The organism is Planomicrobium sp. MB-3u-38 (genome assembly GCF_002836425.1).
GTDB classification, from domain to species: domain Bacteria; phylum Bacillota; class Bacilli; order Bacillales_A; family Planococcaceae; genus Planococcus; species Planococcus okeanokoites.
In genome coordinates, this window is the sequence record NZ_PJBO01000081.1 from 115,344 (window position 1) to 173,014 (window position 57,671).

A 57,671-nucleotide genomic window follows, 5' to 3' on the forward strand; every position below is an offset into this window, starting at 1 on the left:
CTGACGAAAGTCGCCAGATTACGGTAGACCGTATCATAGCTCATGCTCGGATAATCCTTTTGCATGACATCCAGAAGGTCACGGGCAGTCAGGTAGCGGTCGTCATTCACGAACAACTCCAAAATCTGGTTGCGCTTTGAAGTTTCCTTGTAACCATTTTCCTTCAGAATATCCCACGCTTTGACAAGATTCATGCGATCGCCCCTCTCTTTACATTTACAGCAATTTTTTTATAAATCAGGACCAGCAATAATAATAAAATCGATGTAACGACAATTGTGCCACCTGGCGCCAGATCAAAATAGAACGCTGAGATCAGCCCGGCAATGACCGATGCCTCACCGAAGATGATGGACAGTGTAATTGTTTGCTTAAAGCTCTTTGACACACGCATAGCCGCAGCCACTGGAATTGTCATGAGTGATGACACCAAAAGGATTCCCACAATACGCATCGAACCCGCAATGACGAGCGCTGTGACAATCATGAACATGAAATGGATCCACTTTGCCGGCAACCCGGAAGCCTTGGCGTACTCATTGTCAAACGACAAAACGAACAGTTCCTTGAAAAATATCACGATAAACGTAAGAACCACTATTGCAATGGCGACGACAATCAGCAGGTCTTCCCTGCTGACAGCCGAAACCGATCCGAACAGGTAGCCGAAAAGGTCATTTGAAAATCCTTGTGCCAAGGAGATGAAAATTGCGCCGAAACCGATTCCTGCCGAAAGAATGATAGGAATGGCCAGTTCCTCATAATGCTTGTAGAGTGTCCGCAGACGTTCAATTAAAACGGAACCGCCGACGGAAGCGGCAATCCCGAGAAAGAGCGGATTCAATGCCGAGAAAACAACGACACTCTGACTTAAATAAAGGCTGCCGGCAATTCCAGCCAATGTAACGTGGCTTAAGGCATCCGCGATCAATGACAGCCGGCGCACGACGATGAAGACTCCCAGCAGCGGTGCAATGACCCCGATGATCAAACCGGCGCCAAAAGCATTCTGTAAAAATTCATAAGTAAAAATTGCATCAATCATGGTCAATGTGCGCCTCCCACATGATGGATCTTGCGGACAGAATGTCCATACCAGGAAGCCCGTTCCTCATCACTTAAAGTTTGGAATTGTTCTTTGAACCCGTGGAAATGGATAGTCTGATTCAGACAGGCAACATGGGAGATCCGGTCAGTCACCGTATCTACATCGTGCGTCACCATAACCAGCGTAATTTCTTTCTCCCGGTTCAGTGCAGCCAGCATATCGTAAAATGCCTGGACGTTCTGGTGGTCAATGCCGACAGTCGGCTCATCCAGAATGAGCATTTTAGGTTTTGCCACCAAAGCGCGGGCGATAAATACACGCTGTTGCTGGCCACCTGACAGTTCGCTGATGCTGCGGTGGAGAAATGCCTCCATCCCAACCGATTTCAATGCATCCAGTACATCTTCGTCAACCGTTTTCGGCAGACGCCGGAATAGACCGGCTTTTTTAGCAAGACCTCCTGCCACCACTTCTTCCACAGTAGCCGGAAATCCGGAATTGAATGAATTGGATTTTTGCGAAACATAACCGATCCATTCTCGATGTTTGAAGTTTTTAGAGTCTACCCCGAACAATTTGATGGATCCTTTTGTCGGTTTTATCAGCCCGAGCATGATTTTCAGCAAAGTGGATTTACCTGACCCGTTAGGACCAAGGATTGCTAGAAAATCCCCTTTCTCAACTTTCATCGAGATGTTCTCAAGCGCTTTCGTTTCTTCATATTCGAAGCTGATGTCTTTGATTTCAATCAATGGCGCTTCCATAATGCCGCCTCTTTTCTAATTAAGAATGATTACGATTTACATTTTAAAAGTATAAGACACAATTAGAACAATGTAAACCTAAACAGCTTAAAAGAAAAAACCCCTCTATTAAAGAGGAGCTTTCATTTCTTCTATTACGCCTGGTGAAAAGACACCCGCTTTGAACATTTCGATTTCAAATGCATATGGCGCTTTTTTATTCTTGGCATCAGCACCGACATACGGCGTTTCCAGGATTTTAGGAATATCCTTCAAATCACGGTGGTGAACGATGCCGTTCAGGGCTTCGAATCCGATTTCTCCAAAGCCGATATTTTCGTGGCGGTCTTTGGCTGCCCCTCTTACGTTTTTGCTGTCATTGATATGAAGCACTTGCAGTCGTTTAATTCCGACAGTGCGGTCGAACTGTTCAAGGACGCCGTTAAAATCTTCTTTGATATTATACCCGGCGTCATGCGTGTGGCACGTATCAAAGCAGACTGAAAGACGTTCATTATTAGTGACACCATTGATGATTGCTGCGATTTCTTCGAAATTGCGTCCGCATTCCGTCCCTTTGCCCGCCATCGTTTCCAGGGCAATGTTCACTGGATAATCCTGGCTCAGCACTTCGTTCAGGCCTTCGATAATTTTCGCAATTCCTGCTTCCGTTCCTGCACCAACATGTGCTCCGGGGTGAAGAACAATCTGTTTTGCACCAAGAGCCGCAGTCCGTTCAATTTCTTTTTGCAGAAATTCAACGCCGTGAGCGAAAGTTTCCGGCTTTTGGGTATTGGCGATATTGATGATATAAGGGGCATGCACGACAATATTGGATAGGCCGTTAGCTTCCATGTGTGCCTTGCCCGCTTCTATATTCAGTTCTTCAATCGGTTTGCGCCGCGAATTCTGTGGTGCTCCGGTATAGATCATGAAAGTTGACGCTCCGTAGGAAGCTGCTTCTTCACTTGCTGCAAGCAGCATTTTCTTGCCGCTCATCGATACATGAGATCCGAGTAACATAGATTCGACTCCTTATTTCTTGCGGTTTTTTCTGCGTTCCGCTTTTTTGATTTCGTCCATTTTCCACTTCATCTTTTTCTTGTACATCGGTTTGACCGATTTCGGTTTATGGACCATCGTTTTAGCTTTTGCATCCGCTTCGTTAGTTGTCCGGACACGTGTTTTTCTGCTGTGGCGCTCTTTCAGGTCCACAAACTCGCCTTTAACGATGTCTTTCTGCTGGAATGGAATGCCCATTTTTTCAACGCGTACAATTGCGTCATCTTCTTCAGGTTTGAATAATGTGATTGCCAAGCCTTTCATTCCTGCGCGGGCAGTACGGCCGACACGGTGAATGAAGAATTCGAGGTCTTCAGGCAATTCATAGTTGATGACATGGCTGACACCCTGGATGTCAATGCCCCGTGCCGCTAAGTCTGTGGCAACGATGTATTGATACTCAAGATCGCGGATCTGCCTCATCATTTTGACACGCTCGCGGGGAGCAAGGTCACCGTGTACACGTCCGACTTTGATGCCGTCTTTCGCCAATTGGTCTGCCACATAATCCGCGTTGGTGCGGGTGTTCACGAAAATGATCGCCAGGTATGGATTGATGACTTCCATCACTTCTTTCAGGCGTTCCATTTTCTTTTTGCTGCGGACAGGGACAAGGTAAAAATCAAGCCCTTCCGCTGTAGGGCGTTTGTCTCCAAGGTTTACATGAATCGGCGATTCCATATATTTTTTCAGGAAGGGTTTCAGTTTTTCAGGAATTGTGGCGGAAAAGACATACATCTCCAGGTCTTCCTGCATTTTTCCTGCCACTTGGTCGATTTCTTCGATAAAGCCCATATCAAACGCCAAATCCGCTTCATCCACTACAAGAATTTTTGCAGTATGAACGAATAACGCACGTTCATTGACCATATCCTTCAATCTTCCCGGCGTACCGATGACGATATGCGGCTGTGTCTTCAGTTTATTGATGGAACGCTGTTTATCAGTTCCGCCGATAAATGATTTCACTTCGATGCCTGAGCCTTCTGTAAGACGCAGGATTTCATTGTAGATCTGTGTTCCAAGTTCACGCGTCGGCGCAGCGATGACTGCCTGCACTTCCTGCACTTCCTGCCGCTCCACATCAATGCGTTCGACGATCGGAATGATGAAACTGTGCGTCTTGCCTGTCCCTGTATGGGATTGGCCGATTGCACTGTTGCCTTTCAATATATGCGGCATAATCTGCTGCTGAATTGCTGTCGGTTCTGTAAAACCTAGTTTTTCCACTGCCTCTAACAGGAATGGTTTCAATTGGTATTCGTTGAATTTTGTCATGGGATTTAATTCCCTCCTTACGCTCCGTATATTATAGCATAAATGAGCTATTTTAAGCGATGCAACTTTTGTAAAGCTGTGCCGTCTCCGTTATAATGAAAGTATTGATTGTTGAAAGGAGCGGTACCAGATGAAAGTAATGAAAATATCGCCTAGAGGATATTGCTACGGAGTGGTGGATGCCATGGTCATTGCGAAAAATGCCGCAATGGACGAAACTTTGCCGCGTCCCATCTATATATTAGGAATGATCGTCCATAATAAACATGTAACCGATGCATTCGAACAGGATGGCATCATCACGCTTGACGGCCCTAACCGTCTGGAGATCCTTGAAAAAGTGGAGTCCGGAACCGTCATTTTCACAGCACACGGTGTATCTCCGCAAGTTCGTGAACTGGCGCGCCGCAAAGGACTTGTATCGATCGATGCTACCTGCCCGGATGTTACAGTCACACATGACCTGATCCGCGAAAAAACAGCTGAAGGCTATCATATTGTATACATCGGCAAGAGCGGACATCCGGAACCGGAAGGCGCAATCGGCGTCGCTCCTGATTTAGTCCACCTGGTCGAAAACGTCGATGATGTCAACAACCTGGAATTGACAGCAGACAAAATCATCATCACCAACCAAACGACAATGAGCCAATGGGATGTTGTAGCTATGATGGAAAGACTATCTGAAAAATTCCCGCATTCTGAAGTGCATAAGGAAATTTGCCTTGCCACACAGGTTCGTCAGGAAGCCGTTGCCGAACAGGCTGGAGAAGCTCATCTGCTGATCGTAATCGGCGACCCGATGAGCAATAACTCGAATCGCTTGGCTCAAGTATCACAGGACATCGCAGGTACACCTGCTTACCGTATTTCCGATTTGTCCGAGCTGAAACTTGAATGGCTCGAAGGTGTTGAAACTGTTGGTGTGACAGCTGGAGCGTCAACTCCGACTCCGATCGTAAAAGAAGTCATGAACTTCCTGGATAAATTCGACCCAGCCGATCCTACGACCCATGAATTGACGCGGTCAGTACCATTGAATAAAATCCTGCCGAAGATCAAACACCCGAAACCGTCCGATCGCATTGAGCCTTATCCGGTTGGTGAATAATATAGAAAAGCGGAAACGGCCGCTCAGCTCCGACAAGCGTAAGCCCCGCTGGCGTAGCGGCATGTTTTCAGCCGCATAGCCAGCGGGGCTTACGACTCGAGGAGTTGGCCGTTGGAGTCTAGACAATAGAAAAGCGGAAACGGCCGCTCAGCTCCAATAAGGTCGTTATTTAAATAGCAAAAGCGCCATTTCTGCAATATGCAGAAATGGCGCTTTTTATCATATGATTCTAAACGGTTCCGTATCCACTTCGGACGCTATAAATTCACATTGCAACTTTGTGTGCTTAGCCATATATTCGGCTACTCCCCTGATCATCACCTTCTCAACATGATGGCCGGGATCGATGATATTCAACCCGATGGCTTGTGCATCCTGTGCCGTATGGAAATACATATCACCGGTAACATAGACGTCAGCTCCGGAACGCTTGGCCTGCGAAATGTATTTATTGCCATCGCCTCCAAGGACCGCCACTTTCTTCACTTTGTCCTCCCCATTGCCAACCATTCTTGCAAACGGGACATCGAGTTTCTCTTTCACAAGTTCAGCAAAATTGCGGAGAGTCATTTCTTCCGATAAGGTGCCCACTCTTCCCAGGCCCATTGGCAGCTCTTTATTTTCAAGGGTGAAGACATCATAAGCAACTTCTTCATAAGGATGTGCGGCGATCATTGCCCGGATAACACGGTCTTTATCCGCTTTACGTACCACCACTTCAATTTTCGACTCCTCAGTCACTTCCATTTTACCTGATTCCCCGATATATGGATCAGCATCTGCAGTCGGGCGGAAACGTCCTGTGCCAGACAGCGTATAACTGCAATGCTCGTAATCGCCAATTGCCCCTGCGCCAGCCTTGCCCAGCGCATCCCGCAATTGATCTTCATGGCTTTCTGGCACAAAAACAGCGATTTTAACCAACTCGGCTTCATAAGTCTGGACGAGGATATCAGTATTCTCTAGTCCCAGCGCCTGCGCCAGGAGATCATTGACTCCGCCATCAGCGACGTCCAGATTGGTGTGGGCAGCATAAACGGCAATGTCATGCTTGATAAGTTTCTCCATCAGCCTGCCTTGCGGGAAATCTGTCTGAAGATTTTTCAATGGTCGGAATATCGGGGGATGGTGCGCTATAATCAGTTCAGCTTTTTTGCTGATCGCTTCATCCACTACCGCTTCATCGACATCAAGTGTCACCAGGACACGCTCAACTTTTTTATTCAACGTACCGACGTGGAGGCCGATTGGATCCCCTTCCATCGCCAGATATTTCGGAGACCATTTTTCGAATTCTTCGATGATTTGCTGGCCATTAGGTATTTTCACCATGCAGCACCTCTTCCGTTAATTGAATTTTATGGATCAGTTCCTGTTTTTTCGCGAGTATTTCAACAGTCTGTTCAGTTGATTCCATCGCCAGCAGGATCCGTTTCCATTGGGAACTTTCCCTGTCCCACTTCTCCATAAACACAGCAGATTTTTCTTTCATCAGGAATGGGCCCATCAGAAGTTCCTGCTCACTATAGGACACATGTGATGAGACAGGTTCGAGTACAAGGATTTCGTAAATCTTATCATTTTCCTTTAGTATCTCTTCATCAATAATTGACCATCCGTTAAAAGCTGCCCATTCACGTATCGATTTGGCATGGACATTCGGCTGGAGAATCAGACGCTCGACCCCTGACAGTTTCTCTTTGCCGTCTTCCAATATGGAAGCGATCAAAGGCCCCCCCATGCCGGCTATTGTCACAGCAGTTACTCCATCAACTGACTCCACTGCCGCCAGTCCATTCGCCAGCCTGACTTCGATAAGGTCGCTCAGACCTTCCTGGCGCACTTGGTTCCTTGCTGATTCAAAAGGGCCTTTAACTACTTCACCGGCTATTCCTTTTTCGATGTCGCCTTTTAAAGCCAGATAGCACGGAAGGTAAGCATGGTCACTGCCGATATCAGCCAGCACTGCGTTTTTAGGAACATAGGCGGCCACCCGTTTCAATCTTTCCGATAATTGTTGCGCATTCATCCAAAATCCTCCATTTGACAGAAAAACCCTTAGCTCCTGAAGAACTAAGGGTTTTTTGCTATTATTCGAGTGACAGAATCCACTCAGCCATTGCTGGGATGTTATCAGCTTCTACCAGTCCGCCTGGCATGCCGCCTTTACCGTTTGCAATGATTTCTTCGATTTCTTCCTGAGACATTTCAGTTGCTACTAATGATGGCCCTACTCCGCCTTCATAATTGCCGCCGTGGCATGAAATACAGCTTTCCTGCGCTTTAGCTTCCGGGTCGAATTCCCCTGCGTCTGCAGTTTCTTCGCCTTCACCAGTGCCTTCGCCTGTAGCTGCACCTTCACCATTTTCTTCAGCTGCATTTTCTTCAGCAATTTCAGCTTCGTTGCCGACGCCTTCCAATGACAGGAAGAAAATTAAGCCGATTCCGAAAGCCATGATTAAGATATAAGGTACAATTGCATTTTTTTGCATCCGTTACCCCTCCCTCTTCAAGTTCTGCAAATGATAGTATTCGTATCATTCATTATTGTACTGTATTCTGTCCGAAACCGAAAGACATAACGGAGAAGTTTTAACTGTTTGTGACAAATTCGGTAATTTAACAGCCGATTTGTCTAGCAATTACCATACGCTGAACTTCCGAAGTACCTTCACCGATTTCAAGAAGTTTAGCGTCACGCATATAGCGCTCCACTTCATATTCTTTCATGTAGCCGTAACCGCCGTGGATCTGGATCGCTTCATCTGCAACTTCCATCGAAATTTCTGAAGCGTAAAGTTTAGCCATGGAAGCTTCTTTCGTAAATGGACGGCCTTGGTCTTTCAGCCATGCAGCTTTATAGACCATATTGCGTGCCAGTTCAATCTTCATCGCCATATCAGCCAATTTAAATTGAGTGATTTGGAATTCCGAAAGCGTCTTGCCGAATTGCTTGCGCTCTTTTGAATAGGCTAAAGCCTTATTGAACGCTGCCTGAGCGATGCCCACAGCCATAGCTGCAATTCCAATACGTCCGCCGTCAAGCGTAACAAGGAATTGCTTGAAACCGTCTCCGCGTTTGCCCAGAAGGTTTTCTTTTGGCACTCGGACATTCTCCAGTACCAGCTCGGTTGTGTTTGAAGAATTAAGACCCATTTTTTCGTAGTTATCGATGATAGTAAAGCCTTCAGCATCTGTCGGAACAATGATAGCACTGATTTCCTTCTTGCCGTCATTCATTCCAGTTATCGCTGTAATCGCCAAGTGCTTCGCATGGCTGGCATTCGTAATATATACTTTCGACCCGTTGATCACCCAGTCATCACCGTCTTCAATCGCACGGGTTTCAGTTCCGCCAGCATCAGATCCGGCATTTGGTTCTGTTAAGCCGAACGCGCCGAATGATTCTCCCGAACAAATAGGAGCCAGGTATTTCTCTTTCTGTTCATCTGTGCCGAACAGATTAAGTGGTGCTCCGCCAAGTGAAATATGAGCGGAATAAGTGATCCCAGTAGAAGCACAAGCGCGGCTCAATTCTTCCGTGACAATTGCAAAACTTGTCGTGTCAGCTCCAGCGCCGCCGTATTTTTCATCAAACGGCAATCCCATCATCCCCATGTCGGAAAGCTGTTTGAAAATTTCTGTCGGAAATTCCTTGCTTCTGTCGCGGTCGATTGCTCCCGGAGCAACCACTTTGTCAGCAAATTCCTTCATCGTTTTCTTGATCATCTGTTGTTCTTGCGTCAAATCGAAATTCATTATTTTACATCCCCTTTAATCTGAATACGCTTACATTATTCATTATATAGCTAAAATTCCGTCAAACTCAATAGATAAGGTGAAAATGCTCCTTTTTCAACCGATTTCAACGAAATAAAAAACCGTTTCCCATAAATGCATGAGAAACGGCTGTGCTTATTCTAAAAAGTCTTTCAAGCGTTTGCTTCTTGAAGGATGGCGAAGCTTGCGAAGTGCTTTCGCTTCGATTTGACGGATACGCTCACGCGTTACGCCAAACACTTTTCCTACTTCTTCAAGGGTGCGTGTGCGTCCGTCATCAAGACCGAAGCGCAGGCGCAGGACATTTTCTTCACGGTCAGTCAGTGTATCCAGTACATCTTCGAGCTGTTCTTTCAATAGTTCATAGGCAGCATGGTCAGATGGCGACTGGGCATCTGAGTCTTCGATGAAGTCTCCAAGATGTGAATCATCTTCTTCACCAATAGGTGTTTCGAGTGACACGGGTTCTTGAGCGATCTTCAGGATTTCACGCACTTTTTCCGGTTGAAGATCCATTTCTTCACCGATTTCCTCCGGTGATGGCTCACGGCCGAGATCCTGCAGCAATTGGCGTTGTACACGGATCAGTTTATTGATGGTTTCGACCATATGGACGGGAATCCGGATGGTGCGTGCCTGGTCGGCAATCGCGCGCGTAATGGCCTGTCGAATCCACCATGTAGCATAGGTACTGAATTTGAATCCTTTAGAGTAGTCGAATTTTTCGACTGCTTTGATCAGACCCATATTCCCTTCCTGGATCAGGTCCAGGAACAGCATGCCGCGGCCGACGTAACGCTTGGCAATACTGACGACAAGACGCAGGTTCGCTTCAGCAAGTCGTTTCTTGGCTTCTTCATCACCTTGCTCGATCAGTTTTGCAAGACGCACTTCTTCTTCAGCTTTTAAGAGATCGACACGCCCGATTTCTTTCAGGTACATACGGACGGGGTCGTTGATCTTAACGCCTGGAGGGACACTCAGATCATTCAGGTCGAATTTTTCCTCGGTAGGTTTCATCAGGCGATCCAAATGTTCTTCATCATCGGATTTTCTTTCCAGCTCAATGCCGTGGCCTTCCAATTGATCGATGAATTCCTCCACCTGGTCGGATTCCATCTCGAATACTGCTAATTTATCAGCGATCTGCTCGTAATTGAGTTCACCGCTCTTTTTACCGGTCTCTATCAATTGTTTCTTAGCTTCCTCGACACTCACTTCCGGACCTTCAGTAGTCAATGGTACGTTACTTGCTTCAACTTCATTTTGGCGATCAGACTTTTCAGCCATTCGACTTCCTCCTTTAAATACCGGAATTAAACTATAGCGACTTTCGCAAAGCAATCACTTCTTGGGCAAGAAGCAAAGCACGCTTCAGATCATGCTGTTTTTCCGCTTCTTTTGATTGCTGTATCTTCAATGAAATTTCCTGCTCTATGCGATGTTTGCCCAGATGTTTCAGGCAATCGGAAATCTCTTCTTCAGGATGGTCAGGGTCCCGTTCCGAAAGGGCGGTCTCCATCACCAGTTTCCGAAGTTCAGGATCCTGGAGCGTTTCGAGAAATTTATGGAAATCCGCTTTATTCCATTCTTCATAAAATCCAAGCAATTGCACGTATATTGCCTGAAATTCCTCACTGATGAACGGAATTCCATCCTGCTGGGCGAGTTTGTCCATGACAGAAGCGTCTGCCAGCGCATGAGCCATCAAGAGCCGTTCTGCCCGGTGCAGTGAAGTGACCTTTTTAGGTTCACGCCTCACGGGCTGCGCAGGTGCTTCAGGACGGTTCCTTTCAACGGACTTGTTCTCCAGTTTGCGGTAATGCTGCAGAATTGCTTCCTGGGACAAGCCTGTTTCTGTGGATAATTGTTTAATATAAAGATCCCGTTCCAGTGGTGTTGACCGTCCCGCCAATAATTGCAGGACTTCCTGGATATATTGGAGCAGATCATTTTCATATTGGAAATTTTTATGGCGTCTGGCATGCATCATGGCAAAAGCTATGAAAGCATGCGGTTTGCCGATGATCTGTTCCTTAAAAGCTTCGCTGCCGTTTTCACGGACATAATCATCCGGATCCATTTTTCCTGGCAATACAGCAACTTCCACTTTGAACTTTTCCTCATTCAACGCAATAGCAGCACGTTTCGCAGCTTCCCATCCGGCGTCATCGCCATCAAAACATATGACGACTTCCTGTGCGAAACGTTTCATGATCCGGATGTGCTGGGCGGTCAGGGACGTACCCATCGTCGCAAGTGCATTATCGACTCCCGCTTTTCCGGCCGCTATGACGTCCATGAATCCTTCGAAAAGAACTATTTTCCTGTTCTTTCGGATCGACCCTCTTGCCAAGTGAAAATTGTAGAGGACCTGGCTTTTTTGGAATACAGGCGATTCCGGGCTGTTCATATATTTGGCTTCCTGTTTCGTGTTTTCCATGATTCTGCCGGAAAACGCTATGGTCTTACCGGTTTCATTCATGATCGGGAACATGATGCGGCCGCGGAAGCGATCGAAAAAGCCATCCGACTGTTCACGCGCAATCGCCAGTCCGCTCGAAGTCAACTCTTCTTCTGTATACCCTTTTTTCTGCAAAGCAGACGATATATAATTCCATTCCGGCAATGACCAGCCGATCCGGTATTTCTCGATCATCTCGCGGGTGAATCCCCGGTTTTCGAGATAATCAAGCGCCGCCTGCCCTTCTTCTGTATTCAACAGAATATGATGATACATATCAGCTGCAAACTCATGCATATCCACCAGCCGGTTATCGGCTTTTGACGGAGCGTCCGCTGACGTGGAGGATGCTCTGATTTCTATCTCATGCCCTGTCCGCTGACCCAGTCTCGATAAAGCTTCCTGAAAAGACAGGTTTTCGATATCCATCAGGAATGTTATAACATTGCCGCCTGCGCCGCAGCCGAAACAGTGGAATATCTGTTTATCGGATGTAACGGAAAACGACGGGGTGCTCTCACCATGGAATGGGCATAACCCAAACCAGTTCCTGCCCCTTTTGGTCAATTGGACATACTCACCGACTACATCCACAATATCCGCAGAAGAGCGGATTTGTTCAATCACTTCTTCTGGTACCCGACTGGACACATTCATCACCATCTTTTTTTGCTTAACATACTTAATTCGAGATACAGCGGCAAACTCCTTCATGTTTCTATAAAAATCTGAAGGGATCAATTTAGTCTATCTTAATGCTTTAGCCACAATTCTTCATTATAAAACTCTTTTGCGGAAAAATCCACAAATAAAGCAGAAAAACCTCCTTTTCAGGCGGCTTTTCCACTTGGTTTATTTCAATTTGCTCATGATCAGGTTTGCGGTTTCTTCGACAGCCCGATTTGTCACATCGATCACTTCACAATTGATCTTCTCGACGATTTTATTGAAATGGATGATTTCTTCATGGATGCGCTGGATTTTCGCATAATTGGCATCATCGTTCAATCCCAGGGCAATAAGTCTTTCTTTCCGGATGTGATTAAGTTTTTCAGGAGAAATGACCAGTCCAAAGCATTTCTCAGGAGCGACCCTGAACAATTCTTCCGGAGGATCCACTTCAGGAACCAGCGGAACGTTCGCCACCTTCAAGCGCTTATGCGCCAAATACTGTGAAAGCGGGGTCTTCGAAGTCCTCGAAATGCCCACCAGCACTATGTCGGCCATCAAAATACCTCTTGGGTCACGGCCGTCATCGTATTTTACTGCAAACTCGATCGCTTCGACTTTCTTGAAATAATCATCATCCAATTTTCTTACCAGTCCGGCCTCTTCAAGCGGTTCGGCTTTCAATTCCACTCTCAAGGCATCCAGCAATGGCCCCATCAGATCCACAGCGGTCACTTTGAGCCGTGCGGTTTCTGTTACAATAAATTCACGCAACTTGTTAGATACGAGTGTATAAACGACAAATGCATGCTGATCAGCGGCCATATGGATGATGTCTCTCACTTGGTCAATTGAATCAATATATGGAAACCGTTTCAAGGAGACATTCTGATCAGGATTCAGATACTGGCTGACTGCTGCTTTAGCCACCAGCTCCCCTGTTTCTCCCACTGAATCGGAAATCACGAATACACGCAGTAGATTCATCTATTGTTCACCTCATAATTCATGGCTTTCGGATAGGGACAAAAATGCCCGGGTAATATTGGTTTTCGTTATGCGTCCCACAACTTTCAATCCGTTCGACAATTCTTCGACGACCGGCAGGGCATCAATCTGCTGATTGATCAGCCGATTAGCTACCTGTATCAGGGAATCGGCTTTAAAGCAATACGTGATGTTCGGCATCCTGGTCATGATGATATGTACGGGAATAGCCGTCAGATCCTGGCTGCCGATGCTTGTGCGAAGTAAATCTTTGCGGGATAGGACACCCGTCAGCAATGAATTTTTATCCACTACGAACAAAGTGCCGACATCGTCCAGGAACATCTGGCTTATCGCGTCGTAGACACTGACATTTTCCCGGACGACTACCGGAATCGACTGGAAGTCTTTGACTTTCATATTATTCATCGTATCGGTCACATCATGGCCCGGCTTTTTGCCGGAATAGAAATAACCGACCCGCGGACGTGCGTCCAGGAATCCAGCCATTGTCAGGATAGCAAGGTCAGGCCGCAAGGTCGCCCGTGTCAGATGAAGGCGTTCAGCTATTTGCTCGCCTGTTATTGGACCATTCCCTTTCACGATGCGCAGTATCTCTTCTTGTCTTTTATTGAGTTCGATCGGACTCACCGCCTCAAAATATGTGTTATACTCAATGATGATTATTATATACTAATTAGAGTGATATTGCGAAGAAAAGTTTAGCGTGATACAATACTTAAAGATTCTATAGCAGGCAATGAAAGATCTATAAGTACTGCCAAACGAGCGAGCGGGGACAGTGAAAGCCCGCATCGGCAGGAAAAGGCAATCTGGAGCCATATTTTTTAAGAGGGCTGCATCAGCAGCCAATCGGGGTGGAACCGCGGGTCATAACGTACTCGTCCTCGGACTTTATGTCCGGGACGTGTGCGATTTTTTATTTTATGGAGGTAATTTTTATGTCAATGGAAGATGTAGTATCGTTAGCAAAACACAGAGGCTTTGTATTCCCTGGCTCTGAAATTTACGGAGGGCTCGCAAATACGTGGGATTACGGCCCACTCGGCGTCGAACTTAAGAACAATATCAAAAAAGCATGGTGGAAAAAATTCGTACAGGAATCCCCTTATAATGTCGGACTTGATGCCGCAATTCTTATGAACCCGAAAACGTGGATCGCTTCAGGCCACGTCGGCAACTTCAATGATCCGATGATCGACTGCAAGAGCTGCAAGTCACGCCTGCGCGCTGACAAATTGATCGAAGAGGCATTGGATGCCAAGGGGATCGAAATGATCGTCGATGGCCTGTCGTTCGAAAAAATGGCTGAATTGATCGAAGAGCATTCAATCGACTGTCCAGTCTGCGGCAAGCATGACTTCACAGAAATCCGCCAGTTCAATCTGATGTTCAAAACTTTCCAGGGTGTGACAGAAGCGTCGACCAACGAAATCTTCCTGCGTCCGGAAACGGCACAAGGGATTTTCGTCAACTACAAGAATGTCCAGCGCTCGATGCGCAAAAGAATGCCTTTCGGTATCGCACAGATCGGCAAGAGTTTCCGCAACGAAATCACGCCGGGGAACTTCACTTTCCGTACGCGTGAATTCGAACAGATGGAACTTGAATTCTTCTGCAAACCCGGTGAAGACCTGGAATGGTATGCCTACTGGCGCGATTTCAGCAAAAACTGGCTGTTGAACCTCAACATGTCGGAAGATAATATGCGTCTCCGCGAACACGATGCGGATGAACTTTCCCATTACTCGAACGCGACAGTCGACATCGAATATAAATTCCCATTCGGCTGGGGTGAACTATGGGGCATCGCTGACCGCACCGACTTTGACTTGAAACGCCACATGGAACATTCGGGTGAAGACTTCAATTACATCGATCCGATCACCAACGAACGCTTTGTGCCTTATTGCATCGAACCATCACTGGGTGCTGACCGTGTCACACTCGCCTTCCTTGTTGATGCCTATCACGAAGAAGAACTTGATAATGATGACAAGCGCACCGTATTGAAGTTCCACCCTGCACTGGCTCCTTATAAAGCCGCTGTCCTTCCGTTGTCCAAGAAATTGGCAGAAGGCGCGACAGAAGTATTCGCTGATCTGGCGAAACACTTCATGGTCGATTACGATGAGTCCCAGTCGATCGGTAAACGCTACCGTCGCCAGGATGAAATCGGTACACCATTCTGTGTCACTTATGATTTCGATTCAGTCGAAGACGCCCAAGTGACTGTCCGCCACCGCGATTCCATGGAACAGGTGCGCATGCCGATCGCTGAAGTACAGGCTTATATCGAAAAGCATATTCAATTCTAATAAAACCAAAGCGCTGCCCGAACTTATGGGCAGCGCTTTTAAATTTAGATGAAAAAGAAATAAATGAAAATCGATATTGCGCAAAACAGCTTCGCTTTCCTGGGGGCTCGCACTGAGCTAACTCGAGCTCGGTCCCCTTCGCCCGAGTGGATCTCAGCACTTCGCTTGGTCCCTTGGGAGTCTTCGCTGTTTTGCTCCATATCTCAGATTGCTTTCAATAAAGGAAGACGCTTAAAAGTCAGTTTCAAGAAGCAGACACACCAATTTTTTATAAAACCAGAATCAGAATGAAGCGTCAGGTGGCGACTCCTGCGGGATCCAGAGCGAGACTGAGACCCCGCAGGTAGCGAAGCGGACGAGGAGGCTTAGGCCGCTCCCCGCGGAAAGCGTCCACCTAGAGCGTAATGATTATAGAAGGAGATACTTTCTTGACAAACAAAAGACCCGCCAAAGACTATTCGTCTTTTGGTGGGTCTTCTTTCTTCGGCAAAAATTCAGGCGTGCGTTCGAGCTGCTCCAGAAATTTCCTGGATTTCAGCCGGATGCCGGCCTGTTCTTCGTAAATTGTACGAACTATCTGCTTCAGTAAAGATTTCGATTCTTTTTTCAGCGTCAAAGATCCTACTCGTTCAATCGGTACAAAATAAAGCGTACGGATCACTTTAACGAGTACGGGGCTCAGACGGATGATATAGGGATCGATATGGAAGCAGCGATGGCAGAGGAATCCGAGTTCCTGGAAAGAAAAAGCGAACTCCCCTTCTGTCGCACCGCAATTGGCACATTCATGGAGAGTCGGTGCCAGACCGGCCGTCTGCAGCATTTTCCACTCGACGAACAAGGTGATCGCTTCAGGATCGTAGCCTTCTTCGATGGCGTGCAATGCCTGAAAGAGCATTTCATAAATGCCCGGCTGCGGTTCGTCCTGCTCCGTCAGACGGTCGACAAGCTCTGTGATGTAACTGGCATAGGCGGTGGACATGATATCTTCACGGATATGGCGAAGCGATTCCAATTGGTCGCCTGCCTGAAGAGTCCCCATTCCTTTGCCTTTGTAAATTGAATAAGTGCCATGGGTAAAAGGCTGAGTTATTGCAGCCAGCCGGCTAGCCGGTTTCTTGGCACCTCTCGCCATGCAGGTGACCTTCCCTGCTTCGCGGGTGAACAAGGTGACGATTTTATTGTTTTCACCATACGGCATCATACGGATGACGATGCCCTCTAATTGACTCTGCATGGAGACTACCCCTTAGTATTCATCGTCTCTGAATCCAAAATCACGCAAATGAAGGGCCTTATTGCGCCAGTCTTTCTGCACTTTCACCCATAGCTCCAGATATACTTTCGAACCGAGCAGGTTCTGGATATCCTGGCGCGCACGGGAACCGATCTCTTTCAATAACGCACCTTTTTTACCGATGACAATCCCTTTTTGGGAATCACGTTCCACCATGATCGTTGCCTGGACACGGACCATATCAGGATTTTCTTCATCCGGTGCAATTTTTTCGATGACTACAGCAATCGAGTGGGGAATTTCTTCCCGCGTCAAATGAAGCGCCTTCTCGCGGATCAATTCGGAAATGATGAATCGTTCCGGATGATCGGTCACCTGGTCAGCTGGATAATACTGCGGGCCTTCCGGCAGACGTTCTGAAATCTTGGCAAGAAGATTTTCCACGTTATTGCCCTGCAATGCGGAAATCGGAATCGCTTCAGCGAAATCGAATTCATTGCGGTAGGATTCAATAATTCTCGGAAGATCGTCCGGATGTACCTGGTCGATTTTATTCAATACCAGGAAGACCGGCACTTCAATGCCTTTCAGCATTTCAAGGACATAACGGTCCTGCTTGCCGATGCGGTCAGCCGCACTTGCGACAAACAGCAGCACATCCACTTCGCGGAATGTATTTTTTGCGACTTTCAACATGAAATCGCCAAGTTTATGGCGAGGTTCGTTGATGCCCGGTGTATCGATGAAAACCATTTGGCTGTCATTGGTGGTAACGACACCTTGGACTTTATTGCGTGTAGTCTGCGGCTTATCGCTCATAATGGCGATTTTTTGGCCGACCACCCGGTTCAGGAACGTCGATTTTCCGACATTCGGACGGCCGATGATGGAAATGAAGCCTGATTTGAAGCCATTATTTTCCTGCTGCATATTTAAGGTCCTCCGGTGTAAAAGCTCCAGGCAACAGTTCGCTGATAGTCGTATCCTGAACATCGCCTTTCAGATTCGTCAAATAGACAGGCATATCAGGTGCACAGAATTCAGCCAGTACCTGGCGGCAAGCGCCACAAGGGGAAACAGGCCCTTCCGTATCAGCCGATACAGCCAATGCCTTAAATGTACGGTCGCCTTCCGAAACAGCTTTGAACATCGCTGTTCGCTCAGCACAGTTCGTCATGGAGTAACCGGCGTTTTCGATATTGCATCCCAGGTAGACTTTGCCGTCTGATGTCAGCAGCGCAGCTCCAACCGGAAATTTTGAGTAAGGCACATAAGCATTTTCACGTGCCGCTATTGCTTGTTCCAACAATTGTTCTTTTTCCATCTCAATCACCTCTATAAAAATTAAAACCATTTTGGTAAAAATATTAATAATCCAATTATAGCACTTGCAATGGCAAATACCAAAACAGCGCCTGCCGCCATGTCCTTTGCCTGCTTGGCAAGAGGATGCAAATCGGGACTGGCGAGATCCACGATCCTTTCCATTGAAGAATTGAACATTTCAAAAGCGAGCATACCGCCGATCACCAGGGTGATAATCATCCATTCGACTGAGGATAATCCGGTCAACAAGCCTGCAATCACAACCATGATTGCAGCTGTGAAATGGAACCGGATATTCTGCTCGCTTTTAAGGGCAGCACTGATACCAGCGTAAGCAAATACAAAAGATCGGAAAAACCTAATTGCCTTCATAGCCATCACGCGTGATGCCGAGCGAATTCAAAATCACGTCCTGTTTGGCGAACATCTTTTTCTCATCGTCCTCATTCATATGGTCGTATCCAAGAAGATGAAGAAAGCCGTGGACCGCCAAAAAACCGAGTTCACGTTCAAAAGAATGTCCATAATCGTCTGCCTGTTCCTTTGTCCGGTCCAATGAAATGATGATATCACCCAGTACTCTTGGTTCATCAGCCCCATGGATGGCCACTTCCCCCTCGCCCGGCTCTTCCATCGCAAACGAAATGACATCCGTCGGCTGGTCCTTATCCCTATAGTCGCGGTTGATATCCTGGATCATTTCATTTGTCACGAAACTGACCGATACCTCCGCTTCCCCAATTCCCTCTTCAGTTGCAGCATGCTGCAGGATCTTCTCAACAAATTGGATATCACTTTCTTTCAACGTTTCGGTTTCGTCCATAAAGTCGATGGTTAACATGCCGAAGACCTCCTTTTACTCTTTATCTTTCGGGTACTCGATTCTGGTATGGAAAATGCCATTCAGCGTTTCACACATGACGTTCTTGATCGTCTTTAATTCCTTCATCGTCAAATCACATTCATCGAATTGCCCGTCTTTCAGTTTATCTTCAATTATGGAATCCACCAATTTTTTTATCTTTTCTGATGTCGGTTCCTTCATCGAACGCACTGCGGCTTCAATACTGTCCGCCGCCATAATGACCGCATTTTCACGCGTTTGGGGCTTCGGTCCATTATATCGGTAATCGTCTTCCTTCACATCCGGATTCTTTTCTTTTTCTTTATAATAAAAGAACTTCAGTAAACTCGTTCCGTGATGCTGGTCAGCTATGTCGACAATCTCTTTCGGCATCTTGTATTTGCGCAGCATTTCAGCTCCTTGGGCGCCGTGTGCCAGAATTATATCACGGCTGGTTTCCGGCGGAAGTGCATCGTGCGGATTGGCAATATTCACTTGATTTTCAATAAAATATTTAGGACGCTTCGTTTTGCCGATGTCATGGTAGTAACATCCGACTCGTGCCAGAAGGCCATTTGCGCCTATCGCTTCACAGGACGCGTCCGCCAAATTGGCCACCATGACACTGTGGTGATAAGTTCCAGGTGTTTCTGTCAGGATTTTTTTAAGAAGCGGATGGTTCGGATTGGATAATTCAATCAGCCTCATCGGCGAAATCAATCCGAATGCCCATTCGAAAAACGGCAGCAAGCCGATGGTCAAAGCCCCTGACAGCAATCCTGAAATGATTGCCGCCGCAAAATAAAACCCGACTTCAGCCATATCATACTGGCTTTGGGAAATAAGCAGGTAGAAGCCGATGAAAAGCGAGTTCACTATCGCGACAAACAAGCTTGTCTGCAGAAGCCTTGCACGCCGATCATCGCGTTCTATCAGATAGATGCCTGCTAGACCGCCAAAAAGGATATATAACACAACTTCCATCTGAAGGATCGGTGAATAGGAATTTTGAAGAATCAAGCCGGCACTGGACGCAGTGATGAATGCCACCAAAATGGCGGTTCTTTCATTGATCAGCATACGGACAATCATTCCCGCTAAAGCTGTAGGGAAAAGAAATGATATTTCCACATCAAAATTACCGCTTACCGCATTCAGCAATTTCATCAGCGTAAGGCTTATGGCAACAGTAGCAGCCAACACCAATAACGCCGTCATTTTTTTCTGTTCCACTTCTTTGGAACGCTGCACCACTATTAATAATAGCCCCATTACGATCAACACAAACAACAGGAGGCCTAGTGCAGGCTTCAGATCGGTCTGGTTATCAGTCATTCCGGCAAGTTCCAATTGACGGTAAACTTCCCGGTCAACTACTTGCCCTTCCTGCACCAGCACTTGCCCCTGCAGGATTTTAGTGGGTTCCACACTTTCACGCGCTTGCTTCAGCTGCGCTTCTGTCAGACTCTCATCCACGGTTTCATTGGCCATGACCCCAAATCTGCCGATATTTACCGCTGCCTGAAGGACAGAAGCGGGAATTTCTTCATTGTTCCGCAGCATCTGTTCAACTTCGTTACGCTTGGCGGTAAGGTCGTCCTCCCGGACCGGAGATGCGAGAATGTTCTCGATGAGACCCTCTATTTCCTGCTGCACTTCAACGAGACGTACATCTGATAAGGTCAGCAAGGAGCGGAGCATATCGTCCGTCAGCCTCAAGCCATTTTCACTCGTCTCCATCAAACGGGTCGTCTCACGCAACTCAATTACCATGTCCTGCAGTTCAGCTGCTTCCTGGCCATCTTCCCCTTCCGTTTCCATGTTCTTCGCATCCTGCACATAAGCGAATAAAGAAGCGATCACTGCGGATTGATTAGTCGCAAGTTCATCATTGAACTTGTAACTTGGTGTAAGTTCGGCAGCAGCGCGCTGCCTTTCAAGTTCAGTTTTGACGGGATCTTCTACTGTTTTGGAAGATCGTATGGTTTCATCCGACAATTGGAACAATTCGATATTATATGTATCACCTTTGATGGTGCTGTACAGAAAACTGAAAAGAATGATTCCTATTAAAAAGATCATCGAAAAAGAGAATGCCCTAAAACCAGCTTTATCGTAAATTGCCCGTAACCTTGTGACCATCTAACCACCTCACTCTTAGTACTTCCATCATATCAATATCAATCAATGATTTCACGATATTTCCGAATTATTTCCAATGTTTACTAAATTCCATATAAGAATAAGAAAAAACCAGCCTTAGATCGGCTGGTTTTCGTATGCATCTATTATTTTGGAAACCAGTGGATGCCGGACGACATCCCCGCTTTCAAGGTACATGAACTGAATGCCGCTGACTCCCTGAAGGATTTTCTCTGTCGCAATCAATCCTGATTCTGCTCCTCGCGGCAAATCGATTTGCGTCTTGTCTCCGGTAATGATCATTTTTGAACCGAAACCAAGCCGCGTCAGGAACATCTTCATTTGAGCCTTAGTGGTATTCTGGGCTTCATCAAGAATGACAAACGCTTCATCAAGCGTTCTGCCGCGCATATACGCAAGAGGCGCGACTTCGATTGTACCGCGCTCAATGAACCGGTTAGTTTGCTCGACGCCAAGCACATCATGCATCGAATCATAAAGCGGACGTAAGTATGGATCGACTTTTTCCTTTAAGTCCCCTGGAAGGAATCCAAGGCTTTCACCCGCTTCAACGGCTGGACGGGTTAGGATGATCCTTTTCACATGCCCGTTTTTCAATGCCTGCACGGCCATAACAACCGCCAGATAGGTTTTACCGGTTCCTGCCGGTCCGATGGCAAACGTCAGGTCCTTGCTGCGGATTGCACGGATATAATGGCGCTGGCCGATTGTTTTTGCACGGATGATTTTTCCTGCAGCGTTTCTTGCAATTTCTTCATCATAGAGTTCAGCGAAATATTCGATGGTACCCGATTTGGCCATTTCAATAGCGGACACGATATCGCGCTGGTCGATATTGATGCCTTTTCGGATCACTTTCAATAATTGTTCTATCAATAACTTGCCGGTAGCCTTGCCGTCTTCTGAACCGGACAGCTTAATGACTTCGCCTCGGGTGATGATTTGTATATCAAGAGCTTCTTCGATCAATGTCATGTGGTTATCTGATATACCAAGCAGAAGCACCGCTTCATTGGGGTCTTTCACATGAAGTTCTAATAATTCATTCTCTGTCATTCGGACACTCCTTGGTTGAGTTATTTATTCTGATTTAACTCTATCATTAAACAGGAATAACTGTAAAATATTATTGCAGACTATGGGTTTACATAATAATAATATAGAATAAAAACGAGTGGATTGATACAAAAAAGAAAAACCGGCACCGGATTAAATTCCCGGACCGGCTTTTCAGCTGATACTCTTTTTCTTACTTGCGCTTTGCTTTAGGCGGCATAAATACTTCTGTCAGAATAATGGCTTTTTGCGCTTCGCTTTGTGTCAAAGGAAAAGGACTGTGATTTTCATCAGCCACTGCTTTTCGAACTGGCTGGACCGGCTTCTGGTGAGCCGATAATCTGCCGCCGATTTCTTTAGCGGCTACCGGAGTGGCCGTCCGTTCCGGCCTGCTTTTCGTATGCCTTTCGACAACTTCTCGTGCAACTTCTTTGACCTGTTCCTTTTTATCGGATTCAGGGTTCATTTGCGCCTGGAATTCACCATAAATTTCTTTAGCGTAATCTTCCATGCGCTTAAAACCGCCTTGGGCACGCCCTCTGGTATCCGGCTGGTTGCCAGTCGGACGTTTAGGGGATGAGCCGCCTTCTTCCCTTTTTTTATTGCCGAAAAATGCGCTGACTGCCATAAGTATCAGTGCGACTATGAGTGGTTCCATGTGACAACCCCCCTCTTTCGATCATTGCTGTTATTCTTCATTGGACTGAGGTGTGCTTGTTTTCGCAATCGAATCGCGCATACCTGTATCAGCCTGTACGTTTTTATAATTTACATAATCCATGACTCCAATATTGCCTGAGCGGAGCGCTTCTGACATTGCGAGCGGCACTTCTGCCTCTGCTTCAACAACTTTCGCTCTCATTTCCACAACTTTCGCTTTCATTTCCTGCTCACTTGCTACGGCCATTGCACGGCGTTCTTCTGCTTTTGCCTGCGCGATTTTCTTATCGGCTTCAGCTTGCTCCGTCTGCAATTCCGCACCGATATTCTTACCGATATCAACGTCCGCGATATCAATGGATAGAATTTCAAATGCCGTACCTGAATCCAGGCCTTTGCCCAAAACCGTCTGGGAAATCAAATCAGGATTCTCCAGAACTTTTTTGTGGCTCGTGCTTGAACCGAGTGTGGAAACGATACCTTCACCAACACGGGCAACGATTGTTTCTTCACCCGCACCACCGACCAGGCGGTCGATGTTGGCGCGCACTGTGATACGCGCTTTCGCTTTCACTTCAATTCCGTCCATCGCAACACCGGCGATAAATGGAGTTTCGATGACTTTCGGGTTAACCGACATCTGAACGGCTTCCAGCACGTCACGGCCTGCAAGGTCGATCGCAGCAGCGCGTTCGAATGGAAGTTCGATATTGGCACGGTGTGCCGCGATCAGAGCATTGACCACGCGGTCTACGTTACCACCTGCCAGATAATGGCTTTCCAATTGATTGATCTGCACTGTCAAACCTGCTTTTGATGCTTTGATCAGTGGATTGACGATACGCGAAGGGATAACTCTGCGCAGTCTCATCCCGATTAAAGTGAAGATGCTGATTTTAACGCCTGCAGCAAGTGCGGAAATCCATAATGTCACCGGTACAAATGTGAAGAATATTGCCAGTACGACGATTATACCGATTATGCTGGCTCCAAGTATTATTGCATCAATTCCCATTTATTCTTCCTCCTCTTTTTTCTCCAGTTCACGCACTACAATACGTGAACCTTCTACCTTGATAATCTTAACATCTTTGCCGCGGCCGATATAGCGCCCTTCGGAAACTGCATCAATCCGTTCATCACCGAAAACGATGGTGCCTGACGGACGTAATTCTGTGGCGGTCACTGCCATTTGGCCGATCAGTTCCGGCCGGTTGGCAGTTGATACATAACCGCTCTTGGTGTCGGTGGAATCCGACAGAATGATGCGATTAAACAATTGGAGTCTTTTACCAAAGAATTTCACTAGAATCACCATCCCTGAAGTTGCTGCAATCATTGCGATTAAAACTGCGATAGCTGTGGTCTGAAGATCTCCTCCTGCAAGCAGGATACTGCCGAGTACCGCTGCAATCCCCAGTATCCCCGCTACACCGCCTGGCACAAAAAATTCCAGGATCATCAAACCGAGTCCGATGACCAACAGGATTATGGATTCATATCCCGCCAGACCGGCAACAAGGTGGCCATAGAAGAACAGCATCAATGAAGTCAAACCGATAAATGCCGGAACACCGATACCTGGTGTGAATAATTCAAGCAGCAGGCCAAGCATCGCGACAGATAACAGGATCGGCACAACCACCGGGTTTGTCAGAAAGCGGGCAAGATTCTCAGAGAAGGTTTCATTGATGTAAACCAGTTCACTGTCCTGCAGCCCTTTCAGTTCAAGCAATTCCTCGATGGATGAAACGGTTCCTTCGGAATACCCGACTTCTTCAGCTTCCCCAGCGCGCAGCGTCAGCAGCTCGCCTTCTCCTGCCCTGTATTCAGGCAGGTCAATGGATGCATCTGCCATAGCAAGTGCATATTCGGTTTCCCTGCCGGAACTTTCGGCCGCATTCGCCATGGATGAACGCCAAGCGCTGTCCGCTTTGTCAGCAGCCGCATTGCCAGCTTGGTCGATGACTTGCGCTGCGCCCATGCGCGCCGAAGGATGCATATAAATTTCATCAGCATTGAGCGCTAAAAAAGCGCCGGCAGACAGTGCATCCTGGTTGATATACGCAATTGTCTCAATGTCGGTGTCCTGCAGGAGACGGGCTATGCCATCCGCCGCGTCGACAAATCCTCCCGGTGTATCTATTTCAAAAATGATTGCTCCCGCATCCGCTTCTTCCGCTTCTTCAATACCGCGGTCGATGAACGCCTGCAGACCTCTTTCAACTTCCGCTTCCACCGGAATTATGTAAACGGAATGGCTGTCTGCATGGAACACCGGTATCAACAGCAGCAATGCCATGGCAAACAACAATAAAGCAGTAAAGATTTTCATCTTCCTCAAAGAGCTCACCCCTTTATTTCTCCGCTTATCTATATACGAATGAACATGTAATCGGTTTCAAATATTCTGCTGATTTTATTATAAAATTAAAATTGCGTAATAGCGAAGATTGCGCTTATTTGTCCCATGGAAATTGGTTGGAAGGATGAAAATGAACACAAAAACAAAACCGGCTGCACAAAGGATGTGCAGCCGGTTTCAGCTGATCGTTCATATTTTTAAAAGTCTCATTTTAAAAGTAAGGGTCAATTAAAATTTACGTTTACGCGCAGCTTCTGATTTTAGTTTGCGTTTCACGCTCGGCTTATCATAATACTCGCGCTTTCTAACCTCTTGCATTGTTCCGGATTTAGAAACAGTGCGTTTGAAGCGGCGAAGAGCATCTTCAATCGATTCGTTTTTACGAACGGTAGTTTTTGTCATCTCTTTTTCCCTCCCTCCGAACACACGTTGAAGCAAATAACAACAAGTGTTATATACCAAAAATTATATCGTATGTTCAAACCTGAGTCAACAGTTAATAATCAGAATCTGATTTCAATCCCTGCATGATCTGGACACCCGAGCTAGCGCCAATGCGGCTTGCCCCTGCATCGATCATCGCTTGGACATCTTCCAGGCTTCTGACACCGCCGGAAGCTTTCACTCCCAGTTCAGAGCCGACTGTTTCACGCATCAGCTTTACGTCAGCCACTGTAGCTCCACCAGTCGAGAATCCTGTAGAAGTCTTAACGAAATCAGCTCCGGCTTCTTTTGAAAGGAGTGATGCCAAAACTTTTTCTTCATCAGTCAACAAGCTTGCTTCAATAATCACTTTAACGATCGCTTTGCCTTTTGCAGCTTCCACAACCGCCTGAATATCATTTTTCACAAGTTCTGAATCACCGGATTTGATTGCGCCGATGTTAACCACCATATCGATTTCTTCAGCCCCTTTTGCAATCGCGTCTTTCGTTTCAAACGCTTTTGTTTCAGAAGTCGAAGCTCCTAACGGGAAACCGATGACCGTGCAGACTTTCACTTTGCTGTCCTTCAGTTCAGCAGCAGCTGTTTCTACATATGAAGGGTTAACGCAGACAGATGCAAATTCATATTCCGCCGCTTCCTTGCAAAGTTCAATCACCTGTTCTTTCGTGGATTCCGGTTTCAATAAAGTATGGTCGATATAAGATGCGATGTTTGACATGAAAATGCTCCGTTCTCAGATAGATTTAGTTAAAGAATTCCGCTGATGAAAATCGACGGATGTGCGTGACTTTATTGATTGGAGTTGATGGACCGCCTGGTCACTCGAATTCATAGGACATTGCGGACAATGCATAGAAAGGAGCGGTTTCCGTTCGCAGGATGCGTGGACCAAGTGAAGTGAACAACGCACCAGCGTTTTTCAGGCTGGAAACTTCTTTTTCGGATATACCGCCTTCAGGCCCAAAAACAATCAATATCGTACTTTTATCATACATGGTTTTTAAAATATCGGCAAACCGCGCCGGTGCTGATGCCCGAGCTTCTTCTTCGTACGCTACGATCACCGCGTCATAAGAGCCGGCTGCTTCCAGCAATTGCTTAAAGCTTTGGACGTTATGTATGACCGGCAAATGCGTACGATGTGACTGCTCAGCAGCTTCTTTAGCGATTTTCTGCAGACGGGAAATCTTTTTATCGCTTTTTCCGGCGTCCCATTTGACGATCGATCTTTCTGCCGCAAACGGAATCATCGCATACATGCCAAGTTCGGTGCATTTCTGTGCGATCAATTCCAGTTTATCGCCTTTGGGCAGCCCACAGGCAATGGTCACCTGCTTGGGCATTTCTACAACCGCTTCAACTTCCGTCTCCAGCCGCACTTCTACATCACGGTCTGCTGAAAGAATCGTGGCTGCATAGGCTTTGCCTTCCATTACCGCTATCAGGCTGTCACCGGCAGTTTGGCGCATAACTTTGGCGATGTGCTTTGCATCATCGCCAGTTATTACAGTTATGCGGTTTTCGGGAACTTTGCCATCAATAAAATATCGCTGCATCGTTGCACCCCGTTCATTCAGGTTTTTTTTGAAATGATCGTAACCCAGTCTTCCATCATCATAATATCCTCAATAACAAAGCCGGATCCTTCCAAAGCTTCCTTCACATCATTCTTCTTAGCAGAAATGATGCCGGAAGTTATATAATGGCCGCCTGGTTTCACCACTTTATAGGCATCATCCGTAAATGACATGATGATTTCCGCCAGGATATTCGCCACTACCACGTCGCCGGGTTCGTCAATCGTATCAACAAGATTGCCGCCTGCAACTGTTACTCTATCCTGCACTTTATTGAGCTTGACATTGATGCCCGCAGCTTTTACTGCGATATCGTCAAGATCCAGTGCATGAACTTCCCTGGCACCCAGCAGAGCTGCGCCGATAGCCAGAACGCCTGAACCGGTCCCGATGTCTATGACCCGTTCCCCGGTTTTCACCGTCTTCTCAAGCGCCTGCAGGCTCATGACTGTTGTCGGGTGCGTCCCGGTGCCAAATGCCATGCCCGGATCCAGTTCAATGATCAATTCGTCACTGGAAACAGGATTATAAGTTTCCCAAGTGGGCACAATCGTAAAACGCTGCGAAATTTTGACTGGATGGTAATACTTTTTCCAGGCAGTTGCCCACTCTTCTTCATTCACTTCGCTGATCGTCACCACATTAGCCCCGATATTAATATCAAAAGTGACCAGATTATTGACTGCCAGCTTGATCGCTTCTACGGTTTCGCCCAAAAAGCTGTTGACCGGCAAATAAGCTTTCAGGATGACGCCGTCTTTCGGAAAATCGTCAGCGTTAAGTGACCAGATCTCTCCGAATTGATCTTCTCTTTCTTTGGAAAAATCATCCGAATCTTCAATGACGACTCCGCTTGCACCGGCTTCGTGCAGAATATTCGAAACGGATTCGATCGCTTCGTTCGTTGTATGGATGGATAGTTCTGACCATTTCACGTGCAACCAGCTCCTTTAATCGCCTTTGATGGTTCGTTTGATTTTATCGAATAATGAACTTTCCTGTTCTTCCGGGATGTCTCCGCTGATTTCAGCGAATTCCCTTAACAATTGACGCTGTTTCTCGCTGAGTTTAGTCGGTGTTTTCACCCGGATCACAACGTGCTGATCTCCGATGCCATAACCGTGGACGTTTTTGACGCCCTTGCCTTTCAGACGGAATCTCGCTCCGCTTTGCGTACCGGCTGGAATTTTCAATTTCACTTTGCCATGCACCGTCGGCACTTCGATTTCATCGCCAAGAGCGGCCTGTGGATATGTCAGCCCCAATTCCAAATAGATATCGTCGCCTTCACGTTCAAATTCTTTATGCGGTTTCACGCGGAATACGACATAAAGATCTCCGGATGGCCCCCCATTGTAACCAGGGCCGCCTTGTCCGCTGACACGCAATTGCTGGCCGTCATCGACGCCTGCCGGAATGCTGACTTTGATTTTTTTGACTTTGCGCACTTTGCCTGCGCCTTTACATGTCGGGCATTTTTCTTCGATGATCTGCCCTGTGCCTTCACAGTGCTGGCAAGCTCTGCGGTTGACCATGCGTCCAAAAGGCGTATCCTGCGTCACGTTCAATTGGCCGGTACCTTCGCAGTATGGACACGTTTTTTTCTTCGAGCCCGGTTTTGCTCCAGAGCCGTCACACGTATCACAATTTTCCTCTTTCGGAATTTCAACTTCCGTTTCTTTTCCGAAAACTGCGTCCATGAAGTCGATAGTCATGGAATATTGAAGATCATCGCCTTTACGCGGCACATTCGGATCACGGCGTCTTGTGCCGCCGCCAAAGAATGTGCTGAAGATGTCGTCAAAACCGAAACCTTCCGCGCCGCCAAAACCGCCGCCGAATCCCTGGTTCGGATCCTGATGTCCGAATTGATCGTATTGCGCGCGTTTCTGTTCATCACTCAATACTTCATATGCTTCTTTCACTTCCTGGAATTTCTCAGATGCATTCGCTTCTTTATTGATATCCGGGTGAAATTGCTTCGATAACTTCCGGTAAGCTTTTTTGATTTCTTCCTTGGATGCTGTTTTCGAAACACCAAGCACCTCATAATAATCTCGCTTATTCATATGTCACTCTCCCTCTAACAATCACCGTTAATTGTACACGGTATCAATTGACCTTGCAAAGACATTGAAAAAGCCAAAGCATGTTGCTTTGCTTTGACTTTTCCGGGTCTTTCTTATTGCTTGTCTTTATCGTCGTTGACTTCTTCGAATTCTGCATCGACGATATCGTCGTTTCCGCCTGCTGCGCCTTCTTCGCCGCCTGCTGCCTGCTGAGCTGCTGCTGCCTGCTCATAAGCTTTCATCGCTAAGCCTTGAAGGATTTCGTTCAATTTGTCTTTCTTCTCACGAATGTCATCTGTGCTGTCGCTCTCTAGAGCTGCTTTCAACTCATCACGTGCTTCTTCTGCTTGTTTCTTCTCTTCTTCAGTTACTACTTCACCAAGATCGGCGATTGTTTTATCTGTTTGGAAAACAGCCTGGTCTGCTTCATTGCGAAGTTCAACTTCTTCTTTCACTTTCGCATCCGCTTCAGCGTTTTCTTCAGCTTCTTTGATCATGCGTTCGATTTCATCATCTGACAATGAAGTATTCGACTGGATTGTGATCGTTTGTTCTTTTTGAGTTCCAAGGTCTTTCGCTTTAACGCTTACGATACCGTTTTTATCGATGTCGAAAGTAACTTCGATTTGCGGTACACCGCGTGGTGCCGGTGGAATATCAGCCAATTGGAAACGGCCAAGCGTTTTGTTGGCTGCAGCCATCGGACGTTCACCCTGCAAAACATGGATATCAACAGCTGGCTGGTTGTCAGCGGCAGTCGAGAATGTCTGCGATTTTGAAGTCGGGATCGTCGTATTGCGTTCGATCAATTTCGTGAACACGCCGCCCATTGTTTCAATACCAAGCGACAATGGAGTCACGTCAAGAAGAACGACATCTTTAACGTCTCCAGTCAATACGCCGCCTTGTACAGCTGCGCCCATTGCTACTACTTCATCCGGGTTTACGCCTTTATGCGGGTCTTTGCCTGTTTCTTTCTTAACAGCTTCCTGTACTGCCGGGATACGTGTTGATCCCCCTACAAGAATTACACGGTCAAGTTCAGAAGCAGAAATTCCTGCGTCTTTCAATGCCTGGCGAGTTGGTCCCATTGTGCGTTCAACCAATGAAGAAGTCAGCTCGTCGAATTTCGCGCGGCTCATTGTCACTTCAAGGTGAAGCGGGCCAGATTCGCCGGCAGTGATGAACGGCAATGAAATTTGTGTTGAAGATACGCCGGAAAGATCTTTTTTCGCTTTTTCAGCTGCATCTTTCAAACGTTGAGTCGCCATTTTGTCTTTTGAAAGGTCGATGCCGTTCTCTTTTTTGAATTCCTGCACAAGATAATCGATGATCACTTTATCGAAATCATCGCCGCCAAGACGGTTGTCGCCGGCAGTCGATTTTACTTCGAATACTCCGTCGCCAAGTTCAAGGATGGATACGTCAAACGTACCGCCGCCAAGGTCATAAACAAGGATCGTTTCATCTGTTTCCATTTTATCCAGACCGTATGCAAGTGCTGCAGCTGTCGGTTCGTTGATGATGCGTTCCACTTCAAGACCTGCAATACGGCCAGCGTCTTTTGTAGCCTGGCGTTCAGCATCATTGAAATAAGCCGGTACTGTGATAACCGCTCTTGAAACTTTCTCACCAAGATATTCTTCTGCATAGCCTTTAATGTATTGAAGGATCATTGCTGAAACTTCCTGCGGCGTATATTCTTTGCCTTCTGCAGTCACTTTTTCCTGTGTACCCATCAAACGTTTAACAGACTGGATCGTGTTCGGATTCGTGATTGACTGGCGTTTTGCTACTTCACCGACCTGGCGCTCACCGTTTTTGAAAGCTACTACAGATGGTGTCGTACGGTTGCCTTCCGGGTTTGGGATGATTTTCGGTTCGCCGCCTTCAAGAACTGCGACCGCTGAATTTGTTGTTCCTAAGTCAATACCGATAATTTTACTCATTTGAATTCCTCCATTTAACTTTTATTCGTTTTAGCTATTATTCGTTTACTTTAACCATTGCCGGACGAAGGACTCTGCCTTTAAGGGTATACCCCTTCTGCAATTCCTGTAACACTGTGCCCGGTTCTGCATCGTCATCTTTTTCCTGCATCACTGCCTGGTGGAAATTCGGATCGAATGGTTCGCCGACAGCAGTGATTTCTTCGAGGCCTTCACGCTTCACAGCTTCAAGCAAGGATTTTTGAACCATTTCGACACCTTTCATGATAGAAACGGCATCTTCGCTTTTGGCTTCCACGGCCAAAGCGCGTTCAAAATTATCAAGTACCGGCAGAAGATCTGTCAGCAAGGACTGCGAACGGAATTTCGCTGAAATTTCACGGTCTTTCTGCGTACGGCGTTTGAAATTGTCGTAATCCGCCAGTAAACGCAAATATTTGTTCTGTTCAGCTTCCAGTTCATCTTTCAAAACGGAAACTTCATCTTCGCCTTCAGTTTCATTGGATTCATCATCGCGGCTTTCAACTGCCTCTTCAGATTCCTCTTTCAATGAAACAGTCGTCTTTTCGGCGTTTTCATCTGACTGCTTGCCTGTTGGCGTTTCTTCAATGTCTGCTGCAGTTTCTTCCTCATTTGCTAGAGGTTTTTTTTCATTAGACAAAATGATGTTCCTCCTTTATTTCCGAAATATTCGAGTCAGCTCTTTGGAGAGATCGCCGCTCAATGTATCAAGCAATGAGACGATCCTCTTATAATCCATCCTTTTCGGGCCGACGATGGCGATCGAGCCGGTCTGTTCTTCGCCGATATCGTAGGACACCGTAATAACAGAACAGTCTTCCATTGCCGACAGCGCGTTTTCCGATCCGATCCGGATGTGCAGCCCCTGGTTGCCGACTGGAATGATCATCGGAATATGCTCCGATTCCTCCATGACATCCATCAGACTCCTGATCTTATGAAGATCATGGAAATCCGGCTGATTCAGGATATTCAGCTTACCGCCGTAGTAGACATTCTTTTCCCGCGGAAGTATGACTGCTTGCCTGAAAGTCGTAAACAATTCACCATAACGCTCCATATGCTGTTTCATGACCATCATCGTTTCCTGCTCGAGCCGCGTATGAAGGTCATAGAGCGAGACGCCTACAAGGCGTTCGTTCAAAATATTGACCATTTTTTCAATTTCGGATGGATTCAAGCCTTCCGGTATCGGAAAGACCCGATTTTCGACATGGCCGGAATCCGTCACAATGATTGCGACTGCGGAATTGGTAGTCAGCGGCACAATCGACAATTTCTTGACGATGTGCCGGCGGACATCCGGTCCCAGCAGGATTGATGTGTAATTCGTCAGTTCAGACAAAATCATTGCAGACCGTTTGATCACTTCTTCGGTCTCGCTGATTTTATCTTCGAAGATGGAACGTAATTGGATGATATCTTCCTTCGGAAGCGGACGGGGGGTCAGTAAATGATCCACGTAATAGCGATAGCCTCGTTCAGATGGAATCCGGCCGGAAGAAGTATGGGTTTTCTCAAGGAACCCCATTCCTTCCAGGTCGGCCATTTCATTCCGGATTGTCGCCGAACTGAAGGAAATTCCGGATTTTTTGGCTAATTGGTTTGATCCTACCGGCTGCGCTGATTGAATATAATCATCCACCGTCACTTTTAAAATGAGCAGTTGCCGTTCTGTTAACATGATCATCACCTCTGTTAGCACTCTTATAGTGCGAGTGCTAAGACTACACTAAAATTACCAAATTCCTTTTCCCTTGTCAACGATTGCGCATTTATCTAATTTAAATTAAATATTTATCTTTGATACACCGCTTCGGCGCTTTGGACAGTGCGAAGATTATGCTCCTGCGCACTGCTCGTCGCAAAGGAGGCGCTAAAGCGCTCCTTGCCTCCCGCAATAAGCCGAGAAGAGCACTCGTCTTATTGCTCCGGTCGGCATTCGCCTTCTCCTGAGCCGCGCCGGCGCTAGAGAGATCTTTAGAGAATATGGAGCAAAACAGCGAAGACGCCATGGGGACCAAGCGAAGTGTTGAGATCCACTCGGGCGAAGTGAAATGAGTCCGAGTTAGCTCAGCGCAAGCCCCCAGGCAAGCGAAGCTGTTTTGCGGAATATCGGTTCCTAGAAATTATTAATTCATCTTCTCTACTTTTTTATGCCAGCAAAAATTGCTCGAATACGTTATTGCCGATGAAACGGCCCTTCTTCGTCAATTTGACTCGGCCTTTTTCAATAGTCAAATTTTCGCTGTCAATTTCTTTCTTCAGAATTTCGCCATATACAGTTTCCATGCCGATTCCGAATTTCGTTTCAAAGTGTTCAAGTGACACACCGTCAGTTTTTCGGAGGCCAAGGAACATCTCTTCTTCCATCTGCTCTTTCTTCGGAACTTCATGCGAATTCAAAATCGGACGCTCGCCCGAATCCAATGGCTCCATATATTTTTTCAGAGGACCATGGTTCGAATAGCGGATGCCCTGGACATATCCATGTGCACCGGCTCCAGCTCCGATATATTCCTCGTTGTCCCAGTACAGCAAGTTATGGCGTGATTCCATCCCTTCACGCGCAAAATTCGAAATTTCATATTGCAATAAACCTCGCTGATTCATTTCAGTCATCAGCTTCTCATACATATCAGCTTCAAGGTCTTCGGTCACCGTATTCAGTTTCCCTTTGGTCATCAAATTATAGAAAACCGTCTTCGGCTCAATAATCAATGAGTACGCCGAGAAATGCGGCAAGTCGAAAGCAAACGCCTGTTCAAGCGTATCTTCCCATTGTTTCATCGTCTGCCCTGGCAGACCGTACATCAAATCAAAACTGATATTCGTGAAGCCGACTTTGCGGGCGTCTTCAACTGCTCTTGCAACATCTCCATTACTATGGGTGCGGCCAAGGCGCTTCAATAAATCCTCATCGAAAGACTGGACACCCATGCTCAGTCGGTTGACTCCCCCTTTGAAGAGCACCTGCATTTTCTCAAATGTCAATTCATCAGGGTTTGCTTCAGATGTCCATTCGACATCGCTAGTCATCGGCACGTATTCATGGATATAGCCAAGCAATTTCTCCAGCTGACGAGGTTCCAATGATGTCGGAGTACCGCCGCCGAGAAAAATCGTTTCCAGCGGCTGATCGAGTGCTCCCTGCTGTTTCCATAGGGAAAGCTCTTTCCCGAGTGAATCGATATAGGCATCGACCGGCTGGTCTTTGAAAAAGACTTTATTGAAATCACAGTAAAAACAGATCTGGTGGCAGAATGGAATATGGATATACAATCCCTTTACCATGTTATTCCTCTTTTCTAATAGGAAAAGGAGGCTGAAAACACCGCCTCCTCCTTACGTTTATTTTGATTGGTCGTCCATTTTTAATATCGCCATGAAAGCTTCCTGCGGCACTTCAACAGAACCGACTTGTTTCATGCGCTTCTTGCCTTCTTTTTGCTTATCAAGAAGTTTGCGTTTACGTGAAATATCGCCGCCGTAACATTTAGCCAAAACGTTTTTGCGCATTGCGCTGATTGTCTGGCGGGCAACGATCTTCTGGCCGATTGCAGCCTGGATCGGTACTTCAAATTGCTGTCTCGGAATCAGCGTCTTTAATTTGTCGACGATGACTTTGCCGCGTTCATAAGCGAAATCACGGTGGACGATGAAACTTAATGCATCGACCTGCTCCGAATTCAAGAGGATATCCATTTTCACAAGTTTTGATTCTTTATAGCCGATCAATTCGTAATCGAAAGAGGCATAGCCTTTCGTGCCCGATTTCAATTGATCAAAGAAATCATAGACGATTTCTGCAAGCGGCAGTTCATAGATGATGCTGACGCGAGAATTGTCCAGATAATCCATGGTCATGAAATTACCGCGTTTTTTCTGGCATATTTCCATAACAGCGCCGACATAATCATTCGGCACCATAATTGTCGCTTTTACATAAGGTTCTTCCACATAGCTGATCTTTTGAGGATCCGGCATCATTGCGGGGTTATCGATTTTCAGGATTTCTTCATCTGTCATGTGCACATTATAGATAACACTCGGGGCAGTCGTGATCAAATCGATATTGAATTCACGTTCAATCCGTTCCTGGATGATCTCCATGTGCAATAAACCGAGGAAACCGCAGCGATAGCCGAAGCCGAGTGCCTGGGATGATTCCGGTTCAAATTGCAAAGCCGCATCATTCAATTCCAATTTTTCAAGTGCATCACGCAAGTCATTATATTTTGAGGTGTCGATCGGATAAAGTCCGCAGTATACCATCGGGTTCAAGCGACGGTAACCGGGCAATGCTTCAGCTGCCGGATTTCTCGCGTGGGTGATCGTATCACCTACAGGCGCATCCCCCACATTTTTGATGGCAGCAGTCAGGTAGCCTACGTCACCGACTGTCAATTCTTCGCGAAGTGTTGCTCTCGGCGTGAATACGCCAGCTTCAATCACTTCGAACTCTTTATCGCTGGACATCATTTTAATCTTATCGCCTGGTTTGACAGTTCCTTCGACAATTCTTACATAGGAAACGATTCCCCGGTAAGGATCGTACAGCGAATCAAAAATCATCGCTTTTAAAGGCGCACTCGGGTCGCCGGTCGGAGCCGGCACTTTTTCAACAATCTGCTCTAAGATCTCTTCGATTCCGATGCCCGCTTTCGCAGAAGCAAGAACCGCGTCTGATGCGTCAAGACCGATGACATCTTCCACTTCCTGGCGCACGCGCTCAGGATCAGCTGCAGGCAAATCGATTTTATTGATGACCGGCAGAATTTCCAGATCATTGTCCAACGCCAAATAAACATTCGCCAATGTCTGGGCTTCGATGCCCTGTGCTGCGTCCACTACCAGAACAGCGCCTTCACAGGCAGCTAGGCTGCGGGAAACTTCATAAGTGAAATCGACGTGCCCCGGTGTATCGATTAAATGCATGATATAAGTTTCGCCGTCTTTTGCTGTGTAATTCAACTGGACAGCGTTTAATTTGATCGTAATGCCGCGTTCCCGTTCCAAATCCATGGAATCCAGCAGCTGCTCTTTCATCTCCCTTGCGGTAAGGGCGTTCGTTCTCTCCAATATACGGTCGGCAAGCGTAGATTTTCCGTGATCGATATGGGCGATGATCGAAAAATTACGTATTTTGCTTTGACGCGCTAATCTCTGTTCTTGGTTCATGGTCCACACTCCTATACAAACTACTATGAATTATAGCAGTACCATGGCTATTGGGCAATGAAAGCACCGGAAATGATTTCTGTGTCAAGGAAAACTTCTTTGCACGTATCTATTGCATTCCGTTCCCTGGTTTGATAAAATAACTCATGTTGTATAGAGACATAAAAGAGTTGAGGTGTTTCCACCTCTTTCCCTATTTGTCTAGGAGGTGAAAGATATGCCAAACATTAAATCTGCGATCAAACGTGTGAGAACGAACGAGTCTAAAAACGCTCAAAACACGCAAGCTAAATCAGCAATGCGTTCATCTTTGAAAAAAGCTGAGCAAGCTTTGACAAACAATGACGAAAACGCAAACGCTAAGGTTAAAGCTGCGATTAAACAAGTGGAAAAAGCGGCTTCAAAAGGCTTAATCCATAAAAACACTGCAGCCCGCCAAAAATCTCGCTTGATGAAACAAGCGTAAAAATGTAAAAAGCCGGTTCCTTTTAAAGGAGCCGGCTTTTTTTATGTTGGTTTATGTTGTTTTAATAATTGATATTCCGCAAAACAGCTCCGCTTTCCTGGCTGCTTGCGCCAAGCTAACTCGGACTCGTTACACTTCGCCCGAGTGGATCTTGTCACTTCGCTTGGTCGCCTGGGAGTCTTCGCTGTTTTGCTCCATATCTTAAAGATTCTCTTAGCAAAGGCAAGTCCCCAGCAGTGAAGCTGCATTTTTATTATTTATTAAGTTCAACTAAGATAATTTTTATGAATCGCTTCAGCTGTTCTTCGCACCGCGCTTCATCAGGAAGAATTCAAGTACGCGTTCACGGTTGCCGCTTACGGTTTTTAATTGCAGGTCGATATCTGCCAAATCACCCAACACTTCCAGCAGGCGCTGTTCAGAAATTTGCTGGCGTTTCTCGACAAGCAGTTTCACCCTGTACGGATGAGCTTTTAATTGCTTGGAGATCTGCTGCGCGTGATAGCCCTTCTTTTGAAGATAATAGACGTGGACCATGAACCGGATCTGTGAAGCCAGCAGCGCAGCAAGTGCGACAGGCTCCTCCTTCTGCCTGAGCAGATCATAATAGACGCTCAGCGCTGTGCTGATATTGCCGTCCAGATAAGCCTGCAGCATTTTGAATGCATCCTGTTCGAGTGTACGGGCAGTCATCTGCTCCACCAATTCTTCGGTTATTTCACCCTCCGCTCCAAGATAAAGCGACATCTTTTCGACTTCAGATGACAGCAGCGTAAGATTGGTGCCGGCCATTTCCACCAGTTTGCGGACTGCATTTCTGCTGATTTCCTTGCCGAACGATTTCGCTTCATGCGATAACCACGATTCCAGATCATTTGCCTGCAGCGGTTTCGCTTCGACGACAACGGCATGCTGCTTCATCAGCTTGACCACTTTTTTACGTTCATCCAATTTTTCGTATGGCGCAACAAAAACGGTAACTGAACTGGAAGGTGGATTTTCAAGCCACGCTTCAAGAATCTTCATATCATGATTTATCTTTTCCTTGCCGCGCTCAGCTGCTTTCAAAAAAGAAGCGTTTTTTGCGATGATCAGTTTGCGGTCACTGAAAAAAGGAATGGTGTCTGCTTCGTCGATGGCGTGGTCGACCGGCACTTCATCCATGTCAAAGAACGACAATTCCAGTTCTCCCGCCTGTGTCAGACTTGCCTTCAATAAATCCAGGGTTTTTTCTATGAAATAACTTTCATTGCCTACAATGAGATAGACGGGATCAATCTGCCCGCTGCGTATCGATTTCCAAATTGATGTGATCATTATTCCGCCTCCTTCTTATACTATATCGGATTTTACGCGATTTGTGGGATTTGTCTTTTCTGTGACGGCTGGGAAATTCGGGCGGTTAAATAAAGTTCGATGTGGATTTTTCAGATGCAGTAGCTTATAATTAGAGGGAATTAGGAGGGATAGCCATGAATGAATTTGAAAATAATGTACAATCGAAGCGTAACGACGCAATCGATGCCGGTATGGGATTTGTGGTATCATTCGTGTTCTTCGCAGCTATCTTTATCATCGCTGCAGTCGTACAATACGTAGCATTGTAATTTTAAAGAAGGTTCCGGCTAACCAGCCGGAGCCTTTTTTCGTTATTTCACCGTCGAAACAGTATAACCATCTTTTTTAAAGACGATTTCGATGGTGCCGGCTTCGGCCGTATTGAGTGTAGCCAAAGACAGATTTTCAAACCTTTCCTTTACTTCTTCCGCCGGATGGCCGTATCGATTGTCTTCACCAGTTGAGAAAATTGATAGCTCCGGTTTCACTTTCACCAGAAAATTTTCCCCGCTCGAGGTTTTGCTGCCATGATGGCCAACTTTCAGGATTGTTGTATTTTCCAGCAAGTCTCCATCGTTCTTGATTATTTCATTTTCACCGTCAATTTCAAGATCGCCGGTGAACAGAACTTTATGGATTCCATGTTCCATCAGCAAAACCAGTGAATCATTATTGCCTTCATACTCCCCATCAGTCGGACTCAAATAACTGAAAGACGTGATTCCATCACGCCAACCACTCCCCCTCCCCGGCAATCGGACTGTCACCCCATTCAATTCCTGGTCAAGCCCAATTGCCAGTTCCGTTTTCTGGGAGCCAGGTGACATATGGATTTCATCCACCAGAAACAGCTGAAGTATTTCATCCGCCCCTTCCGCATGGTCAGCATCCGGATGCGAAAGAATCAGTGCATCCAGCCGTGAAATACCGTTGCCTTGCAGATAAGGCGCCACCACCTGCCGGCCGATCTCGAACGGACGGTTCCTCTCTTCGAAGCCTTCCCTCCCGAATCTGAGCAGTCCCCCCGTATCTATCAGATAAATCCCGCGTCTGTAGGGCAGCTCAACCAAAGCGCTGTCTCCTTGTCCAACATCGATAAAAGTTACCCGCAGCGCTCCGTCGAAATATGGCATTGCCGTGAAGACGACCGCCGGCAGCATTCCGATTCCAATTTTCCACCAGCGAAAACCTTTTTCAGCATAACTGTAAAAAAGGATGACTCCCGCCAGCATCGCAATCACGATAATGCCTGAAGGTTTCCCAGGAATCCACATTTGGCCAGGCCATTCCGCCAGCCATACGGTCCATTTTTCGAGAAAGGTCCGGAACGGTTCATAAAAATAAAATAAAAAATCCGCAAATGGCTGATACAAGAGAGTCAATCCAAGCAAAAGGATATTAATAGGCAGGATGACAATCGTATATAACGGCACAAATAGGCTGTTCACCAAAAAAGAAGAGAGTGACAGTCCATAAAAATGAATCAGCAATATCGGATAAAGTGTGAATTGGGACAGGAATGTGATCATTAAACCTAATCTGATCGGCGACTGCATCTTCTCCAATATCTTCATTGAATAGATGATGCCGAAACTGGCACCGTACGAAAGCTGGAAGCCTATTTTATAAATGACATATGGATCCAACAAGATAAAAAAGATAAAGCTCAGCAGCAGAATAAAGGCTATGGGCATCCGAATCCTGAAGAGCCGGAACGCCAGGACTGCCGCCGTCATACTTACGGCGCGCCAGACAGAAGGCGCACCTCCTGCCAATAATGCATAGAAAGGCAAAATGATGAGCAGCAGCAGCATGGCGTCCTCTTTTCTGACACCACAGCGCAGCAATAAAAAATATAGCAGGCCACTGATGATGCCAACATGAAGTCCGGATATCGCAAACAGGTGGGAAATGCCAAGGGTCTGTTGGATTTGTTGCTGTTCGGTGGTGAGCGCCTCCCTTTCTCCGATCAGCAGGGCCTCCGCTTCTGACGTCAAATTTTCAGGAAAACTCAGCCGAATATGGGTTTTAAGCAATTCCCGCCTTTCGGCCATCGCTGCTAAAAATCCTGTCGACTCCTTCTGGTACTCGAACTCATTGATTGTGAAAACAGCTGACGCGCCATTGCTTTTCAAGTAATCAGCCATGTCGAAGGCATACTCATGTGATGGGACGTCAATTTCCTCAAAAACTCCTGAAACGGCAAATACAGAATTATGGATTAAACCGGTTTTTCGCTGCATTTCTTCTGGAGTGCTGAAACGGTAGTTTCCATAGACAATTCCACCATCTTCCAGCACCATGAAACCCCTGACTGCATCCCCATCAATTTTAAATCCATCTTTGAAAGAAGCTGCTCCTGTGTACTCTCCTGTATACACTGGCATAGCTATATGGCGCATTTCCTGAATGGCATACGTGGAGATGGAAAAAACTATCAGTAGCATAAAGATTGAAAGAGCTTCCTTCTTCCAGACCAACCAAAAAAACAGCAGCGGCATGAACACAAGAACTCCTGGTGTATCATGCGCTGCTGTAGTCATAATTGCCGTCGCTGCGGCGAAATAGATAATGATGTTGCGGCTCAGACTTCGATTTCTTCTCCGAATAATTGCTTCACCCGTTCATTATAATGGGCCAATTCTTCATCGCTTCCGCCTTTTTCTTTCAATTTCCCGATTAATTCCATGTAAAGCGATGCTTTTTCAACGCTCAAAAAGTCGATTTGACGTTCATCAAAAATGACTTGGACCACTTCCACCCCTGCCTGTTCCAATAACTCGATGGCATATTCATGATTTCTGTAATCCGTCGCATAATACAAACGGGCAATGCCAGCCTGTATGATCGACTTCGTGCATTGCAGACATGGAAAATGGCTGACATAGATATCTGCGCCACTGACACTGACCCCATATTTCGAGCATTGCAGCAATGCGTTCATCTCAGCGTGTATCGTTCTGACACAATGGCCGTCGACAACATAACAGCCTTTATCGATGCAATGATCGCCTCCTGAAATCGATCCATTGTAGCCTCCCGCAATAATCCGGCGGTCACGCACGATAGTGGCTCCGACAGCCAGCCGGGTGCATGTGCTCCGCAACGCGAGCAAATGGCTTTGCGCCATGAAAAATTGATCCCAAGTTATTCGCTTCATTTTAATTGCCCCCTGCTTTTTACTTTCAGTATAAGTTTAGCAGAGGTGCCAGGTACGTCAACAATCAGTTGGCAGTGATTGAATCTTGTAATTGCTCATAAGTCTTATCGCCTATGCCAGTCACATCTTTCAACGCATCAATGGTTATAAACGGTCCATTTTCCTCGCGATATGCAATGATTGCAGCCGCTTTTGAAGGACCGATTCCCGGCAGCGTCATCAGAGTGGTTTCATCCGCTGTATTGATATTGACCAGAACTGCTCCCTCTGCAGCTGAACCAGCCGCCGTTGAAGGTGATGCCACAACAGGCGGAAGACTGACAGTCGTCTCGCCAATTTTGGGAACATAAATGCTCATTTCATCGGTCAGCTTCATCGCCAGATTAAGGGACAGCGCATCTGCATCTGGAAGAAAACCTCCCGCCAAATCGACTGCCATATGCAGCCGTGATTCGGCAGGCAGCTCAAATACACCTGGTTTTTTAACCTGGCCTTTTATTTCGATAAGTATTTTTTCGGATTGAGTCTGTTCAACGGGCAGGGTTTCAGTGTTCAGGGTTGGGGTTTCGATCGGCTGAGGGTTTTCAGCCATGATCAGATCAGATGGCGCCGCTGTAATTTCTTCGGTTTCGCCATGGGGAAATAAAAAATAAAGCGCCAGCATGAATACGACTGCAGCGGGGATCAGCAGTCTGCTGTATTTACTGAAAATCTGTTGGATATTCAGCTTGCATCCCTCTTTCCATTGGGAGCAATTAAATTGAAGCTGTCTGAATTATATAATTATTCAATTCTGATGTCCAGTCCACGCAAAATAATTTTAAGCACAAAAAATAACCGCCAATAAGGCGGTTAAGGAATCAAATCATACTTTTCTCGCACAGAAGAAAATACGTTCACTTTCTCTTGACGGTTCAGCTTCAGTGAAATCCGCTGAGATGGATTCAATTACAAATCCTGCCGCTTTCAACCAGGTCGTATACGTTGAAATTGGAAAAGTCCGTTGTTCGTGCGTTTCTTCAAAACGCTGGTAAAGATCTTCCTGCTGCTGAACAAAGAACGTGATGTCATGAACGACACTGTGCTTGGTTTTGCCAGGTTCAGTGTGCCAGATAAAAGAAACTTCTTCATCATCAAGTATAAATGGACTGTCCATATAAACTTCATCGACTTTATAAACGGAATGAACATCGAAAAAGAACATGCCATCGTCATTTAAAGCTTTATGGACTTCATTGAAGGTTTTCTGCACCTGTTCACCATTTTTCAGGTAATTCAACGAATCGATTGCGATTGTCACCGCGTCGAATCCGTGAAGCCCCTCTAAATTATCCATGGACAATTGATAAGTGGGGATTCGCAGATTCGCTTCATGAAAACGCTGATTCGCCATTGTAAGCATTTGTTCCGACAAATCACTGGCTGTCACTTCATATCCGAGTTCCGCAAAAAGCTGGGCAAGTGTTCCTGTGCCACATGCAAGATCCAGGAGCTTCCCGGAGGTTTTCCGTGAGGCAACCCATTCCACGTATTGTTCATACGGTATATCCTGCATTAAACTGTCATAAATTGAAGCGAACTTGCCGTAACTCATATATCCATTTCAGGCGCTTCTCTCCAGAGGCGCTCCAGGTTGTAATACGAACGTTCGTCTTTGTGGAAGACATGTGCCACCACATCGCCAAGATCGACAAGGATCCAGCGTGCCGAATCAAAGCCTTCAACGCTCTTGACTTCGTTGCCGGCTTCGTTTGATTTCTCGATCAGTTCACGCGCAATCGCTTGTACCTGGCGGTCTGAATTTCCGCTGCAGATGACGAAATAATCCGCAAGCAATGAGATCCCTTCCATATTAAGGACAACGATGTCCTCCGCCTTCTTATCTTCGGCAGCTTGATAAGCCATTTGTAATAATGTATGTTCAGTCATTCTTTCACTTTCCCTTTCTGTTGCACGAAGTATTCATAACACTTCAGTGAATCCGGATAGACCGGCTGATTTTTTGATACCAGAAAATCGATGCTGTGTTTGACGCAGGCTTCCATCATAACATCCAATCCCTGTTCTTTTAATTGACGCAATTCTTCGACGCCTTGAAATCTTCTGCCCACTTCCACAAGATCAGCGATATAGATCACTTTTTCGAGGTCGGACATGTTAGCCCGTCCGGTCGTATGATAGCGGATGGCATTCAAAATATCTTCATCTTTTACGCCGAATTCTTTTGAGGCGACATAGGCACCTACCGGAGCATGCCACAATTCCGAGTGATATTCCAGTAAAAGCGGATCCATTTTTTCTTTTTCGATGATGGATTTCATCCATTCACGGTCAGAAAACTTGGCTACATCATGAAGAATGGCCGCCACCTGCGCTTTTTCCTGAGGAACACCAAACCGGATGGCAAGTGAAGTCGCCATGTTAAGGACGCCGACTACATGGGCATAGCGGTTGTCTGGCAGGCGTTTTTTAACGAGCTGGAGCATCTTGCTCTGGTCCATATAAACCCTCCTTCCTGATATAGGCTTCGACTTTCTCCGGCACGAAAAATGTCAATGGCCGTTTGGCTGCGACTCTTTCACGCAGCATCGTCGAAGAGAGGTGCATTTCTGGCGAATCGATCATCATGACGGGAAAATCGGTAGCCGTGTCATAACCTGGACGACCGATGCCAACAAATTGGATCAGATCGGCCAGTTCATGGATGCGATGCCAGGAATTCAATTGTTCTATCGAATCTCCTCCGATGATGAAATAGAACTCTTTGTCCGGCTCCTGTTCCACCAATTGCATGAATGTGTTATAGGTGTATGAAACCCCGCCGGTTTTGATTTCAAAATCTTCAATGCGGAATTGAGGGTAGTCTTCAATTGCCAGTTCAGTCATCTTCAGTCGCTGCGAAGCGTCCGCACCATGAACATCTTTGTGTGGAGCTGTCGCATTGGGCATGAATCTGACTTCCTCAAGACCCAGGCTGTGATAGGCTTCATTAGCCATGATCAAATGGCCGAAATGCGGCGGATTGAATGTCCCTCCCAGAATCCCGACTTTCTTCATCGCTTCACCGGGAGCTCGATCCGCTTATTGTTCACTGATTGTTTGTAGAGGACGACTGTATGGCCGATCAATTGAACCAATTCAGCTTTTGTCCCTTTCGCCAACGTTTCAGCCACTTCATTTTTATCATCTTCATTGTTTTGAAGGATGCTGATTTTCACCAGCTCGCGCTTTTCCAGAGCTTCTGAAATTTGAACGATCATCGCTTCGTTGACTCCGCCCTTGCCTACCTGAAAAATCGGGTCGACATGATGTGCTTCACTTCTTAAAAAACGCTTTTGTTTACCTGTTAACATAATTTCCTCCTAATTTTTCCGTTATCACTTTAATCATTTTTTCTGTATCCGGTTTGATGCCCGTCCATTTCTCAAAGCCAATGGCTCCCTGATAGACGAACATGCCCACACCGTTTAACGTCCGGCAGCCTTTTTCTTCGGCTTTCTTTAAAAATGGCGTATCAATCGGGTTGTATACGATATCCACCGCCAAAGCACCGGTTTTTGCATTTTCCAACGATATCGGCAGCGCCTCATCTTCTGCCAGTCCGACAGAAGTCGTCTGGATGATGATATCAAAGCCGCCAAGGTTTTGTTCGGCGTCTGATTTCGTCATCGACTCGCTGGCTGTTTCTTCTGCCAGCTCCTCAGCACGGCGGAATGTCCTGTTCGTTATGGTGACATCGCTAAAACCGGCACGGTTCAACGCGAATGCAATCCCTCTCGCTGCACCGCCCGCACCGACCAAAAGGATTTTGTCATCTGTTCTTGGATCTGCAGTCAGCAAAGACTGTACAAAGCCATCGCCGTCTGTATTGCTGCCCTTAAAATTCTTGCCGTTCCGGACAACCGTATTGACAGCATTCATCTCTGAAGCTGCTTCGTCGATGCCATCCAGAAACGGGATGATCGCCTGCTTATGGGGCAGTGTCACATTAAAGCCGCCGGCTCCGAGCAATTGCAATGACTCACAAGCCTCTTTCAATTTAGAAGGTTCCACATGGATCGGTAAAAAAGATGCGTCAATGCCGTTCTCCTGAAACCAAGTATCATGCATGAATGGTGACAATGAGTGTGCGATCGGGTCGCCGATCACTGCATACCATTTCTTCATCCAATTCCTCCTATATAAGGGATGGGCGCAGCATCACTTCGACGCCTTTAGGGGCATGCGCTGCGACAATTACATCCGGGTGCTGGACCGTTACCCAGCCCAGTCCGGAAAAGACAATATCCGTTTTTGCTTCTTTGATGCGGCATTCGTGACGGACCAGTTCAGGATAATCCTCTTTATATTCCTCAGATGGCGGAGCGAGCATTCCACCAAAATGCTGACTGTAAAGTTCATCCGCATTCTCCAGCTTCGTGCGATGGAGCGGCAGCTCATTGGCGATATGGAATGTGAATGAAGAGCGATCACCTTTTATGAAATCGAATCTTGCAAGCCCACCGATGAACAGGGTCTGTTCCGGATTAAGCTGGAATACACGCGGTTTGATTTCTTTTTTCGGCATGATCATTTTCAAATCGGATGTATGGAGATAATGCGCCAATTGATGGTGGTTGATGATTCCTGGCGTATCGTACATCGATTTTTCATCATCCAGTGGAATTTCAATCATATCTAGCGTCGTTCCCGGAAAATGGGAAGTTGTGATGATATTATCCTGTCCGGTTGCCTGTTTGATGATGCGGTTGATGAATGTGGACTTGCCGACATTCGTCGATCCTACGACAAACACATCCTCACCTTTGCGATAATGGTCAATTGCCTCCATCGCTTCAACGACACCTTTGCCTTTTTGGGCAGAAACGGTCAAAATGTCTACCGGTTTCAATCCCAGCTTATTGGCTTCCCGTTTCATCCATTGCAATAGTTTCTGCTCTTTCACTGATTTCGGAAGTAAATCCGCTTTATTGGCAATCAATAAAATATCATTGTTTCCGACGAATCGATGAAGTCCCGGCAGCCAGCTGCCGTTAAAATCGAAAATATCAACAATCTTCACAATAAGGCCTTTACGTTCGCCAAGGCCATTCAAAATGCGCAGGAAGTCATCATCAGTCAATGAGACCGGCTGCAATTCGTTATAATTTTTCAATCTGAAACATCTTTGGCAGATGATTTCCTCTTTTTCCAATGACGATGCCGGCGCATAGCCGAGCTCTCCAGGATGTTCTGTTTGTATCTGTGCACCGCATCCGATGCAATTTGGCATTTCGTTCAATTTTCTTCCTCCCAAGTCATATAACCTTTATCTTTAAGCCTCTTCATGATACGGCGCTCGACCATACGATTGAAACGGGTAAAGAACCCGTCGGATTGAGCGACCGGCAAAACGAGGATCGTATGCAATTTATTGCGGTTGCCGCCAAAAATATCCGTCAGCATCTGGTCACCGATGACCACCACATTTTCACGTTTGACACTCATGATCTGTAAAGCCTTTCGGAAAGCCTTGCCCATCGGCTTGCGCGCCTGGTAAATGAACGGTATACCTAATGGGTCAGCGAATGATTTGACGCGCAGCTCACTGTTATTGGAAACGATGACCACTTGGATGCCTGCATCTTTCATGGTTTTTAACCAATCGATAAGCATCGGTGTAGCTTCCGGACGATCCCATTCCACAAGCGTATTATCAAGATCCGTGATAATCCCGCGGATGCCGTTTTCAAGCAAACTCTCAGGGGTGATATCGAACACCGTTCTGACGTATTGGCTCGGTATGAATTTCTGGTACACTATCAACAACTCCCGTATCTTCGAACTTAATGTTAATGATTATAGCATATTTGCCAAGGCTTCTCCCACTTTGATCGGTTCACCGGACATAATATTATCTGTAAAACGGAAACAATTCGGTTCAAAAAATAGAACCACGGTGGATCCAAAACTGAAATAGCCGACTTCCTCGCCTTTTTTCCAGCTGCCGCTTGTATTGGTGAGCTCAATTGAGTTGACGAACATAGCTCCTACTTTGACCATCAGAACGTTTCCCGAGGCAGTTTCGAGTTCTGTGATCAAGCGGTGATTGCCGCTGATCGGCGATTTGCCATAAAGCAAACCTGATTGATTGACTGGGTAGGATTTCCTTCCGAGAACGAATTGCCTTTTTACATTGCCGTCCAGCGGGCTGTGAATTCTGTGGTAATTGGCCGGTGAAAGATACAGCACCGCATAATTTCCTTGTGCATATCGTTCAGCCAGCTCTACACTCCCCAATAACTCCGCTAGTGAATATTGCTGCCCTTTCACTAAAAAGCTGCTGTCTTCATGAATCCTGCCGGCAATCTCGACTTTCCCGTCAACTGGTGAAATGAGATGGCTGTTAGCCTGAGGCCGGCTTCCTGCCCGCAATTTCCGGATGAAAAAATCATGTAATGTAGGGAAAGCCCCAATTTCCTCTTCGATATCATTCAAGTTTATTTTATAGGTCTTAACATAATTCGGGATCAGCGAACGACTTCCCGATGAACGCGCAAAACGCTGCAGCAAATTGGACGTTAAAGGTCCATTCGTCAATTCTATCGTATACTGATATAATTTTTTCTTCATTTTGATACCTCCGCTTTGATAAAAGTCTACCATTATTTCCTATAGGACAGTATAATGAAGGGAACATCATAATGTACGCAAGGAGGATTCTCCATTGATTTTTATAGAACGGATGGACCAAAACCTAAAAAAACTGAAATCCCAGACGGCGAATATGCTGACCATCGGCAATATGGCGTTTGGCGGTGCTGCCCTGATGGCCGCTATGAACGGTGCCTACAGCTTTAGTGTATTATTCATTTTCATCGCAGCCTTTTTAGATCGCTTCGATGGAATCGTCGCCAGAAAACTCAACCAGGAATCCGCTCTCGGCAAACAATTGGATTCCATGAGTGACATCATATCTTTCGGCGTGGCACCTGCCATTCTGATCTACGAATTGGCATTGGCCGATTTCGGTATTGCCGGCATGGTATTTACAGTAATTTATATTTCCAGCGGCGCGTTCCGACTCGCCCGTTTCAATATCAGTGAATCGAATGGCTATTTCACAGGGTTGCCGATCACTGCAGCAGGGACCGTATTGACCTTATCCTATTTCGGACTTTCTTTATTCCCTTCGGTCTTTTATATGTTCCTGATGCTGATCTGCTCTCTGCTTATGATCAGTACATTCACCTTAAAAAAAGTATAAACAAAAGCTGCCGGATCCATTTCCGGCAGCTTTTTCATTTTCATCTTAACGCTCAAGTCTGGAAGTCAGCCGTTCTACAACACGAAGCACGATTTTCGTGGAATGTTCAGCAGCCTTCGGAAGAAACTCTTCAAATGAAACTGAAGATTCTTTACCTGCAATATCCGATAACGCCCGTATTACGACAAAAGCGGTGTCGAATTGGTAGCATACCTGTGCCACTGCGGCTGCTTCCATTTCGGCAGCTTTCATTTCAGGGAAATGGCCGCGCACTGATTCAACGCGTTCAGGATCATTCATGAAGGAATCACCTGTTGCAATCAGCCCGACTGCATACGGAAGATCTTCCAATTCACTTACCGCTTTTTCAGCAAGTTCGATCAATTCAGGGTTCGATTGGAAAGCTGCCGGCATCTGGGGCACCTGGCCCATTTCATAACCAAAAGCCGTAACATCCACATCATGATGCCGCACTTCATCGGAAATGACGATAGAGCCAACTTCAAGATCTTTATCAAAGCCACCCGCGGACCCCGTATTGATCACCAATTCCGGTTTGAAGTGCTGAAGCAGGATCGTAGTTGACATAGCTGCATTCACTTTACCGATGCCGCTTTTCAGCAATACAATTTCCTGTCCCTGATATGTACCTGTTGTAAATTCGCAATTCGCGATTGTTTCGACCTCCGTGTTCTCCAGACTGCTGCGCAGCAATTCCACTTCTTCTTCCATTGCACCAATTATCCCGATTTTCATCTGTCATTTCTCCTTTATCTCATCAGATTCTGAAATTACTTTTTAATAAGTTGAATTAAACAAGCAGTGAAATTTGCCGCTTCGTCGCTTTGGACAGCACGAAGATTATGCTCCTGCGAACTGCTCGTCGCAAAGACTTAGCCTCACAGGCGTCAGCTAATGTCTTCGGAGCTGTTTTACGAAATATCGACTGCCATGAATTATTATATCAACTTTAATAGAAAAAAAGACGCTATATTAATAAGCGCCTTCTACAGTATTCAGTATATCCATTTTAACAGGTTTCCAACCACCTTTTTCAACCCATTCCAAATGTACGCGATATTTTTTTGACATATCTTTGGATTGAACAGTTCCGATTGATTTTTGAGGACTGCCTCCGTTGCCGATATGCATGATGTACATATCTTTTTCAGCAAGGCCGGTAGCGTATGTGATCGCGTCGATCTTTTCCTGCCAGTCCACTGAGTTTGTATCGTAAACAGAAACGTGTTCGCCGCTCTGCTTTGTTCCTACCGGTTCCCAGCTGGTATTGATGATCGTCTCTTTGACAATCGGATCATTCGATTCCTGGCGTGTGATCGTTCCGCCGGTCACTGTGCCTTCTTCAGCTTTTTCCTTGTCTTTTTCAGCTTCTTTATCTTTATCTTTTTCTTTATCTTCTTCTTTATCTTTTTCAGCATCAGTTGGCTCTTGGGATTCTTCATCTTTTTGTTCTTCGTCCGAAGCCTCTTCATCTTTTGTGGTTTCTTCTGTACTTTCAGTTTGTTCTTCGCCGTTATCCTCTTCGCTCGCCTCTTTGTCGGTCTCTGTGGAAATCTGTACGGATTCCGGTTCCTGGGCGTTCTCTGAACCGTCGTTTTGTCCCAGGAATATAAATGCCCCCACGATAAGAATTAATGCAAATACCAGTCCAATCATTACATTCAACATTTTATTAGTTGTGGAACTGCTTTTCTTCTTATTCACACGAGAGGGATAAGGTTTTTTATCTTCTGCCATAGTAATAGCCTCCCCTTCCTTGATATTCTATCATAATTTAATATGACAAATTTAACTTCCTTGATAAATTTATGTTTCATTATGAATTATAAACTTTAAATGCGCAACTGCAACTGATATCTGAAATAAATATCGTTTGGAGAAAATTCTTCTCTGCTTTCGACAAATAAAAAAGAGCCATCCTTATAAAGAATGGCTGCAATGATTACGCGATGGAAACGATTTCAATTTCCATTTCCCCGCCTGGTGTCAACACTTTCACACGGTCGCCGATCGTACGGCCAATCATGCTTTTCGCGATTGGTGAATCGTTCGAGATGCGCCCTTCGAGAGGATCCGCTTCTGCTGAACCTACGATTGTGTATGATTCCTTGTCACCATCCGGAACTTCAACAAACGTTACAGTAGTTCCCAAACGGACAATGTCGTTGCTCATATCGTTTTCATCTATGATGACCGCATTGCGGATCATTGATTCCAATGTTGAGATGCGTCCTTCTACAAACGCCTGGTCTTCTTTAGCTGAATCATATTCAGCGTTCTCAGACAAATCACCGAAATCACGGGCGATTTTAATCCGTTCGACCACTTCTTTGCGTTTAATCGTTTTCAGGAAATCCAGTTCGTCCTCCAACTTCTGCTTTCCTGCAGCTGTCATCGGAAATTGTTTTTCATTAGCCATTGTTCCCCACTCCTTCAACTGCTGACTTGAGATTTTTGAAAAATCCGTCAGTCTTGTCTCATCATAGTATAATTTACCAATCTATTCAAGAATTGTTTTAATTTTTGTAACCATCAGATCAATTGCGACTTCATTTTGCCCGCCTTCGGGAATGATGACATCCGCGTAGCGTTTTGTCGGTTCGATAAATTGGTTGTGCATCGGTCTTACGACGTTGAGATATTGTTCGATCACCGAATCGATCGTCCGGCCGCGTTCATTGATATCGCGGAGCAGACGGCGGATGATGCGCAAATCGCCATCCGTATCGACAAATAATTTAATGTCCATCAGATCTCTGAGCCTTTTGTCTTCAAGCACTAATATCCCTTCGAGGATGATAACATCTTTTGGTTCGATGTGGATAGTTTCTTCGGCCCTGGTATGGATGGCATAATTATAGACCGGTTTTTCAATCGGCCTGCGTTCCAGTAATTCGTCGATATGTTGGATCAAAAGGTCTGTGTCGAACGCCAAAGGATGATCATAATTTGTTGACAGCCTTTCTTCGAACTCCAGGTGGCTTTGATCTTTGTAATAATAATCCTGCTCTATGACAACAACCGAATGTTCCTTGAACACTTCATAGATTGAATTCGTCACACTTGTTTTGCCGGAACCCGATCCCCCGGCGATACCGATTACTACCGGTCTGTTTTTTGACATAGCAAACTGCTCCTTGCGTCTAATCGTTATTTTTTACCGCTTTTTGCAAATCATGATGCCGTCCCCTATATCGAGCAGCTTTGTATCATACTGGGCATGTTCCATCATGGTTTCCCTGAACTTTTTGAGATTCCGTATCATCGTCCGCTTTCTTCGCGGAATTTCCGATAAAGGAACCGCAGACATGCCATGCATATGCATGTTATCACAATATACTATTCCACCGCTGTTTAATAAAACTTCATACTTTTCAAAAAAGCGTTCATATTGCCCTTTTGCCGCATCTATGAAAATCGCGTCGTAAGCTTTTCTGAGCAGCGCCAAATCCATTTCAAGGGCATCTGCTTTAAAGACGCGGATTTGCTCATGTTTCCCCGCTGCATTGATATACTCCCGGGCTTTTGCATAGCGCTCTTCGTCCCGCTCGATTGTATCAATAAGAGCACCCGGCAAAGCTTCAGCCATTTTCAATGCGGAAAAACCGATCGCAGAGCCGATTTCCAGGATCACATCTGGTTGTTGCTCTTTCAACAGAGCTGTCAATTGACTGATGCCGTCATCTTCCATGATGGGAACATGATTTTCACGGGCATAATCTTTCATAGCCGAAATCGTGTTCTCAAATCGTTCATTATCCATTTTTGGAGCCCCTTTTCGCCATCGCAAAAATTCTTTCAAATGATAACATAAAACAAGAAGGAATGCGAGGTCGCTTCCTTCTTGTCTGTTTAATTGCCTATATACTCGTCACGCTTTTGAAGATGTTCTTCGTAGGTGACAGAGAAGTGGTTGGTGCCTTCTGAGTCGGCCAGGAAATACAGGTACTCCGTATCTGCCGGGTCAAGCACGGCTTCTATGGACGAAGCTCCGGCACTGGCGATTGGGCCAGGCGGCAAACCTTTATTGATATAGGTGCTGTACGGATGCTCAAACTGATAATCTTCGTTGAACAAACGCTCACGGTGCTCGCCCATTGCATAAATGACAGTCGGGTCCGTTTGAAGCGGCATATCCTGCTCCATCCTGTTATAGAAGACAGAAGCGATTGCAGCTCGGTCAGCCTGCGCCGTAGCTTCTTCTTCAAGCAGCGAAGCGAACGTCAGCAGCCAATGCGGCGATTCTCCGCGCTCTTCCAGAATAGCTGTATATGGCGCAATATTAGCTTGTGTGGCATTCAGCATCTGTTCAATTATCAATTCCAGTGAAGGATCTTCTTCATAGAAAGGATAAGTTGCAGGGAATAGATAGCCTTCGAGTGCATATCTGACATTTTCGCCTTTGATCTCTTCCGTTAAAAGATCCGGATAGCTTGCCATCAATTCTTCAATGTATGCCTCATCAGTAACTTTAGCCATAAAATCTTCCGCCGAGTGATCGGTTTTTTCAGCTATGACATTCTCTGCAATCTGCTCGAGTGTCAAGCCCTCAGGAAAATTGATCGTAAATAAAGGCTCGCGGTATACTTTACCCGTTTTCAAACTTTGCGTTATTTCATCCAGTGTCATGGAAGGCAATAAGCCATAGGTTCCAGCCTGGAATTCTGATTCATTGTTGAATTTCACATAATATTTATAGATCCGGGCGTCTTCGATTATTCCATTTTCCTCCAGCAACTCAGAGATGCTGTCCAGATTGGAACCAATTGGAACCTCTATTTCGATAACTTCCTCGGAATCCGGATCCACCGGCTCCAAAGCGGAAGTCACATAAGTGTAACCCCGGTAACCTGCAACTGCCACCACGATCAATAAAACCAGCGTGATGATAAAAACGATGCGCCGCACAATTCTAACTTCTTTCTTCTTTTCTTTCATGCGGTCAAACATGATATCGATCTTCGATTTCTTTTCCACGGGTTCCCCCCCTTAACTATTCTTTACTATTATACAAGAAAGCAGACAAAAAGAAAAAGGCGGAATTGAAACTCAATTCCGCCTTACTTTTTAAAGCTCTTCGTTTTCCTCTTCTTCAGCAAGGAAAGTATTGAGCATTTCTTCGATCATGTCCCATTCTTCATCAGTTTCAACCGGCAAAAGATCGCCGCCTGCCACTTTTCCATCAACATCAGTGTTTTCAGTGAAAGATGATGCCTGGATTTCGATTTCGCCTTCTTCATCTTCTTCAGCGCCAACCGGGAAATACAAAACGTATGATTTTCCGAATTCTTCTGAGTCAAATGTAAACAAAATTTCGAATAGCTGCTCGTTGCCGTTTTCATCAACGACTGTGATATGTTCTTGTCCGTGTTCCATTGTCGTCACCTCATCATTTTTTAAAATCAAGATAGCCTTGCAAAATCATTACTGCAGCCATCTTGTCGATCACTTTCTTACGGTTCTTTCGGCTGACATCGGCAGAGATCAGCATTTTCTCGGCTGCCGATGTTGTGAGACGTTCATCCCATAAAACCACTGGTATAGCATACGCTTCTTTGAGCAATGCTGCAAACTTTTCGGATGCCTCTGCACGAGGGCCGATAGAGTTGTTCATGTTTTTCGGGTATCCCACAACAATTTCAGAAACTTCATATTGGCTGATCAGTTCACCCAGGCGGTCAAACCCATATTCTTCAATCGCTTCATTGATTTTTACGGTCTCGATCCCCTGTGCCGTCCAGCCGAATGCGTCGCTGATTGCGACGCCGACTGTTTTAGAACCTAAATCCAGCCCCATTATTCTCATAATTTATTCCTCATTATTCTTTTTGATATAAAACTTCACAAGTTCTTCAAGGATTTCATCCCGCTCGAGTTTGCGAATTTTGTTCCTTGCATCCTGATGGCGAGGAATATAAGCCGGGTCCCCGGATAAGAGATAGCCGACAATCTGATTAATCGGGTTATAGCCTTTTTCTTCTAATGATGCATGAACTTCCAGCATCACTCGTTTTACATCTTGCTCCATCGATTCATCAGACGAATCAAACTTCATAGTGCGATCGAATGAACTCACGACAAGCACCTCGCTTTCGGATTTAGATAGGAAAAACCTTTTCCGCTGCCTGATTTCCATTATATACGATAAAAGTCTTTTATTAAACCTATTTGACTAAGTCGTAAACAGACTCAAGAGCCTCATCCAGTTTTCCAGGTTCTTTTGCCCCTGCCATCGCCATGTCCGGACGGCCGCCGCCTTTTCCGCCGCATAGCTCTGCTACATGTTTGACGATTTGGCCCGCATGATAGTTCTCGCCAGCCAATTCTTTTGTAACACCTGCAGCAAGCATGACTTTTTCGCCGTCGACTGCGCCTAACACGATCACCGCATTTTCAAGCTTTTGTTTCAGATCATCCAACATCTGGCGCAATTGGTTATTGTCTTTCGCCTCGACACGCGCAGACAGCACTTGAACATCTCCCACTGTCTTCACAGCATCCAGGATGCCTGCCGATTGTGCATTTGAAATTTTCGCCATCAACGATTCATTTTCACGCTGAAGCGCTTTTTGATCCGCCATGAACGTCTGCACCTTTTGAACGAGATCTTTCGGATTCGCTTTCAACAACGATGCCGCTTCTTCAAGAGTCCGCTCAGTGTTTTTCAGATTTTCGTAAGCACCTTTCCCAGTCAATGCCTCAATGCGTCGGATGCCTGCACCGATGCCGCTTTCCGATACAAGTTTGAACAAGCCTATTTCAGCTGTATTGCCTACATGTACGCCGCCGCAAAGCTCTAATGAGTAGCCGCCGATTTCGACAACGCGCACAACATCACCGTATTTCTCTCCGAACAATGCCATTGCTCCCATGTCTTTCGCTTCCTGTAAATTATGGTAACCGGTTGCAACTGCAATGCTGTCCCAGATTTTATTGTTTACAATCTTCTCGATCTGTTCCAGTTCTTCCGCAGTCACCTGGCCGAAATGCGAGAAGTCGAAACGCAGACGGTCCGGTCCGACATATGAACCGGCCTGGTTGACATGGCTGCCGAGCACATCTTTCAATGCCTGGTGCAGCAGGTGTGTAGCTGTATGGTTCTTCACTGTGTGGCTGCGCTCTTCAATATCCACTTTCGCTTCGACTGCTGACTTCGTCAATTCCCCCGAATCGATTCGGATGGAATGGATGTTCTGGCCATTCGGTGCTTTTTTGACATCGAGAACAAACGCCTGAACCAGGTCGTTGCGCAAGATTCCGTGATCGGCAATCTGTCCGCCGCTCTCCGCATAGAAAGGCGTGCGGTCAAGAATTACCTGCACTTCTTCACCTTCTTGTGCATGTTCGACAAGTTCTCCGTCTTTGATGATGAACAATACATTCGCTTCTGCGACTGTATCCGTATAACCGATAAATTCACTCGGTTCTTTGATATTGCCGAGAACTTCTGATTGCGTCTGCATTGAATTGACGTTCTGGCGAGCGCTTCTTGCACGTTCACGCTGTGCCATCATTGCCTGTTCAAAGCCAGGATGGTCGATTGTCATTCCAGCCTCTTCAGCGTATTCTTCTGTCAGTTCAATCGGGAAACCATACGTATCATAAAGACGGAAGGCCTCTTCACCAGGAATTTCATTGCTTCCCGCAGCTTTTTGCTTATCCGTAACATTGGACAAGATAGCCAGTCCCTCATTCAGCGTTTCATGGAAACGCTCTTCTTCAAGTTTCATGACGCGTACAATAAAGTCTTCTTTTTCGTTCACTTCCGGATAGAAGGCTTTCATGATATCGCCGACAATCGGAACCAGCTGGAACATGAACGGTTTTTCGATGCCCAATTTTTTAGCGTAACGGACGGCGCGGCGCAGGAGTCTGCGAAGCACATAACCGCGGCCTTCATTGGACGGCAGCGCGCCATCACCAATTGCGAAAGCGACAGTGCGGACATGGTCAGCGATGACTTTGAATGCCAGATCGCTGTCTTTGTCCTCCCCATATTGCTTGCCGGAAATCTCTTCCGTTTTTCTGATGATCGGCATGAACAGGTCTGTATCGAAATTCGTCGGCACATCCTGGACGACACACGCCATGCGCTCAAGGCCCATTCCGGTATCGATGTTCTGTTTCGGCAGCGGTGTATAGGTGTGGTCAGCGTTATGGTTGAACTGGGAGAACACCAGGTTCCAGATTTCAAGATAGCGGTCATTTTCGCCGCCTGGGTATAATTCCGGATCGTTCAAGTCATTGCCGTAGCTTTCACCGCGGTCATAGAAGATTTCCGAGTTCGGTCCGCTTGGGCCTTCTCCGATGTCCCAGAAATTCCCTTCCAAACGAATAATGCGTTCAGCGGGTACACCAACTTCATTGAGCCAGATACCGTAAGCTTCTTCGTCTTCAGGATGCACTGTCACCGACAGCAATTCCGGGTCAAAGCCGATCCATTTCGGATCCGTCAGGAATTCCCAAGCCCAGTGGATCGCTTCTTTTTTGAAGTATTCACCGATCGAGAAGTTGCCTAGCATTTCAAAGAATGTATGGTGGCGTGCTGTCACACCCACGTTTTCAATATCGTTCGTGCGGATGGATTTCTGCGCATTGACGATCCGCGGATTTTTCGGGATGACACGTCCGTCGAAATATTTCTTAAGTGTTGCGACACCGCTGTTGATCCATAGCAATGACGGGTCTTCGAATGGCACGAGCGGTGCGCTCGGCTCCTGATCATGTCCTTTTTCTTTGAAAAAGTCCAAATACAGCTGTCTGATTTCTTCTGCTTTTAAATTCTTCATTTGTTTTCCTCCTTATTACTTAGATAATTTTAATAATTGATATTACGCAAACCAGCTTCGCTTTCCTGGGGGCTCGCACTGAGCTAACTCGGACTCGGTCCCCTTCGCCCGAGTGGATCTCAGCACTTCGCTCGAAACAGAGTTGGAAAGCCAACTCTGTTTCTAATCCCCTGGGAGTCTTCGCTGTTTTGCTCCATATCTGGGTGTAACTCTTAAGATGAAGAAGCGGAAGGTGGCGAAGTGCAAAGATATGCTCCTGCATCGCTGCGCTGCTT

At 46.2% G+C, this 57,671-nt stretch carries 61 protein-coding genes (1 of these 61 only partly in view); 5 read left to right on the forward strand and 56 right to left on the reverse strand.

What is annotated here, in order from left to right:
- The 5 genes from CXF70_RS17475 to CXF70_RS17495 form a co-directional block, all read right to left on the reverse strand.
- A protein-coding gene (locus CXF70_RS17475; RefSeq protein ID WP_084246114.1) for a Fur family transcriptional regulator crosses the window boundary here: on the reverse strand, positions 1-194 show its 5' portion. It extends 217 nt beyond the left edge of the window; only the first 194 of its 411 coding nucleotides appear in the window; its start codon is at positions 192-194; the stop codon falls past the left edge of the window.
- Positions 191-1,045: a metal ABC transporter permease gene (locus tag CXF70_RS17480; RefSeq protein WP_101803707.1), complete on the reverse strand. Its 855-nt coding sequence runs from the start codon at positions 1,043-1,045 to the stop codon at positions 191-193. The genes CXF70_RS17475 and CXF70_RS17480 overlap by 4 nt, the downstream gene beginning before the upstream one ends.
- A gap of 2 nt (positions 1,046-1,047) precedes the next feature.
- The gene (locus CXF70_RS17485) at positions 1,048-1,812 is read right to left on the reverse strand and encodes a metal ABC transporter ATP-binding protein (protein ID WP_084246116.1); all 765 of its coding nucleotides are present in this window, start codon (positions 1,810-1,812) and stop codon (positions 1,048-1,050) included.
- Between the two features lie 108 nt (positions 1,813-1,920).
- The gene (locus tag CXF70_RS17490) at positions 1,921-2,814 is read right to left on the reverse strand and encodes a deoxyribonuclease IV (RefSeq protein ID WP_101803708.1); all 894 of its coding nucleotides are present in this window, start codon (positions 2,812-2,814) and stop codon (positions 1,921-1,923) included.
- A gap of 12 nt (positions 2,815-2,826) precedes the next feature.
- Positions 2,827-4,131 carry a DEAD/DEAH box helicase gene (locus CXF70_RS17495; RefSeq protein ID WP_101803709.1) on the reverse strand — a complete coding sequence of 435 codons (1,305 nt, stop codon included), beginning with the start codon at positions 4,129-4,131 and terminating at the stop codon, positions 2,827-2,829.
- Positions 4,132-4,261: 130 nt separating this feature from the next.
- Between CXF70_RS17495 and CXF70_RS17500 the strand changes: the two genes are divergently transcribed.
- Positions 4,262-5,242: a 4-hydroxy-3-methylbut-2-enyl diphosphate reductase gene (locus CXF70_RS17500; RefSeq protein WP_101803710.1), complete on the forward strand. Its 981-nt coding sequence runs from the start codon at positions 4,262-4,264 to the stop codon at positions 5,240-5,242.
- 219 nt (positions 5,243-5,461) lie between these two features.
- Here the strand turns inward: CXF70_RS17500 and CXF70_RS17505 are convergent, their stop codons facing one another.
- From CXF70_RS17505 to ccpN, 8 genes are all read right to left on the reverse strand, one after another.
- On the reverse strand, positions 5,462-6,571 hold the full coding sequence (locus CXF70_RS17505; RefSeq protein WP_084246815.1) for a Nif3-like dinuclear metal center hexameric protein: 1,110 nt from the start codon (positions 6,569-6,571) through the stop codon (positions 5,462-5,464).
- On the reverse strand, positions 6,558-7,271 hold the full coding sequence (locus CXF70_RS17510) for a tRNA (adenine(22)-N(1))-methyltransferase (RefSeq protein WP_101803711.1): 714 nt from the start codon (positions 7,269-7,271) through the stop codon (positions 6,558-6,560). Before CXF70_RS17510 ends, CXF70_RS17505 begins: the two co-directional genes overlap by 14 nt.
- Before the next feature lie 61 nt (positions 7,272-7,332).
- Positions 7,333-7,734, reverse strand: coding sequence for a cytochrome c550 (gene cccA / locus CXF70_RS17515; protein ID WP_101803712.1), 402 nt, complete (start codon positions 7,732-7,734; stop codon positions 7,333-7,335).
- Between the two features lie 127 nt (positions 7,735-7,861).
- Positions 7,862-9,001, reverse strand: coding sequence for an acyl-CoA dehydrogenase family protein (locus CXF70_RS17520; protein ID WP_084246129.1), 1,140 nt, complete (start codon positions 8,999-9,001; stop codon positions 7,862-7,864).
- Between the two features lie 156 nt (positions 9,002-9,157).
- Positions 9,158-10,312 carry an RNA polymerase sigma factor RpoD gene (gene rpoD / locus CXF70_RS17525; protein ID WP_084246133.1) on the reverse strand — a complete coding sequence of 385 codons (1,155 nt, stop codon included), beginning with the start codon at positions 10,310-10,312 and terminating at the stop codon, positions 9,158-9,160.
- Between the two features lie 31 nt (positions 10,313-10,343).
- Entirely contained in the window at positions 10,344-12,137 is a 1,794-nt protein-coding gene (gene dnaG / locus CXF70_RS17530; RefSeq protein WP_101803790.1) for a DNA primase, read from the reverse strand.
- A gap of 201 nt (positions 12,138-12,338) precedes the next feature.
- Entirely contained in the window at positions 12,339-13,142 is an 804-nt protein-coding gene (locus CXF70_RS17535; RefSeq protein WP_084246135.1) for a pyruvate, water dikinase regulatory protein, read from the reverse strand.
- A gap of 12 nt (positions 13,143-13,154) precedes the next feature.
- Complete coding sequence (gene ccpN, locus CXF70_RS17540) at positions 13,155-13,793, reverse strand: transcriptional regulator CcpN (RefSeq protein WP_084246137.1); 639 nt, start codon at positions 13,791-13,793, stop codon at positions 13,155-13,157.
- A 311-nt stretch (positions 13,794-14,104) separates the two neighbouring features.
- Between ccpN and CXF70_RS17545 the strand changes: the two genes are divergently transcribed.
- On the forward strand, positions 14,105-15,481 hold the full coding sequence (locus tag CXF70_RS17545; RefSeq protein WP_101803713.1) for a glycine--tRNA ligase: 1,377 nt from the start codon (positions 14,105-14,107) through the stop codon (positions 15,479-15,481).
- Between the two features lie 454 nt (positions 15,482-15,935).
- Here CXF70_RS17545 and recO read toward each other — a convergent pair whose 3' ends face one another.
- The 20 genes from recO to lepA all read right to left on the reverse strand — a co-directional run bounded on the left by recO (position 15,936) and on the right by lepA (position 36,376).
- A complete protein-coding gene (recO, locus tag CXF70_RS17550) occupies positions 15,936-16,718 on the reverse strand; it encodes a DNA repair protein RecO (protein WP_101803714.1) in 783 nt (260 codons plus the stop codon).
- A gap of 12 nt (positions 16,719-16,730) precedes the next feature.
- Positions 16,731-17,648 carry a GTPase Era gene (era, locus tag CXF70_RS17555; protein ID WP_084246143.1) on the reverse strand — a complete coding sequence of 306 codons (918 nt, stop codon included), beginning with the start codon at positions 17,646-17,648 and terminating at the stop codon, positions 16,731-16,733.
- Entirely contained in the window at positions 17,632-18,042 is a 411-nt protein-coding gene (locus CXF70_RS17560) for a cytidine deaminase (protein WP_084246145.1), read from the reverse strand. Before CXF70_RS17560 ends, era begins: the two co-directional genes overlap by 17 nt.
- 20 nt (positions 18,043-18,062) lie before the next feature.
- Positions 18,063-18,416: a diacylglycerol kinase family protein gene (locus tag CXF70_RS17565; protein ID WP_101803791.1), complete on the reverse strand. Its 354-nt coding sequence runs from the start codon at positions 18,414-18,416 to the stop codon at positions 18,063-18,065.
- The gene (ybeY, locus tag CXF70_RS17570; RefSeq protein ID WP_101803715.1) at positions 18,403-18,885 is read right to left on the reverse strand and encodes an rRNA maturation RNase YbeY; all 483 of its coding nucleotides are present in this window, start codon (positions 18,883-18,885) and stop codon (positions 18,403-18,405) included. The genes CXF70_RS17565 and ybeY overlap by 14 nt, the downstream gene beginning before the upstream one ends.
- Positions 18,886-18,900: 15 nt before the next feature.
- The gene (locus tag CXF70_RS17575; RefSeq protein ID WP_101803716.1) at positions 18,901-21,030 is read right to left on the reverse strand and encodes an HD family phosphohydrolase; all 2,130 of its coding nucleotides are present in this window, start codon (positions 21,028-21,030) and stop codon (positions 18,901-18,903) included.
- 117 nt (positions 21,031-21,147) lie between these two features.
- On the reverse strand, positions 21,148-22,107 hold the full coding sequence (locus tag CXF70_RS17580; RefSeq protein ID WP_084246151.1) for a PhoH family protein: 960 nt from the start codon (positions 22,105-22,107) through the stop codon (positions 21,148-21,150).
- A gap of 193 nt (positions 22,108-22,300) precedes the next feature.
- On the reverse strand, positions 22,301-22,765 hold the full coding sequence (locus CXF70_RS17585; protein ID WP_101803717.1) for a hypothetical protein: 465 nt from the start codon (positions 22,763-22,765) through the stop codon (positions 22,301-22,303).
- 30 nt (positions 22,766-22,795) lie between these two features.
- Positions 22,796-23,782 (reverse strand): flotillin-like protein FloA, encoded by a 987-nt coding sequence (gene floA / locus CXF70_RS17590; RefSeq protein ID WP_084246155.1) that lies wholly within the window; start codon positions 23,780-23,782, stop codon positions 22,796-22,798.
- Positions 23,783-25,111 (reverse strand): NfeD family protein, encoded by a 1,329-nt coding sequence (locus tag CXF70_RS17595; protein ID WP_101803718.1) that lies wholly within the window; start codon positions 25,109-25,111, stop codon positions 23,783-23,785.
- A 249-nt stretch (positions 25,112-25,360) separates the two neighbouring features.
- Positions 25,361-25,534, reverse strand: a complete 174-nt coding sequence (gene rpsU, locus CXF70_RS17600; protein WP_008431605.1) for a 30S ribosomal protein S21 — start codon at positions 25,532-25,534, stop codon at positions 25,361-25,363.
- Between the two features lie 94 nt (positions 25,535-25,628).
- Positions 25,629-26,297, reverse strand: a complete 669-nt coding sequence (gene deoC / locus CXF70_RS17605; RefSeq protein WP_101803719.1) for a deoxyribose-phosphate aldolase — start codon at positions 26,295-26,297, stop codon at positions 25,629-25,631.
- 100 nt (positions 26,298-26,397) lie between these two features.
- Positions 26,398-27,135 carry a 16S rRNA (uracil(1498)-N(3))-methyltransferase gene (locus tag CXF70_RS17610; protein WP_101803720.1) on the reverse strand — a complete coding sequence of 246 codons (738 nt, stop codon included), beginning with the start codon at positions 27,133-27,135 and terminating at the stop codon, positions 26,398-26,400.
- A 17-nt stretch (positions 27,136-27,152) separates the two neighbouring features.
- Positions 27,153-28,091, reverse strand: a complete 939-nt coding sequence (gene prmA, locus CXF70_RS17615; protein WP_101803721.1) for a 50S ribosomal protein L11 methyltransferase — start codon at positions 28,089-28,091, stop codon at positions 27,153-27,155.
- 15 nt (positions 28,092-28,106) lie between these two features.
- Entirely contained in the window at positions 28,107-29,225 is a 1,119-nt protein-coding gene (gene dnaJ / locus CXF70_RS17620; protein WP_101803722.1) for a molecular chaperone DnaJ, read from the reverse strand.
- A 113-nt stretch (positions 29,226-29,338) separates the two neighbouring features.
- Complete coding sequence (gene dnaK / locus CXF70_RS17625) at positions 29,339-31,174, reverse strand: molecular chaperone DnaK (protein ID WP_101803723.1); 1,836 nt, start codon at positions 31,172-31,174, stop codon at positions 29,339-29,341.
- 37 nt (positions 31,175-31,211) lie between these two features.
- On the reverse strand, positions 31,212-31,835 hold the full coding sequence (gene grpE, locus CXF70_RS17630) for a nucleotide exchange factor GrpE (protein WP_101803724.1): 624 nt from the start codon (positions 31,833-31,835) through the stop codon (positions 31,212-31,214).
- Between the two features lie 15 nt (positions 31,836-31,850).
- A complete protein-coding gene (hrcA, locus tag CXF70_RS17635; RefSeq protein ID WP_084246169.1) occupies positions 31,851-32,879 on the reverse strand; it encodes a heat-inducible transcriptional repressor HrcA in 1,029 nt (342 codons plus the stop codon).
- A gap of 470 nt (positions 32,880-33,349) precedes the next feature.
- The gene (gene hemW, locus CXF70_RS17640; RefSeq protein WP_101803725.1) at positions 33,350-34,489 is read right to left on the reverse strand and encodes a radical SAM family heme chaperone HemW; all 1,140 of its coding nucleotides are present in this window, start codon (positions 34,487-34,489) and stop codon (positions 33,350-33,352) included.
- Positions 34,490-34,546: 57 nt separating this feature from the next.
- On the reverse strand, positions 34,547-36,376 hold the full coding sequence (gene lepA / locus CXF70_RS17645; RefSeq protein ID WP_084246173.1) for a translation elongation factor 4: 1,830 nt from the start codon (positions 36,374-36,376) through the stop codon (positions 34,547-34,549).
- Positions 36,377-36,593: 217 nt separating this feature from the next.
- Here lepA and rpsT point away from each other — a divergent pair, with 217 nt between their 5' ends.
- A complete protein-coding gene (gene rpsT / locus CXF70_RS17650) occupies positions 36,594-36,842 on the forward strand; it encodes a 30S ribosomal protein S20 (RefSeq protein WP_084246175.1) in 249 nt (82 codons plus the stop codon).
- Between the two features lie 294 nt (positions 36,843-37,136).
- Here rpsT and holA read toward each other — a convergent pair whose 3' ends face one another.
- Positions 37,137-38,159, reverse strand: coding sequence for a DNA polymerase III subunit delta (holA, locus tag CXF70_RS17655; protein WP_084246177.1), 1,023 nt, complete (start codon positions 38,157-38,159; stop codon positions 37,137-37,139).
- Between the two features lie 155 nt (positions 38,160-38,314).
- On the opposite strand from holA, the gene CXF70_RS17660 reads away from it, so the two are divergent.
- Positions 38,315-38,449: a YqzM family protein gene (locus tag CXF70_RS17660; RefSeq protein ID WP_084246179.1), complete on the forward strand. Its 135-nt coding sequence runs from the start codon at positions 38,315-38,317 to the stop codon at positions 38,447-38,449.
- A 42-nt stretch (positions 38,450-38,491) separates the two neighbouring features.
- Here CXF70_RS17660 and CXF70_RS17665 read toward each other — a convergent pair whose 3' ends face one another.
- The 12 genes from CXF70_RS17665 to CXF70_RS17720 all read right to left on the reverse strand — a co-directional run bounded on the left by CXF70_RS17665 (position 38,492) and on the right by CXF70_RS17720 (position 47,952).
- A complete protein-coding gene (locus CXF70_RS17665) occupies positions 38,492-40,723 on the reverse strand; it encodes a DNA internalization-related competence protein ComEC/Rec2 (RefSeq protein WP_233208678.1) in 2,232 nt (743 codons plus the stop codon).
- Positions 40,724-40,764: 41 nt separating this feature from the next.
- Complete coding sequence (locus CXF70_RS17670) at positions 40,765-41,340, reverse strand: ComE operon protein 2 (RefSeq protein ID WP_084246183.1); 576 nt, start codon at positions 41,338-41,340, stop codon at positions 40,765-40,767.
- A gap of 64 nt (positions 41,341-41,404) precedes the next feature.
- Positions 41,405-42,004, reverse strand: a complete 600-nt coding sequence (locus CXF70_RS17675; RefSeq protein WP_233208679.1) for a helix-hairpin-helix domain-containing protein — start codon at positions 42,002-42,004, stop codon at positions 41,405-41,407.
- Between the two features lie 201 nt (positions 42,005-42,205).
- On the reverse strand, positions 42,206-42,934 hold the full coding sequence (locus CXF70_RS17680; RefSeq protein WP_101803727.1) for a class I SAM-dependent DNA methyltransferase: 729 nt from the start codon (positions 42,932-42,934) through the stop codon (positions 42,206-42,208).
- Positions 42,931-43,269, reverse strand: a complete 339-nt coding sequence (gene rsfS, locus CXF70_RS17685; RefSeq protein ID WP_084246187.1) for a ribosome silencing factor — start codon at positions 43,267-43,269, stop codon at positions 42,931-42,933. The genes CXF70_RS17680 and rsfS overlap by 4 nt, the downstream gene beginning before the upstream one ends.
- The gene (gene yqeK / locus CXF70_RS17690) at positions 43,266-43,841 is read right to left on the reverse strand and encodes a bis(5'-nucleosyl)-tetraphosphatase (symmetrical) YqeK (RefSeq protein ID WP_084246189.1); all 576 of its coding nucleotides are present in this window, start codon (positions 43,839-43,841) and stop codon (positions 43,266-43,268) included. The genes rsfS and yqeK overlap by 4 nt, the downstream gene beginning before the upstream one ends.
- Complete coding sequence (locus CXF70_RS17695) at positions 43,810-44,397, reverse strand: nicotinate-nucleotide adenylyltransferase (protein ID WP_101803728.1); 588 nt, start codon at positions 44,395-44,397, stop codon at positions 43,810-43,812. Before CXF70_RS17695 ends, yqeK begins: the two co-directional genes overlap by 32 nt.
- Positions 44,394-44,693: a ribosome assembly RNA-binding protein YhbY gene (gene yhbY / locus CXF70_RS17700; protein ID WP_101803729.1), complete on the reverse strand. Its 300-nt coding sequence runs from the start codon at positions 44,691-44,693 to the stop codon at positions 44,394-44,396. The genes CXF70_RS17695 and yhbY overlap by 4 nt, the downstream gene beginning before the upstream one ends.
- Positions 44,680-45,507 carry a shikimate dehydrogenase gene (gene aroE, locus CXF70_RS17705; protein WP_101803730.1) on the reverse strand — a complete coding sequence of 276 codons (828 nt, stop codon included), beginning with the start codon at positions 45,505-45,507 and terminating at the stop codon, positions 44,680-44,682. The genes yhbY and aroE overlap by 14 nt, the downstream gene beginning before the upstream one ends.
- A gap of 10 nt (positions 45,508-45,517) precedes the next feature.
- Entirely contained in the window at positions 45,518-46,621 is a 1,104-nt protein-coding gene (yqeH, locus tag CXF70_RS17710) for a ribosome biogenesis GTPase YqeH (RefSeq protein WP_101803731.1), read from the reverse strand.
- On the reverse strand, positions 46,618-47,148 hold the full coding sequence (locus CXF70_RS17715; protein WP_255400103.1) for a YqeG family HAD IIIA-type phosphatase: 531 nt from the start codon (positions 47,146-47,148) through the stop codon (positions 46,618-46,620). Before CXF70_RS17715 ends, yqeH begins: the two co-directional genes overlap by 4 nt.
- A 30-nt stretch (positions 47,149-47,178) precedes the next feature.
- Entirely contained in the window at positions 47,179-47,952 is a 774-nt protein-coding gene (locus CXF70_RS17720; protein ID WP_101803732.1) for a phosphatidylserine decarboxylase, read from the reverse strand.
- A gap of 94 nt (positions 47,953-48,046) precedes the next feature.
- Here CXF70_RS17720 and pssA point away from each other — a divergent pair, with 94 nt between their 5' ends.
- Entirely contained in the window at positions 48,047-48,586 is a 540-nt protein-coding gene (gene pssA / locus CXF70_RS17725; RefSeq protein ID WP_084246201.1) for a CDP-diacylglycerol--serine O-phosphatidyltransferase, read from the forward strand.
- Positions 48,587-48,631: 45 nt separating this feature from the next.
- Here pssA and mtnN read toward each other — a convergent pair whose 3' ends face one another.
- The 10 genes from mtnN to alaS all read right to left on the reverse strand — a co-directional run bounded on the left by mtnN (position 48,632) and on the right by alaS (position 57,396).
- A complete protein-coding gene (mtnN, locus tag CXF70_RS17730) occupies positions 48,632-49,342 on the reverse strand; it encodes a 5'-methylthioadenosine/S-adenosylhomocysteine nucleosidase (RefSeq protein ID WP_101803733.1) in 711 nt (236 codons plus the stop codon).
- A 237-nt stretch (positions 49,343-49,579) separates the two neighbouring features.
- Positions 49,580-50,344: a YrrS family protein gene (locus CXF70_RS17735; protein WP_101803734.1), complete on the reverse strand. Its 765-nt coding sequence runs from the start codon at positions 50,342-50,344 to the stop codon at positions 49,580-49,582.
- Between the two features lie 205 nt (positions 50,345-50,549).
- Complete coding sequence (gene greA / locus CXF70_RS17740; RefSeq protein WP_101803735.1) at positions 50,550-51,026, reverse strand: transcription elongation factor GreA; 477 nt, start codon at positions 51,024-51,026, stop codon at positions 50,550-50,552.
- An 81-nt stretch (positions 51,027-51,107) separates the two neighbouring features.
- Positions 51,108-51,755 carry a uridine kinase gene (gene udk / locus CXF70_RS17745; protein ID WP_338088668.1) on the reverse strand — a complete coding sequence of 216 codons (648 nt, stop codon included), beginning with the start codon at positions 51,753-51,755 and terminating at the stop codon, positions 51,108-51,110.
- 9 nt (positions 51,756-51,764) lie between these two features.
- Positions 51,765-52,370 (reverse strand): O-methyltransferase, encoded by a 606-nt coding sequence (locus CXF70_RS17750; RefSeq protein WP_101803736.1) that lies wholly within the window; start codon positions 52,368-52,370, stop codon positions 51,765-51,767.
- An 89-nt stretch (positions 52,371-52,459) separates the two neighbouring features.
- Positions 52,460-53,584 (reverse strand): endolytic transglycosylase MltG, encoded by a 1,125-nt coding sequence (mltG, locus tag CXF70_RS17755; RefSeq protein ID WP_101803737.1) that lies wholly within the window; start codon positions 53,582-53,584, stop codon positions 52,460-52,462.
- Between the two features lie 90 nt (positions 53,585-53,674).
- A complete protein-coding gene (locus tag CXF70_RS17760) occupies positions 53,675-53,983 on the reverse strand; it encodes a DUF1292 domain-containing protein (protein ID WP_084246213.1) in 309 nt (102 codons plus the stop codon).
- Between the two features lie 13 nt (positions 53,984-53,996).
- Positions 53,997-54,413, reverse strand: coding sequence for a Holliday junction resolvase RuvX (gene ruvX / locus CXF70_RS17765; RefSeq protein WP_101803738.1), 417 nt, complete (start codon positions 54,411-54,413; stop codon positions 53,997-53,999).
- Between the two features lie 3 nt (positions 54,414-54,416).
- Complete coding sequence (locus CXF70_RS17770; protein ID WP_071151980.1) at positions 54,417-54,683, reverse strand: IreB family regulatory phosphoprotein; 267 nt, start codon at positions 54,681-54,683, stop codon at positions 54,417-54,419.
- A gap of 88 nt (positions 54,684-54,771) precedes the next feature.
- The gene (gene alaS / locus CXF70_RS17775; RefSeq protein ID WP_101803739.1) at positions 54,772-57,396 is read right to left on the reverse strand and encodes an alanine--tRNA ligase; all 2,625 of its coding nucleotides are present in this window, start codon (positions 57,394-57,396) and stop codon (positions 54,772-54,774) included.
- Positions 57,397-57,671 lie beyond the last annotated feature (275 nt).

Excerpts from the sequence above, each read along its gene's own strand:
- mtnN (WP_101803733.1), bottom strand. The coding sequence starts at position 49,342 with ATGAAAATCGGGATAATTGGTGCAATGGAAGAAGAAGTGGAATTGCTG.
- rsfS (WP_084246187.1), bottom strand. The coding sequence starts at position 43,269 with ATGACTGAACATACATTATTACAAATGGCTTATCAAGCTGCCGAAGAT.
- aroE (WP_101803730.1), bottom strand. The coding sequence starts at position 45,507 with ATGAAGAAATGGTATGCAGTGATCGGCGACCCGATCGCACACTCATTG.
- cccA (WP_101803712.1), bottom strand. The coding sequence starts at position 7,734 with ATGCAAAAAAATGCAATTGTACCTTATATCTTAATCATGGCTTTCGGA.
- greA (WP_101803735.1), bottom strand. The coding sequence starts at position 51,026 with ATGGCTAATGAAAAACAATTTCCGATGACAGCTGCAGGAAAGCAGAAG.
- CXF70_RS17610 (WP_101803720.1), bottom strand. The coding sequence starts at position 27,135 with ATGCAGCGATATTTTATTGATGGCAAAGTTCCCGAAAACCGCATAACT.
- CXF70_RS17520 (WP_084246129.1), bottom strand. The coding sequence starts at position 9,001 with ATGAATTTCGATTTGACGCAAGAACAACAGATGATCAAGAAAACGATG.
- hrcA (WP_084246169.1), bottom strand. The coding sequence starts at position 32,879 with ATGTTAACAGAACGGCAACTGCTCATTTTAAAAGTGACGGTGGATGAT.
- yqeK (WP_084246189.1), bottom strand. The coding sequence starts at position 43,841 with ATGGACCAGAGCAAGATGCTCCAGCTCGTTAAAAAACGCCTGCCAGAC.
- rpoD (WP_084246133.1), bottom strand. The coding sequence starts at position 10,312 with ATGGCTGAAAAGTCTGATCGCCAAAATGAAGTTGAAGCAAGTAACGTA.
- CXF70_RS17480 (WP_101803707.1), bottom strand. The coding sequence starts at position 1,045 with ATGATTGATGCAATTTTTACTTATGAATTTTTACAGAATGCTTTTGGC.
- CXF70_RS17495 (WP_101803709.1), bottom strand. The coding sequence starts at position 4,131 with ATGACAAAATTCAACGAATACCAATTGAAACCATTCCTGTTAGAGGCA.
- CXF70_RS17585 (WP_101803717.1), bottom strand. The coding sequence starts at position 22,765 with ATGGAACCACTCATAGTCGCACTGATACTTATGGCAGTCAGCGCATTT.
- dnaK (WP_101803723.1), bottom strand. The coding sequence starts at position 31,174 with ATGAGTAAAATTATCGGTATTGACTTAGGAACAACAAATTCAGCGGTC.
- CXF70_RS17675 (WP_233208679.1), bottom strand. The coding sequence starts at position 42,004 with ATGCTGGCGCTTTATTTTTTATTTCCCCATGGCGAAACCGAAGAAATT.
- CXF70_RS17500 (WP_101803710.1), top strand. The coding sequence starts at position 4,262 with ATGAAAGTAATGAAAATATCGCCTAGAGGATATTGCTACGGAGTGGTG.
- CXF70_RS17670 (WP_084246183.1), bottom strand. The coding sequence starts at position 41,340 with ATGAAGCGAATAACTTGGGATCAATTTTTCATGGCGCAAAGCCATTTG.
- CXF70_RS17565 (WP_101803791.1), bottom strand. The coding sequence starts at position 18,416 with ATGAAGGCAATTAGGTTTTTCCGATCTTTTGTATTTGCTTACGCTGGT.
- floA (WP_084246155.1), bottom strand. The coding sequence starts at position 23,782 with ATGGGAATTGATGCAATAATACTTGGAGCCAGCATAATCGGTATAATC.
- CXF70_RS17660 (WP_084246179.1), top strand. The coding sequence starts at position 38,315 with ATGAATGAATTTGAAAATAATGTACAATCGAAGCGTAACGACGCAATC.
- ruvX (WP_101803738.1), bottom strand. The coding sequence starts at position 54,413 with ATGAGAATAATGGGGCTGGATTTAGGTTCTAAAACAGTCGGCGTCGCA.
- CXF70_RS17580 (WP_084246151.1), bottom strand. The coding sequence starts at position 22,107 with ATGACAGAGAATGAATTATTAGAACTTCATGTGAAAGACCCCAATGAA.
- CXF70_RS17545 (WP_101803713.1), top strand. The coding sequence starts at position 14,105 with ATGTCAATGGAAGATGTAGTATCGTTAGCAAAACACAGAGGCTTTGTA.
- CXF70_RS17665 (WP_233208678.1), bottom strand. The coding sequence starts at position 40,723 with ATGACTACAGCAGCGCATGATACACCAGGAGTTCTTGTGTTCATGCCG.
- ybeY (WP_101803715.1), bottom strand. The coding sequence starts at position 18,885 with ATGTTAACCATCGACTTTATGGACGAAACCGAAACGTTGAAAGAAAGT.
- CXF70_RS17575 (WP_101803716.1), bottom strand. The coding sequence starts at position 21,030 with ATGGTCACAAGGTTACGGGCAATTTACGATAAAGCTGGTTTTAGGGCA.
- deoC (WP_101803719.1), bottom strand. The coding sequence starts at position 26,297 with ATGTCAAACATCGCATCTTATATCGACCATACTTTATTGAAACCGGAA.
- CXF70_RS17490 (WP_101803708.1), bottom strand. The coding sequence starts at position 2,814 with ATGTTACTCGGATCTCATGTATCGATGAGCGGCAAGAAAATGCTGCTT.
- CXF70_RS17485 (WP_084246116.1), bottom strand. The coding sequence starts at position 1,812 with ATGGAAGCGCCATTGATTGAAATCAAAGACATCAGCTTCGAATATGAA.
- rpsU (WP_008431605.1), bottom strand. The coding sequence starts at position 25,534 with ATGACAAAAACTACCGTTCGTAAAAACGAATCGATTGAAGATGCTCTT.
- dnaJ (WP_101803722.1), bottom strand. The coding sequence starts at position 29,225 with ATGAATAAGCGAGATTATTATGAGGTGCTTGGTGTTTCGAAAACAGCA.
- recO (WP_101803714.1), bottom strand. The coding sequence starts at position 16,718 with ATGCAGAGTCAATTAGAGGGCATCGTCATCCGTATGATGCCGTATGGT.
- CXF70_RS17750 (WP_101803736.1), bottom strand. The coding sequence starts at position 52,370 with ATGGATAATGAACGATTTGAGAACACGATTTCGGCTATGAAAGATTAT.
- CXF70_RS17680 (WP_101803727.1), bottom strand. The coding sequence starts at position 42,934 with ATGAGTTACGGCAAGTTCGCTTCAATTTATGACAGTTTAATGCAGGAT.
- CXF70_RS17510 (WP_101803711.1), bottom strand. The coding sequence starts at position 7,271 with ATGAATGCGCAACAATTATCGGAAAGATTGAAACGGGTGGCCGCCTAT.
- CXF70_RS17720 (WP_101803732.1), bottom strand. The coding sequence starts at position 47,952 with ATGAAGAAAAAATTATATCAGTATACGATAGAATTGACGAATGGACCT.
- hemW (WP_101803725.1), bottom strand. The coding sequence starts at position 34,489 with ATGGTAAAGGGATTGTATATCCATATTCCATTCTGCCACCAGATCTGT.
- holA (WP_084246177.1), bottom strand. The coding sequence starts at position 38,159 with ATGATCACATCAATTTGGAAATCGATACGCAGCGGGCAGATTGATCCC.
- CXF70_RS17695 (WP_101803728.1), bottom strand. The coding sequence starts at position 44,397 with ATGAAGAAAGTCGGGATTCTGGGAGGGACATTCAATCCGCCGCATTTC.
- rpsT (WP_084246175.1), top strand. The coding sequence starts at position 36,594 with ATGCCAAACATTAAATCTGCGATCAAACGTGTGAGAACGAACGAGTCT.
- alaS (WP_101803739.1), bottom strand. The coding sequence starts at position 57,396 with ATGAAGAATTTAAAAGCAGAAGAAATCAGACAGCTGTATTTGGACTTT.
- lepA (WP_084246173.1), bottom strand. The coding sequence starts at position 36,376 with ATGAACCAAGAACAGAGATTAGCGCGTCAAAGCAAAATACGTAATTTT.
- era (WP_084246143.1), bottom strand. The coding sequence starts at position 17,648 with ATGCAGCAGGAAAATAATGGCTTCAAATCAGGCTTCATTTCCATCATC.
- CXF70_RS17735 (WP_101803734.1), bottom strand. The coding sequence starts at position 50,344 with ATGGCAGAAGATAAAAAACCTTATCCCTCTCGTGTGAATAAGAAGAAA.
- CXF70_RS17760 (WP_084246213.1), bottom strand. The coding sequence starts at position 53,983 with ATGGAACACGGACAAGAACATATCACAGTCGTTGATGAAAACGGCAAC.
- CXF70_RS17560 (WP_084246145.1), bottom strand. The coding sequence starts at position 18,042 with ATGGAAAAAGAACAATTGTTGGAACAAGCAATAGCGGCACGTGAAAAT.
- CXF70_RS17535 (WP_084246135.1), bottom strand. The coding sequence starts at position 13,142 with ATGAATCTACTGCGTGTATTCGTGATTTCCGATTCAGTGGGAGAAACA.
- yhbY (WP_101803729.1), bottom strand. The coding sequence starts at position 44,693 with ATGTTAACAGGTAAACAAAAGCGTTTTTTAAGAAGTGAAGCACATCAT.